This is a genomic window from Pontibacter ruber (assembly GCF_023630205.1).
Lineage (GTDB): Bacteria > Bacteroidota > Bacteroidia > Cytophagales > Hymenobacteraceae > Pontibacter > Pontibacter ruber.
In genome coordinates, this window is record NZ_JALPRR010000005.1 from 115,344 (window position 1) to 173,014 (window position 57,671).

49 protein-coding genes (2 of these 49 cut by a window edge) are annotated in these 57,671 nt (G+C 49.5%); 23 read left to right on the forward strand and 26 right to left on the reverse strand.

Going from position 1 to position 57,671, the window contains the following annotated elements:
• Positions 1-999 carry the 5' portion of a formimidoylglutamase gene (locus MJ611_RS19470; protein ID WP_250432123.1) on the reverse strand. Its footprint begins 162 nt before the window's first position, so only the first 999 of its 1,161 coding nucleotides appear in the window; it begins with the start codon at positions 997-999; the stop codon falls past the left edge of the window.
• A gap of 233 nt (positions 1,000-1,232) precedes the next feature.
• Between MJ611_RS19470 and MJ611_RS19475 the strand changes: the two genes are divergently transcribed.
• The 6 genes from MJ611_RS19475 (at position 1,233) to MJ611_RS19500 (ending at position 10,127) form a co-directional block, all read left to right on the forward strand.
• On the forward strand, positions 1,233-2,993 hold the full coding sequence (locus MJ611_RS19475) for an AMP-dependent synthetase/ligase (RefSeq protein WP_250432124.1): 1,761 nt from the start codon (positions 1,233-1,235) through the stop codon (positions 2,991-2,993).
• 214 nt (positions 2,994-3,207) lie between these two features.
• On the forward strand, positions 3,208-3,642 hold the full coding sequence (locus tag MJ611_RS19480; RefSeq protein ID WP_250432125.1) for a MarR family winged helix-turn-helix transcriptional regulator: 435 nt from the start codon (positions 3,208-3,210) through the stop codon (positions 3,640-3,642).
• A 24-nt stretch (positions 3,643-3,666) separates the two neighbouring features.
• Positions 3,667-6,069, forward strand: coding sequence for a 3-hydroxyacyl-CoA dehydrogenase/enoyl-CoA hydratase family protein (locus MJ611_RS19485; protein WP_250432126.1), 2,403 nt, complete (start codon positions 3,667-3,669; stop codon positions 6,067-6,069).
• A gap of 104 nt (positions 6,070-6,173) precedes the next feature.
• Complete coding sequence (locus MJ611_RS19490; protein ID WP_250432127.1) at positions 6,174-7,352, forward strand: thiolase family protein; 1,179 nt, start codon at positions 6,174-6,176, stop codon at positions 7,350-7,352.
• 42 nt (positions 7,353-7,394) lie between these two features.
• Complete coding sequence (locus MJ611_RS19495) at positions 7,395-9,185, forward strand: acyl-CoA dehydrogenase family protein (protein WP_250432128.1); 1,791 nt, start codon at positions 7,395-7,397, stop codon at positions 9,183-9,185.
• A gap of 213 nt (positions 9,186-9,398) precedes the next feature.
• The gene (locus tag MJ611_RS19500; protein ID WP_250432129.1) at positions 9,399-10,127 is read left to right on the forward strand and encodes a glycosyltransferase family 2 protein; all 729 of its coding nucleotides are present in this window, start codon (positions 9,399-9,401) and stop codon (positions 10,125-10,127) included.
• Positions 10,128-10,136: 9 nt separating this feature from the next.
• Here the strand turns inward: MJ611_RS19500 and MJ611_RS19505 are convergent, their stop codons facing one another.
• On the reverse strand, positions 10,137-11,600 hold the full coding sequence (locus MJ611_RS19505) for a hypothetical protein (RefSeq protein ID WP_250432130.1): 1,464 nt from the start codon (positions 11,598-11,600) through the stop codon (positions 10,137-10,139).
• Positions 11,601-11,968: 368 nt separating this feature from the next.
• Here MJ611_RS19505 and MJ611_RS19510 point away from each other — a divergent pair, with 368 nt between their 5' ends.
• Positions 11,969-12,151 (forward strand): hypothetical protein, encoded by a 183-nt coding sequence (locus tag MJ611_RS19510; protein ID WP_250432131.1) that lies wholly within the window; start codon positions 11,969-11,971, stop codon positions 12,149-12,151.
• A gap of 29 nt (positions 12,152-12,180) precedes the next feature.
• Here MJ611_RS19510 and recG read toward each other — a convergent pair whose 3' ends face one another.
• From recG to mutY, 5 genes are all read right to left on the reverse strand, one after another.
• The gene (gene recG / locus MJ611_RS19515) at positions 12,181-14,274 is read right to left on the reverse strand and encodes an ATP-dependent DNA helicase RecG (RefSeq protein WP_250432132.1); all 2,094 of its coding nucleotides are present in this window, start codon (positions 14,272-14,274) and stop codon (positions 12,181-12,183) included.
• A 324-nt stretch (positions 14,275-14,598) separates the two neighbouring features.
• On the reverse strand, positions 14,599-15,141 hold the full coding sequence (gene gldD, locus MJ611_RS19520) for a gliding motility lipoprotein GldD (RefSeq protein ID WP_250432133.1): 543 nt from the start codon (positions 15,139-15,141) through the stop codon (positions 14,599-14,601).
• The gene (gene gldE / locus MJ611_RS19525) at positions 15,122-16,549 is read right to left on the reverse strand and encodes a gliding motility-associated protein GldE (RefSeq protein WP_250432134.1); all 1,428 of its coding nucleotides are present in this window, start codon (positions 16,547-16,549) and stop codon (positions 15,122-15,124) included. Before gldE ends, gldD begins: the two co-directional genes overlap by 20 nt.
• Positions 16,550-16,574: 25 nt before the next feature.
• Positions 16,575-17,048: a single-stranded DNA-binding protein gene (locus MJ611_RS19530; protein WP_250432135.1), complete on the reverse strand. Its 474-nt coding sequence runs from the start codon at positions 17,046-17,048 to the stop codon at positions 16,575-16,577.
• Between the two features lie 110 nt (positions 17,049-17,158).
• Entirely contained in the window at positions 17,159-18,280 is a 1,122-nt protein-coding gene (mutY, locus tag MJ611_RS19535; RefSeq protein ID WP_250432136.1) for an A/G-specific adenine glycosylase, read from the reverse strand.
• Between the two features lie 295 nt (positions 18,281-18,575).
• Here mutY and MJ611_RS19540 point away from each other — a divergent pair, with 295 nt between their 5' ends.
• From MJ611_RS19540 to MJ611_RS19550, 3 genes are all read left to right on the forward strand, one after another.
• Positions 18,576-18,896 carry an HU family DNA-binding protein gene (locus MJ611_RS19540; RefSeq protein ID WP_317233157.1) on the forward strand — a complete coding sequence of 107 codons (321 nt, stop codon included), beginning with the start codon at positions 18,576-18,578 and terminating at the stop codon, positions 18,894-18,896.
• A gap of 64 nt (positions 18,897-18,960) precedes the next feature.
• Entirely contained in the window at positions 18,961-19,854 is an 894-nt protein-coding gene (locus MJ611_RS19545) for a tetratricopeptide repeat protein (RefSeq protein ID WP_250432138.1), read from the forward strand.
• A gap of 212 nt (positions 19,855-20,066) precedes the next feature.
• Complete coding sequence (locus MJ611_RS19550; protein ID WP_250432139.1) at positions 20,067-21,665, forward strand: Rne/Rng family ribonuclease; 1,599 nt, start codon at positions 20,067-20,069, stop codon at positions 21,663-21,665.
• A gap of 66 nt (positions 21,666-21,731) precedes the next feature.
• On the opposite strand, the gene MJ611_RS19555 is transcribed toward MJ611_RS19550, so the two are convergent.
• Positions 21,732-22,391 carry a porin family protein gene (locus MJ611_RS19555; protein ID WP_250432140.1) on the reverse strand — a complete coding sequence of 220 codons (660 nt, stop codon included), beginning with the start codon at positions 22,389-22,391 and terminating at the stop codon, positions 21,732-21,734.
• 73 nt (positions 22,392-22,464) lie between these two features.
• Here MJ611_RS19555 and gldB point away from each other — a divergent pair, with 73 nt between their 5' ends.
• The 3 genes from gldB to MJ611_RS19570 all read left to right on the forward strand — a co-directional run bounded on the left by gldB (position 22,465) and on the right by MJ611_RS19570 (position 25,380).
• Positions 22,465-23,460: a gliding motility lipoprotein GldB gene (gldB, locus tag MJ611_RS19560; protein WP_250432141.1), complete on the forward strand. Its 996-nt coding sequence runs from the start codon at positions 22,465-22,467 to the stop codon at positions 23,458-23,460.
• A 28-nt stretch (positions 23,461-23,488) separates the two neighbouring features.
• Positions 23,489-24,709, forward strand: coding sequence for a glycosyltransferase family 4 protein (locus tag MJ611_RS19565; RefSeq protein WP_250432142.1), 1,221 nt, complete (start codon positions 23,489-23,491; stop codon positions 24,707-24,709).
• Between the two features lie 206 nt (positions 24,710-24,915).
• Complete coding sequence (locus MJ611_RS19570) at positions 24,916-25,380, forward strand: DUF4890 domain-containing protein (protein ID WP_250432143.1); 465 nt, start codon at positions 24,916-24,918, stop codon at positions 25,378-25,380.
• Between the two features lie 84 nt (positions 25,381-25,464).
• On the opposite strand, the gene MJ611_RS19575 is transcribed toward MJ611_RS19570, so the two are convergent.
• The 7 genes from MJ611_RS19575 to MJ611_RS19605 all read right to left on the reverse strand — a co-directional run bounded on the left by MJ611_RS19575 (position 25,465) and on the right by MJ611_RS19605 (position 29,910).
• Entirely contained in the window at positions 25,465-26,466 is a 1,002-nt protein-coding gene (locus MJ611_RS19575; RefSeq protein ID WP_250432144.1) for an alpha/beta hydrolase family protein, read from the reverse strand.
• A gap of 128 nt (positions 26,467-26,594) precedes the next feature.
• Positions 26,595-27,284, reverse strand: coding sequence for an endonuclease III (nth, locus tag MJ611_RS19580; protein ID WP_250432145.1), 690 nt, complete (start codon positions 27,282-27,284; stop codon positions 26,595-26,597).
• A gap of 18 nt (positions 27,285-27,302) precedes the next feature.
• On the reverse strand, positions 27,303-27,533 hold the full coding sequence (locus MJ611_RS19585) for a hypothetical protein (RefSeq protein WP_250432146.1): 231 nt from the start codon (positions 27,531-27,533) through the stop codon (positions 27,303-27,305).
• On the reverse strand, positions 27,508-28,110 hold the full coding sequence (locus tag MJ611_RS19590; RefSeq protein ID WP_250432147.1) for an RNA polymerase sigma factor: 603 nt from the start codon (positions 28,108-28,110) through the stop codon (positions 27,508-27,510). The genes MJ611_RS19585 and MJ611_RS19590 overlap by 26 nt, the downstream gene beginning before the upstream one ends.
• Before the next feature lie 505 nt (positions 28,111-28,615).
• The gene (locus tag MJ611_RS19595) at positions 28,616-29,005 is read right to left on the reverse strand and encodes a group III truncated hemoglobin (RefSeq protein WP_250432148.1); all 390 of its coding nucleotides are present in this window, start codon (positions 29,003-29,005) and stop codon (positions 28,616-28,618) included.
• Between the two features lie 10 nt (positions 29,006-29,015).
• On the reverse strand, positions 29,016-29,330 hold the full coding sequence (locus tag MJ611_RS19600; protein ID WP_250432149.1) for a cupin domain-containing protein: 315 nt from the start codon (positions 29,328-29,330) through the stop codon (positions 29,016-29,018).
• 232 nt (positions 29,331-29,562) lie between these two features.
• Entirely contained in the window at positions 29,563-29,910 is a 348-nt protein-coding gene (locus MJ611_RS19605; RefSeq protein WP_250432150.1) for a hypothetical protein, read from the reverse strand.
• Between the two features lie 506 nt (positions 29,911-30,416).
• On the opposite strand from MJ611_RS19605, the gene MJ611_RS19610 reads away from it, so the two are divergent.
• Entirely contained in the window at positions 30,417-31,688 is a 1,272-nt protein-coding gene (locus MJ611_RS19610; RefSeq protein ID WP_250432151.1) for an MFS transporter, read from the forward strand.
• Between the two features lie 62 nt (positions 31,689-31,750).
• Here the strand turns inward: MJ611_RS19610 and MJ611_RS19615 are convergent, their stop codons facing one another.
• Together MJ611_RS19615 and MJ611_RS19620 are read right to left on the reverse strand one after the other, a co-directional pair.
• Positions 31,751-31,879, reverse strand: a complete 129-nt coding sequence (locus MJ611_RS19615; protein ID WP_250432152.1) for a 30S ribosomal protein THX — start codon at positions 31,877-31,879, stop codon at positions 31,751-31,753.
• A 165-nt stretch (positions 31,880-32,044) separates the two neighbouring features.
• Complete coding sequence (locus MJ611_RS19620) at positions 32,045-32,815, reverse strand: T9SS type A sorting domain-containing protein (RefSeq protein ID WP_250432153.1); 771 nt, start codon at positions 32,813-32,815, stop codon at positions 32,045-32,047.
• A 732-nt stretch (positions 32,816-33,547) separates the two neighbouring features.
• Between MJ611_RS19620 and uvrA the strand changes: the two genes are divergently transcribed.
• The 7 genes from uvrA (at position 33,548) to MJ611_RS19655 (ending at position 45,780) form a co-directional block, all read left to right on the forward strand.
• Positions 33,548-36,355, forward strand: a complete 2,808-nt coding sequence (gene uvrA, locus MJ611_RS19625) for an excinuclease ABC subunit UvrA (RefSeq protein ID WP_250432154.1) — start codon at positions 33,548-33,550, stop codon at positions 36,353-36,355.
• Positions 36,356-36,641: 286 nt separating this feature from the next.
• Positions 36,642-37,403 carry a triose-phosphate isomerase gene (gene tpiA / locus MJ611_RS19630; protein WP_250432155.1) on the forward strand — a complete coding sequence of 254 codons (762 nt, stop codon included), beginning with the start codon at positions 36,642-36,644 and terminating at the stop codon, positions 37,401-37,403.
• A 94-nt stretch (positions 37,404-37,497) separates the two neighbouring features.
• A complete protein-coding gene (locus tag MJ611_RS19635) occupies positions 37,498-37,863 on the forward strand; it encodes a DUF6150 family protein (RefSeq protein WP_250432156.1) in 366 nt (121 codons plus the stop codon).
• Between the two features lie 7 nt (positions 37,864-37,870).
• The gene (gene prmA / locus MJ611_RS19640; protein ID WP_250432157.1) at positions 37,871-38,701 is read left to right on the forward strand and encodes a 50S ribosomal protein L11 methyltransferase; all 831 of its coding nucleotides are present in this window, start codon (positions 37,871-37,873) and stop codon (positions 38,699-38,701) included.
• A gap of 16 nt (positions 38,702-38,717) precedes the next feature.
• Positions 38,718-43,490 carry a hypothetical protein gene (locus MJ611_RS19645; RefSeq protein ID WP_250432158.1) on the forward strand — a complete coding sequence of 1,591 codons (4,773 nt, stop codon included), beginning with the start codon at positions 38,718-38,720 and terminating at the stop codon, positions 43,488-43,490.
• A gap of 177 nt (positions 43,491-43,667) precedes the next feature.
• A complete protein-coding gene (gene plsY, locus MJ611_RS19650) occupies positions 43,668-44,312 on the forward strand; it encodes a glycerol-3-phosphate 1-O-acyltransferase PlsY (protein WP_250432159.1) in 645 nt (214 codons plus the stop codon).
• A gap of 106 nt (positions 44,313-44,418) precedes the next feature.
• Positions 44,419-45,780, forward strand: a complete 1,362-nt coding sequence (locus MJ611_RS19655) for a dipeptidase (protein ID WP_250432185.1) — start codon at positions 44,419-44,421, stop codon at positions 45,778-45,780.
• Between the two features lie 76 nt (positions 45,781-45,856).
• On the opposite strand, the gene MJ611_RS19660 is transcribed toward MJ611_RS19655, so the two are convergent.
• The 8 genes from MJ611_RS19660 to MJ611_RS19695 all read right to left on the reverse strand — a co-directional run bounded on the left by MJ611_RS19660 (position 45,857) and on the right by MJ611_RS19695 (position 55,772).
• The gene (locus MJ611_RS19660; RefSeq protein ID WP_250432160.1) at positions 45,857-46,513 is read right to left on the reverse strand and encodes a porin family protein; all 657 of its coding nucleotides are present in this window, start codon (positions 46,511-46,513) and stop codon (positions 45,857-45,859) included.
• 138 nt (positions 46,514-46,651) lie between these two features.
• Positions 46,652-47,311, reverse strand: a complete 660-nt coding sequence (locus tag MJ611_RS19665) for a porin family protein (protein ID WP_250432161.1) — start codon at positions 47,309-47,311, stop codon at positions 46,652-46,654.
• Positions 47,312-47,608: 297 nt separating this feature from the next.
• The gene (locus MJ611_RS19670) at positions 47,609-48,190 is read right to left on the reverse strand and encodes a porin family protein (protein ID WP_250432162.1); all 582 of its coding nucleotides are present in this window, start codon (positions 48,188-48,190) and stop codon (positions 47,609-47,611) included.
• Between the two features lie 247 nt (positions 48,191-48,437).
• Complete coding sequence (locus MJ611_RS19675) at positions 48,438-49,976, reverse strand: YifB family Mg chelatase-like AAA ATPase (protein WP_250432163.1); 1,539 nt, start codon at positions 49,974-49,976, stop codon at positions 48,438-48,440.
• Positions 49,977-50,071: 95 nt separating this feature from the next.
• Positions 50,072-50,740 (reverse strand): hypothetical protein, encoded by a 669-nt coding sequence (locus MJ611_RS19680; protein ID WP_250432164.1) that lies wholly within the window; start codon positions 50,738-50,740, stop codon positions 50,072-50,074.
• 103 nt (positions 50,741-50,843) lie between these two features.
• Positions 50,844-51,416, reverse strand: coding sequence for a D-sedoheptulose 7-phosphate isomerase (gene lpcA, locus MJ611_RS19685; protein WP_250432165.1), 573 nt, complete (start codon positions 51,414-51,416; stop codon positions 50,844-50,846).
• A gap of 60 nt (positions 51,417-51,476) precedes the next feature.
• Positions 51,477-53,315, reverse strand: a complete 1,839-nt coding sequence (locus MJ611_RS19690) for an ABC transporter ATP-binding protein (protein WP_250432166.1) — start codon at positions 53,313-53,315, stop codon at positions 51,477-51,479.
• Positions 53,316-54,104: 789 nt separating this feature from the next.
• Entirely contained in the window at positions 54,105-55,772 is a 1,668-nt protein-coding gene (locus MJ611_RS19695; RefSeq protein ID WP_250432167.1) for a hypothetical protein, read from the reverse strand.
• A 245-nt stretch (positions 55,773-56,017) separates the two neighbouring features.
• Between MJ611_RS19695 and upp the strand changes: the two genes are divergently transcribed.
• Positions 56,018-56,674 carry a uracil phosphoribosyltransferase gene (gene upp / locus MJ611_RS19700; RefSeq protein ID WP_250432168.1) on the forward strand — a complete coding sequence of 219 codons (657 nt, stop codon included), beginning with the start codon at positions 56,018-56,020 and terminating at the stop codon, positions 56,672-56,674.
• Positions 56,675-56,886: 212 nt separating this feature from the next.
• A complete protein-coding gene (locus MJ611_RS19705) occupies positions 56,887-57,294 on the forward strand; it encodes a small multi-drug export protein (RefSeq protein ID WP_250432169.1) in 408 nt (135 codons plus the stop codon).
• A gap of 59 nt (positions 57,295-57,353) precedes the next feature.
• Here MJ611_RS19705 and MJ611_RS19710 read toward each other — a convergent pair whose 3' ends face one another.
• On the reverse strand, positions 57,354-57,671 hold the end of the coding sequence (locus MJ611_RS19710) for a DEAD/DEAH box helicase (protein ID WP_250432170.1). Its footprint extends 1,035 nt past the window's final position; the window shows 318 of its 1,353 coding nt (coding positions 1,036-1,353); its start codon lies off the right edge, out of view; it ends in the stop codon at positions 57,354-57,356.

Consider the following 57,671-nt stretch of genomic DNA (forward strand, 5'->3'; position numbering starts at 1 on the left):
CGTCATACGGTCCGGCTCTTCGTTAAAGGCCACAGCATACTTGGTGAATTTGCTGCTGCTGAAGTCTATTTCGTTTTTGCGGTGGTAGTATCCTTCTATAAAGTACCAGATCATGGTGGCAATGGTAGCAGCTGTCAGTTCCCGCTCGTCCAGTTCTGGTTCGTACTCGTAAATGCCAAGCGACGTAAGGGTATCGCTCATGCCGGCATACCAGCACAGCTGGCAGGCCTCTTCCCCTGTAAGCCCGAATGGGTTGGCAGGCTGGTAACCGGGCGCATCCTGGAAGCGAATGGCCGAAATATCGAAGGTGAGCAGGTCAGCCAGACGCACGACAGGCTCCATCTCTTGTATGTTGCGGTGCACTTCGCCTACGCGGTATGCCTCAAAATGCAGTTTCTCCAGGGTCGCCATCACCTCCGGCTCCACCAGGTACGACTGGTACCCAATCTGGCCTAAGCTGAAAAGGTAGTTGGGCTCGTGCATCAGTATCTGGCGCAGCTGCCGCTTGTTGGCCGGGGCATCTTCGTCTTCGGTCATGTCTACGCTGCTGTCTACGGTTACCATGTTTACCACACGATCCAGGTGCTCGTAGCCCATGTACTGCCCATACTCCAGGTCGTGCGAGCCGCCGATGATAACCGGAATGGTGTTGTGGGAGATAAGCAACTCCACGATCTCTTTCAGGCGAAGGTAGGTATCCTCCAGGTTTATGCCGGGGCGCAGGTTGCCCAGGTCCACGATCCGGCAGCGGCCGCTGCCCTTGTTCAGGTTGTAAAGTTTTTTGCGGACAACACGGGCCGGAGAGGCTGCCGGGTTGTCCTGCTCATTGGTCTCGCCCCTTCCTCTCGTTTCGTTAACGCCAAGTATGGCAATATCGGCCGATCGCCAGTCCGGAAACTTGCTGACAAAGCGGGTGATGTAGGCGCCCAGAGTACGCGGTTTGTTCAGCGCTGCAAATACATCTTCGTTCAGCGGCTCAAAAAAGATAGAAAGGTTCATGTAGCTATGGATGAGACATCAAAAATAAGGAAAATGCTTTATACATACAGCTCTTGATGCTAGGTGCTTCTTTTTACTAAAAATTATACTATAAATATAACTTTTGCTAAATATTTCTAACATCCTACATTGGCATTTTTAAAAAAAAAAGTTAAAATGCGTATAAATAAGCATTGTACCAGGTATAGCACCTGCTGTTATGCCCGTAAATCCCATACTCTAATCTAACCGCCATGAATACGACCCGAACCTTCGACTTACTGCCTCACCAGCTTAGCCGGTACCCAAAGCCGGACTGCCTTGCAACAAAGGTGAAAGGGGAGTGGGTAAAGTATAGCACACAGGATGTGCAGGACATTGCCAACAGGATTAGCCTTGGTTTGTTGAAACTGGGGGTTGGCAAGAACGATAAAATTGCCATCATCTCGCTAAACCGACCGGAATGGGTGTTTGTGGATTATGGTATCCAGCAGGTTGGGGCTGTAAGCGTGCCGATGTACCCTACCATCACCGTAGAAGACTACCGCTACATTTTTAACGACGCCGAAGTAAAGTATGTGTTCGTGTCGGATAGCGAACTATATAACAAAGTAGTAGCTGCCACAAACGGTATGGAGAGCGTTAAAGAGATCTTTACGTTTGACGAAATAAAAGGCGCCAAGAACTGGAAAGAGGTTGCAGCGCTCGGAGAAAGCAGCGATCCGGAACTGTTGGAGCCTTTGAAAGCAGCCGTTACGCCGGAAGACACCCTGACCATTATTTATACTTCCGGCACCACCGGCAACCCGAAAGGGGTAATGCTGACGCACAACAACCTGATGAGCAACGTGATGGGTACAGAACCTTACGTGCCGGTGAACAACCAGCACCGGGCGCTGAGCTTCCTGCCGCTTTGCCACATTTTCGAGCGCATGCTGCTGTATCTGTACATGCGCATTGGTGTTTCGATTTACTATGCCGAAAGTATAGAAAAGGTAGCCGATAACCTGAAAGAAGTACAGCCGCACGTGTTTACCACCGTGCCACGCCTGCTCGAGAAAGTATACGACAAGATTGTGGCCAAAGGCATGGAACTGACAGGCGTGAAGCGCAACCTGTTTTTCTGGGCGCTGGAGCTCGGCCTGAAGTATGACACCCAGGCAAACCAGGGATGGTGGTACAACAAACAGCTGGAGCTGGCCAATAAACTGATCTTTAGCAAATGGCGCGAAGCCCTGGGTGGTAACGTGATTGCTATTGTATCGGGTGGCGCTGCCCTGCAGCCACGTTTGGCGCGCGTGTTCTGGTCGGCTAACATCCGCGTGATGGAAGGCTATGGCCTTACCGAGACCTCCCCGGTAATTACCGTAAACCGTTACGAGCCGGAAAACAACATGATCGGTACCGTAGGTTTGCCTATCGATGGCGTAGAGGTGAAGATTGCTCCGGAAGATGGCGAGATACTGACCCGCGGGCCACACGTGATGAAAGGCTACTACAAAAAGCCGGAGCTGACAGCGGAAGTGATCGATAAAGACGGCTGGTTCCATACTGGCGATATCGGGGAACTGGTGCAGGGCAAGTACCTCAAAATTACAGACCGCAAAAAAGAGATGTTCAAGACATCAGGTGGTAAGTATGTGGCGCCGCAGCCGATCGAAAACAAGCTGAAAGAATCGGTGGTGATCGAGCAGGTAATGATCGTGGGCGAAGGACAAAAGTATGCGGCCGCCCTGATCGTGCCTTCTTTCATGGGCCTGCAGGACTGGTGCCAGCACAAAGGCATTGCTTATACTTCCGATGAAGAGATGATCACGAAGCCTGAAATTATCGAGAAGTTTCAGCGTGAGATCGACAAGGCAAACGAAGGACTGGCCCAGTATGAAACCGTTAAGAAATTTAAGCTGATCCCGAGAATGTGGACGGTAGAAACCGGCGAACTGACGCCAACCCTGAAAGTGAAGCGCAAAGCCATCTACAACAACTACCGCCGCGAGATCGAAGGCATGTTCTAACGTATAAAGTATAAGAAGTATAAAAAGCCCCTTCCCACTCGAAGGGGCTTTTTATTTGCAACCATTCTCGTTTTTATACATAAAGTATAAGGAATGATACCATAATGTTGTTGCTGCTGCTGGTTTGTGTAGCTGGCAGAGAAACAAATTATTTTGAAATTAGTATGCAAGCATAACATATTTTGATATATTTGGTATACACCACCGTACATACATGAAGCCTGAAGAAACAGTAGATTATAACATGAAAGTGTGTTGGCATGCCATTTCGCGCATGTATAACACAGAAGCTGTTAAGAACGACATCACAACATCTATAGGGTTTGTGTTGTTGAACATAGACCAGGAAGCAGGTACGCCTGCGACTAAAATTGCTCCTCTGCTCGGGCTGGAGGCCAGGAGCCTCACCCGCATTCTTAAAAGTATGGAAGAGAAAAAGCTCATCTACAAAGTATCAGATGAGCGAGACAAACGCCTGGTGCGCATTTTTCTGACAGAGAAGGGCCTGGAGAAGAAAGAGGTGGCGCGCAGAACGGTGAAGCACTTTAATCAGAAAGTGCGGGAAGCAATACCGGAGCAGGAGCTGGACGTGTTTTTCCGTGTCAGCTCCCGCATCATCAGCATGATCGAAAACAAGGAAATTTTCTAATACATAGACAACTATCGCCATTCTATGAAAAGAATCATCAAAAAAGTAGCCGTGCTTGGCTCGGGCGTAATGGGCTCCCGCATTGCCTGCCACTTTGCCAACATTGGCGTGCAGGTGCTGCTGCTGGACATCGTGCCGAAAGAACTGACGCCGGAGGAGCAGGCCAAAGGGCTAACGCTGGAAAATAAGAACGTGCGCAACCGCATCGTGAACAGTTCACTGCAGGCTGCTGTTGCCGCCAACCCTTCGCCGCTATACCGCAAAGCCGACGCCCGCCTGATCCAGACCGGTAACTTCGACGACAACTTGAAGGACATTTCTACCGCCGACTGGACCATAGAAGTGGTGGTAGAGAACCTGAAAATCAAAAAACTAGTGTTCGATCAGGTAGAGCAGTTCCGAAAACCGGGCACGCTCATCACCTCCAACACCTCGGGCATCCCGATCCACATGATGCTGGAAGGCCGCTCCGAAGATTTTAGAAAACGCTTCTGCGGCACGCACTTCTTCAACCCGCCGCGTTACCTCAAGCTACTGGAGATCATCCCTACTCCGGAAACTGACCCAAGTATAGTTGACTTCCTGATGCACTACGGCGATCTATACTTAGGCAAGACTACTGTATTGGCTAAAGATACGCCAGCCTTTATCGCTAACCGGGTGGGTATTTACGCTATAATGCAAGGCCTGCAGGTGATGAACAAGCTGGGCCTGAATGTGGACGAGGTAGATCGTATTTCGGGTCCGATCATCGGTCGTCCGAAATCTGCCACATTCAGAACACTGGATGTAGTTGGCTTGGATACCCTGGCTAACGTAGCCAATGGCCTGTACCAGACCGGCGAGAAAGACGAATCGCGTGAGCTGTTCCAGTTGCCAGGCTATCTGCAGAAGATGGTGGAGAACAAGTGGCTGGGCGACAAGACCGGGCAGGGCTTCTACAAGAAAACAAAAGACGCGCAGGGCAAAACCGAGATCCTGACGCTGGACCTGAACACACTGGAGTATGGGCCGAAGCAGAAAGCCAAGTTCCAAAGCCTGGAGGCGCTGAAGCCGATCGAAGACCTGAAGAAGCGCGTGAAAGCTTTCTCTGGACAGACAGACAAAGCAGCACAGTTCTTCAACGAGTCGCTGTACGGGCTGTTCCAGTACGTGAGCAACCGCATTCCGGAGATCTCAGACGAGCTTTACAGAATTGACGATGCCATGCGTGCCGGCTTTGGCTGGGAGCTTGGTCCGTTCGAGTACTGGGACGTGATCGGTGCCCGCGAAGGCGTGCAGCGCATGATTGAGAACGGCTATAAGCCGGCTGCCTGGGTAGAGGAAATGCTGAACCACGGCAAAGAATCTTTCTACATCGTGCAAAATGGCCAGCGCCGCTACTACGACATCCAGAGCAAAGAATACAAAGCTATACCGGGCGCTGAGAACTTCATCATCCTCGATAACCTGCGCAGCTCCAACGTGGTCTGGAAAAACAATGGTGCCAGCGTCATTGACTTGGGCGACGGCATCCTGAACGTGGAGTTCCACTCCAAAATGAATACGTTGGGTGGCGATGTGATTCAGGGTTTGAACAAGGCTATTGAACTGGCAGAAAAAGACTTCAGAGGTTTAGTGGTAGGTAACCAAGGGGCTAACTTCTCGGCAGGTGCCAACCTTGGGCTGATCTACATGAGTGCGCTGGAGCAGGAGTATGACGAGATCAACTTCATGATTAAGCAGTTCCAGGATACGATGATGCGCATGCGCTACTCGTCGATACCGGTAGTAGCGGCTCCGCACGGGCTTGCCTTAGGCGGTGGCTGCGAGCTAAGTATGCACTGCGACCACGTGCAGGCATCCGCTGAGACCTACATGGGCCTGGTAGAGTTTGGAGTAGGCCTGATACCAGGCGGCGGTGGTACCAAAGAAATGACCATGCGTGCCGCCGATCGCTACGAAGACGGTGACATCGAATACAACTCCCTGAAAAACGCCTTTCTGACGATCGGTATGGCCAAAGTATCTACCTCGGGTGCAGAGGCTGTGGATTTGGGCTACCTGCGCAAGAGCGACAAAATAACGCTCAACAGCAACCGCCTGATAGCCGACGCCAAAGCCCAGGCTATACTTCTGGCAGAGGCCGGTTATACGCAGCCAGTTCGCAGAACCAATATCAAAGTACATGGCAAAGGCGCCCTGGGCATGTTCCTGACCGGAGCGAATGCCATGATGACGGGCCGCTACATTTCGGATCATGACAGGAAGATTTCTGAGAAACTAGCTTATGTGATGTGCGGCGGTGACCTGTCGGCGCCAACGGATGTAAGCGAGCAGTATCTGCTGGACCTGGAGCGTGAGGCCTTCCTGTCACTGACAGGCGAGCGCAAAACGCTGGAGCGTATCCAGAGCATCCTGACAACGGGTAAACCGCTGAGAAATTAATGTCTAATGATTAATGAATAATGGGTAATGAATAATGATGGTCTCTTTCAGAATCAGAAGAGAAATCAACAATCAGCCATTTAACAATTTAGCAATTCAGAGATATGAATAATGCCTATATCGTAGCCGGATTTCGTAGCGCCGTTGGCAAAGCCCCGCGTGGCGTTTTCCGCTTCACCAGACCCGATGACCTGGCCGCTGACGTTATCAAGCACCTGCTGGCTTCTGTGCCTGCCTTAGACCCGGAGCGTGTGGATGACCTGATCGTGGGTAACGCGGTACCGGAAGCAGAGCAAGGCCTTCAGATCGGTCGTATGATCTCGCTGCTGGCCTTGCCAATGTCGGTGTCAGGTATGACGGTAAACCGTTACTGCGGCTCCGGCCTCGAAACCATTGCCATTGCCTGTAACAGAATCACCGCAGGTATGGCCGACTGTATCATTGCCGGTGGTACCGAGTCGATGTCGATGGTACCGACTGTTGGCTGGAAAACGGTACCTAACTATAAAATTGCCAAAACTAACCCGGAGTGGTACCTGAGCATGGGACTTACCGCCGAGGCAGTTGCCCAAGATTATAGCGTATCGCGTGAGGATCAGGATGAGTTTGCCTATAACTCACACCAGAAAGCAATCAACGCCATCCAGAATGGCTACTTCAAAGACCAGATCGTACCGATAACGGTAGAGGAAACCTACGTGGACGAGAGTGGCAAAAAGAAAACCCGCACCTACGTAGTAGATACCGACGAAGGTCCGCGTGCCGATACTTCCATAGAAAAGCTGGCAAAATTGAAGCCGGTATTTGCAGCCAACGGTACGGTAACGGCCGGTAACTCTTCCCAGACATCAGACGGTGCTGCTTTTGTTGTGGTGATGAGCGAGCGCATGGTAAAAGAGCTGAACCTGGAGCCGATTGCCCGATTGGTAGCCTACGGCACCGGTGGTGTAGACCCACGCATCATGGGTATGGGCCCGATTGCCGCTGTGCCGAAGGCGCTGAAAATGGCAGGCTTGTCACTCAACGACATCGACCTGATCGAAATGAACGAGGCTTTCGCGGCACAGTCTATCGCGGTTATGCGCCACCTTGACTTTGATCCTGCTAAACTGAACGTGAGCGGCGGTGCTATTGCTTTAGGGCACCCGCTGGGTTGCTCCGGTGCGAAGCTAAGCGTGCAGCAGTTCAGCGAACTGCGCCGCCTCGGCAAGAAGTATGGCATCGTAACAGCCTGCGTTGGCGGTGGTCAAGGTGTGGCAAGTGTCTACGAGCTATTGAAATAGCGAACCTAAACTGTATCTAAAATCTTAAAACATACTATTCCCATGGAAACTCAAAATAAGACCGCAACCATCAAAGGGGGGGAGTTCCTGATCAAGGAAACAAATCCGCAGGACGTATTTATACCTGCTGAGTTCTCGGAAGAGCAACGCATGATGGCCCAGACCTGTCTGGACTTTGTACGTGAGGAGGTAAATCCGCTGCTCGACCGCCTCGACAACCACGAGGAAGGGCTGATGGAAGGCCTGATGAAAAGGGCTGGTGAACTGGGACTGTTTGCAGTGTCAATGCCGGAGCAGTACGGTGGACTGAACATGGACTTCAATACCTCGCTGCTGGTAACTGAGTCAGTAGGTGGTGGCCACTCGTTTCCGGTAGCTTTTGCGGCACATACAGGTATCGGTATGCTGCCAATTTTATACTTCGGTACAGAAGAGCAAAAGCAGAAATACCTGCCAAAGCTAACTTCCGGAGAATGGGCTGCAGCTTACTGCCTCACCGAGCCTGGTTCCGGCTCCGACGCCTTGGCTGCTAAGACCAAAGCGGTGCTGAATGCAGAAGGAACGCACTACATCCTCAACGGCCAGAAAATGTGGATTACCAACGCTGGATTTGCGGATGTGTTTATCGTGTTTGCGCAGGTAGACGGCGACAAATTCACTGGCTTTATCGTGGAGCGCGATTATCCGGGACTAAGCCTTGGCAACGAGGAGCACAAAATGGGTATCAAAGGCTCTTCTACCCGCCAGGTGTTCTTCTCCGATTGCCAGGTGCCAAAAGAGAACGTGCTGGGCGAAATTGGCAAAGGCCATTTAATCGCTTTTAACATCCTGAACATCGGTCGTATTAAATTGTGTGCGGCTACGCTGGGAGCTGCTAAAAAGGTGATCGACCTGTCGGTGAAGTATGCCAACGAGCGCCACCAGTTCAAGCTGCCAATTTCTAAATTTGGTGCTATCCGTCACAAACTGGCAGAGCAGGCCATCCGCATTTATGCCGTAGAGTCGGCGCTGTACCGTTGTGGAATGGACATTTACCGCAAAGAGCAGGAGTTGCTGGCAGCAGGTAAAGGCGAAAACGAAGCCATGCTGGGTGCCGCCCGCGAGTTTGCCGTAGAGTGCGCCATACTTAAAGTGGAAGGTTCTGAGGTACTCGACTACGTGGTAGACGAAGGCGTTCAGATCTACGGAGGCTACGGCTTCTCGGCAGATTACCCAATGGACCGTGCGTACCGCGACTCCCGCATTAACCGCATTTTCGAAGGTACCAACGAGATCAACCGCATGCTGACCGTGGACATGATCCTGAAGAAAGCCATGAACGGCGAACTCGACCTGATGGGACCGGCGCAGGCGGTGCAGCAGGAGTTAATGGCAATTCCGGATTTCGGCTCAGAGGAAGAAGGCCTGTTTGCTGCCGAGCACAAGGCGATTCGTAACCTGAAGAAAGCCATCCTGATGGTAGCGGGCACAGCGGTGCAGAAATATATGGCTTCGCTGGCTAAAGAGCAGGAGATCCTGATGAACATCGCTGACATGGCCATCAAAACCTACGTGGCAGAATCAACGCTGCTGCGCGTGGAAAAACTGGTAGGAATGCGCGGCGAAGAGGCCGTTGCCAACCAGATCGACATGGTGCGCGTGGTGGTGAACGATGCTACAGATATTGCCTTCAAAGCAGGTAAAGAAGCGATTGCAGCCATGGCAGAAGGCGACGAGCAGCGCCTGTTGTTCATGGGCCTGAAGCGCTTTACTAAAAAAGATCTGTACAATACCAAAGAGGCTCGCCGCCGCATAGCAACTGCTATGATCGAGGCAAATGAGTTCGTTTATTAATTTCTGACAATTCGACCATACTTGGAAAGGCTGTCTCTGCAGGAGATAGCCTTTTTTTAGTACAACTCAGGTGTGGCTCTTGGAGTATATTAGCCATACCTATTTATTCGCACTATATATTTTGTACTATATATTGCTTATACTTACTTATTTTACCGTAATCAATCAGCAGAATCTCGTATGCTTATTAAAGAGCAGGAATAACCGGAGGGTATGAAGGCAACATGTATAATACCTTGCTATAACGAAGGGGAGCGCATTGCGCAGGTTTTAGAAGTTATTACCAAAGTAAGAGGTATAACGCAGATCGTTTGCGTAGATGATGGCTCTACTGATGGGACCGCTGACTACATCGAAACCTACTGGCCTGAGGTTCAGCTTGTGCGCATGCCGTACAACCAGGGTAAGGCTGCAGCAATCGGTCATGGGGTAAAAGCCGTCGAAAATGAGCTCGTGTTGCTGATGGATGCCGACCTGCAGGAGCTGAAGCGCGAAGAGATAGAGCACGCCATCGATTCTTTCAGACTACATCCGGCAATCGACATGATCATACTTCGGCGCATCAACTCTCCGTGGTTTGTGCGCTGGTACCGCAGCGATATCCTGCTATCAGGCGAGCGGCTGCTGCGGAAGTCAGATCTGGAGCAGGTAATGCAGTCGAAAATGAAGCGCTACCAGTTAGAAGTAGCCATCAACCGCTACATGCTGAAAAACAAAAAAATAGTACGCTGGATGCCGTGGTCTGCCATGAACACCTATAAAGTAGACAAGCTTGGCATTCTAGACGGCTCTAAAAAGGAGTTCAAGATGTATGTGGAGATCGTATCGTTTGTGGGCTTTACGCACATGATGGTGCAGCTCGCCTCCTTTACCAAACGGCTCCACTATAAACCAGAAAGCGCGGCTTACAGGCCACGCTCTCTCAAAAGTCTTGAGTTGTAAGTACAAGGTTTACTTCAGGGCAAGGCGTACCAGTTGCAGGCTGTTTGCCTTCTTGGATGGGCGCACCACTGTTACCATGCTTTTAGGGCTCAGCCATGCAGTGAAGTCCTTTACATAAGCGATATTCTTGTCGTTCACCACATTCAGGCCAATGGCTTTAGGGGCTTCGGCTTTGCCATCGCTGGTGTTTATGCGGCGCAAGTATAAATCATACTTGCCGTTCAGCTCTTCCAGCGTCAACAGGTTCAGGGTGTTCTCATTCAGGTTATATTTGTAGGAAATGCCGGAAAATGCCTCGTCAGCCGGTGCTTTCTGGTGCTTCATCAGCACAGAGTTCCAGGAGGTGCCCATATACTCGTTGTAAGCGAACAGGTGCAGTTCGCGGGCAAAGTATGGGGAGTTCTCTCCGCCTTCCAGATACTTCTTCTCGGCTATCACCACCAGTTTCTTCTCCGGGGTAAGTATAAGGTCTGACAGGTAGATGTCTTCCAGGCGGGCTGGTTTGGTGCCGTTGCTTTTATCCAGGGCATTTACGCTGGCCAGGTAGTCTGGCGTGAACAAAAACTCTTCGGCAAACACCATGTCCTTGGCTTCAAAGTCGAACTTAACTGTTTTGAGGCTGTGGTACTGGCCTGTCTTTTCGTCTGCAGTCAGCACTGCCCCATAAAGTTCGCCGTTTGGCATCAGGGTGTTCTTGCTGTCCATGATGTATACTTTCTTGCCGTTAAAAATACCACCCACCAGCACCGACATTACCTGTGCCTGCTGGTCTTTCAGGTTGTACTGGCGAACGGTTAGCCTGTTCATGTTGTCGGAGATCAGGCTGATGTACTGCTCACCTGCGTTGCTTAGCTGCACATCCGCAGAAAGTATTCCTTTCACATCGCTCAGATTGTAGTTAGTGTCTTTAAGCTTGGTCAGGTTGCCATCGTACAGAGCGCCGCTGATGGTGCGTAGCTGCTTTCCTGCATCCGTCTGGTAGCGATAGGCCAGCAGCTTAGAACCGTCGGCAGAGGCGGCTACACCGGCTCTGCGCGCTTTGGATGGGGCTTCCAGTAAAAGGGCAGGCTCCTTTACTGCTCCGGTTTTAAGATCGATGCGGTGGCCGTACAGTTGCTGCGAACCCTGTCCGTTGTCGCGGTGGGTAACTACAATAGCTGCCTCGGGGCTGGCTACGAACTTCTCCAGCGTTTCTTTCCCTGTCAGTGGAATGGTGGCACTCCAGGCTTTTTTAAGATCAGCGCTATACTTTACCACCGCATATTCGTTGTCTGCCAGGCGGCTGAGTATGATAAACTCATTGTCGCTGAGCTGAATGCTTTTCTGGGTAATACGCTGGTTGTAACGGTCATCCGAGTTATCCGGCAGGTACGTGAAGGGCACAGTGGCCTTCGTTTTTGACTGCGCCTGTGCAGCGCCGATGTTCCATAGCAGGGTTGCCAGCAGAAGAGGCAGGAAGTATAATTTTCTCACGAGTAAAGTTAGTTTGTTTTAATAACTGAAATGGTACAATATAACCGCAATTTAAAGTATAAATTGTAAGGTTGGTTGTTCTTTTTCAGACAAATATATAGCACAGAATGTAATGCTGTTTCTCTTAGGTCTTGTAATTGATGCAGACGGTTTAGGCCTGTCATTCTAACTCTGATATATAAAAATATACATAACGAGGTGTAAAATTTCTACATACGGTTTTATGACTTATTAAACAGAGAATCAGGAGGTTGGCGTAAAAGCCTAGTGCTGCCGTAACTTGTGCCTTTAGCAGGGAGTACACCTAAGCGGAGATTGTAAGGGAGGATATTGTTATTATGAAATTTTTACTCAAGATTTTTGTTTTCATGGCCATCATTTTAATCAGCAAGTTTTATAAAGAGGAACCTGCAAAAGAAGCCATACCGGAAACAACCCACCAACAAAATGCTGCGCTTGTACATTACCTGCACCAGACAGATAGTACCACCACCGCTACCGCCCAACAGGGCGTGAAGGAGGAAGAGAAGCTAAGTGAAGTATACAACTAATCCAGAGTCAGGAAAACTGTGTAGATGCTTTAGCTGATGCGGCTCCAGTTGATGGTATTGGCACTCAGCGACTGGATGTGACGGCGGATGTTCTGGTTTTCCGGTTTTTCGAGCTGCGCATCCGCTTCCAGTACGCGCTGTGCCGCAGCCCGCGCTTCCTGAAGTATAGGTGCGTCTTTAGAAAGATCTGCGATCAGTAGGTCCAGCACACCGCTTTGCTGCGTACCCATCAGGTCTCCCGGTCCGCGGAGTTTCAGGTCGATATCAGCAATCTCGAAGCCGTTGTTGGTGCGCACCATGGTTTCGAGCCTTGTTTTACTGTCTTTGCTCAGCTTGTAGCCAGTCATTAGGATACAGTAGCTTTGCTCGGCGCCTCGGCCTACGCGCCCACGCAACTGGTGCAGCTGCGACAAACCAAACCGTTCAGCACTTTCAATAATCATCACGGAAGCGTTCGGCACGTTCACGCCTACTTCGATTACGGTGGTAGCAACCATGATCTGCGTCTCGTTCTTGACGAAACGCTGCATTTCGTAATCCTTATCCTGAGGCTTCAGCTTGCCGTGCACCATACTTACCTGGTACTCCGGGAAAGCCCTCCGTATACTTTCGTAGCCATCTGTCAGGTCCTTGTAATCCATACCTTCCGATTCCTCGATGAGCGGGTATACGATGTATACCTGGCGGCCCAGTTTGATCTGATCGCGCACGAACTGGAACACGCGCAGGCGGTGGCTGTCGAAACGATGTACCGTCACGATCTCTTTACGGCCTGCTGGCATCTCATCTATCACCGACACATCCAGATCTCCATAAAGCGTCATGGCCAGCGTGCGGGGGATAGGTGTGGCCGTCATTACGAGCACATGCGGGATGACACGCGGGTTCTTGCGCCATAGTTTGGAGCGCTGCTCTACACCGAAGCGGTGCTGCTCGTCCACAATGCAAAGGCCCAGGTTCTGAAACTGCACCACATCTTCGAGCAAGGCATGCGTACCCACGATCATTTTCATCTCACCGGAGCGCAACTGCTCGTGCAGTTCCTTCCGGTCCTTTGTCTTGGTAGAGCCGGTAAGCTTGCCAATATTTATACCTAAGCGATCCGCAAAAGCCTTCAGACCTACATAATGCTGATCTGCCAGAATTTCGGTAGGAGCCATCAGCACCGATTGCGCCCCGTTGTCGGCCGCGATCAGCATGGTGATGAAGGCCACAATGGTTTTGCCCGAACCCACATCGCCCTGCAGCAGACGGTTCATCTGTTTGCCGGCCGTCAGGTCTTTATGAATCTCCTTGATAACCCGCTTCTGCGCGCCTGTAAGGTCGAAGGTCATGTGGTTTTTGTAGAACTCCGTTACCGTTGGCACCTGCTTAAACACCTGGCCTGCCAGGTCGGCACGGCGTACCGTTTTCTGGCGCAGCAGGCGCAGCTGTATGTAAAAAAGCTCCTCAAACTTCAGCCGGAACTTGGCAGCATTATACTTCTCAACCGACTCCGGAAAGTGAATGTTGATCAGCGCATCGCGCTTGTTCATCAGGCGGTAATGGTCGATCAGCTCCGGCGAAAGCGTTTCGTGTATGTTTGGCGCGGCCACTTTGATCAGCATTTCCATCATTTTCATAATGGTTTTGCTCTCGATGCGGTGCGCCTTCAGTTTCTCGGTGGTATGGTAAACCGGCTGCAGGAAGGCGTTGGTCTGTTTTACCTCACTTAGCTCTTCCAGCTCCGGGTGCGCCATGCTGAACTTGCCGTTGAACTCGGTAGGCTTGCCGAACACAATGTACTCGGTGTGGTTCTTTACCGATTTTTCCATCCACTTCACTCCTTTAAACCATACCAGTTCCATTTCACCGGTTTCGTCTATGAGTCTTGCCGCCAGGCGCTGTTTCCGTCCTTCTCCTAAAAGTTCTTTGCCTTTGATGGTACCCTTCACCTGCACGTAAGGCAGCGACTCGTCCATCTCAGCTATTTTGTAAAACTGCGTGCGGTCGAGGTAGCGGAAAGGGTAGTGCTGGATCAGATCGCCGTAGGTATAGATGTTAAGCTCCTTCTGCAGCAGCTCGGCACGCTGCGGCCCTACCCCTTTCAGGAATTCTATTTTGGTATGGAAGAAGTTGCTCACGCCTTTGGCGAATTAAGAATTAGTGCAAATATGCCTTTTAAAGTATAAGTGGCCGCTGAAGCTGATGTTAAACAACTTGTTTATCGGGCAAAGTATACTTGAAGCACGCTTTACAAGATACAAAAATAAGCAAAAGCCCCGACAGGTGTAAATGCTGCCGGGGCTTTATACTTGGTTTCTTTGGAGTTGTTGGTGAAAAACACCAACCACGGCGGGAAGGTCACCTGGAATATACTTTGCTAGCACTCTTCTGTAAAAACAAAAAGACCTGAGGCTTTACCTGCAGGTCTTTTGTCCTTTGTCAAAATGTCTTTTGTTCAGAGACTACTTTTTATCCTTCCACTTCAGCGTGTTCAGCAGGTGGATGATGTCCTTCTTTACATACTCGATTACCGGTGCCAGCGAATCGTTCTGGGTAGCGGTTTTAAAGTATAAAGCGCCCCGAAAGAAATGCGTGGTGGTGTCCGTTACATAAAACTGGAACTGGCTGGGTACTTCGCCTTCCAATTCAAAAACAGAAGCTACATCGCCTTGTGGTGTTTTTATTTCGGCTTCTTCAATAGAATAAGCTTTTACCTGGTGCCGCCCTGTCAGCTTGCGTGCGTCTTCCACCAGGTCGTTGAAGACCTTCGGATTGTTGTTGATCGCTTTATAGGTCAGTTGCACGTTGGCGCCCAGCGTAGGATAGATAATGGTGATCCAATCCGGCTGCGCGATCAGCGATGAGTCCGGACGTACTTTGGCGTACTTGGAGTACTCAAACGTGTACGGATGCTCTTCCTGTAGTGGTTGGTAGGCCGGCGTGGGCAGGTCTATCCGGTTATATCCTTTTGGTTTCGGCGTGTATTCAGCTCCGCATGCGGCCATGGCTGCTGCCATTCCCAGCCATAAGAACGCTTTCAGACCGGTTATGCTTTTGATACTGCTCTTTTTTGTCTGCAACATTAATTTTAACTCGTTTTACACGCTTGCTGTCCGCCGACTCGATCGTGAAGTAGTATTGTTCATAAGTTATACTTTCGCCTACGCGCGGAATCCGGGAGAAAAGTGCCAGCATCAGTCCGGCTACCGTTTCGTTCTCTCCTTTCACCTCGTTAAAAGCATCGAAAGGTACCTCTGTTATTTTGCAGAAGTCATGCAGCGAGGTTTTCCCGTCAAAGATAAAAGTATTTTCATCGAGTTGTGAATAGATAATATCGTCATCGTCATCAAACTCGTCGTTGATCTCGCCTACGATCTCTTCCACAATGTCTTCGAGCGTTAGCAAACCTGTTGTGCCTCCGTATTCATTCACTACAATGGCCATGTGCACGTGCTTTTCCTTGAATTCCTGGAAAAGGTCAGCTATACGCTTGGTTTCCGGAACAAAGAAGGGCGCACGCACCAGCTTCTGCCATTCAAAGCCCGGACCTTCATCCAGATACGGCAACAGGTCCTTGATGTAGAGAATGCCTTCTATCCGGTCGGTGCTTTCTGTATACACCGGCACGCGCGAATAACCCCATTTCACAATTTCAGGTAATAGTTCGGGCAGTGTAGATTTCGTGTTGAAAGCAACAACATCGACACGTGGCCGCATGATCTGCCTTACCGTAATGGAGCCGAAGTTTACAATGCCGCGCAGGATTTTACGCTCTTCCGGCGATGTCCCCTCGTTGGTAAGCGCTGCATCCAGGCTCTGTTGCAGTTCTTCGATGGTATGGCTATAAGCTCGGGTAGGAAAGCGCCTTTCCATAAAAACACTGATCGATTGCAACAGCCACGACAAAGGGCTAACCATTACCTGCAGCACAGGCAGAAGCGGAGCCGTACGGCGTGCTATCAGCACGCGGCGCTTGTGGGCGTATACTTTAGGCAACACCTCGCCAAAGAAAACAATAAAGAAGGTTGCTACCAGCATGCAGGCAACAAGGGGCCACACCGGCAGTGTCGTGCTGCCGAAAAGTTTCCAGGCTACATAGGCAAACAGCGTGATGATTGCGACGTTAATACCGTTGTTGAGGATGAGCAGGTTTGTGAGCAACTGGCGCGGGTTCTGTAAAAGCGTAAAAATGGTCTGATCGGTACGCTTGTTACTTTCCCTGCATTTTTCTAAATCTTCGTCGGTGAGCGAGAAAAAAGCTGCCTCTGCCCCCGAAGCGAGGGCAGAGAGCAGTAATAGTAGGAAGCAGGCAGTAATCGCTGCTAAGTATTCGATCCTGAGTAATGCTGTTGTGTCATGAAACAGCTGAAGCAAACTATAACTCAGGGGGTCTCCGGAATCTATACTTTCCAAAATGTATTACTTAAGTTGAAAATAGTTAGAACGGCAAGTCGTCTGGCTCGTCGTTCTGGAAGGCAGAAGATGCGCCTTTGCCAGCAGTTGCTGTGTTGCCTCCGCCACTGTAGCCGCCTGCCGAAGCAGATTGCTCCTGGTAGTTGCCACTAGTGCTGCCACCTTCGCCTTTACTGCCCAGCATGGTCATCTGGTCAGCTACAATTTCGGTGCTGTAGCGCTGGTTGCCTTCCTTGTCCTGGTACTGGCTAGTTCTGATCTTTCCTTCAATAAAGACAGACTGACCTTTTCTGAGGTATTTCTCGGCTACTTCAGCCAGGCCTCTCCAGAGCACAATGTTATGCCACTCTGTTTTCTCCTGTCGCTGTCCGTTTTTGTCTTTGAAGGTTTCAGAGGTTGCGAGCGGGAAACGGGCTACGGCTACACCGCCCTCTAAATGACGTACTTCAGGGTCTTTGCCCAGATTTCCGATAAGGATTACTTTGTTTACACTTGCCATGTCTTTTTGTCTTTAATATTACGTTTACTTGTGCTACTCCAACAACCTAGTTGGAGGCAATTATGGCTTACTGAACTACTATAATGCAGCTGCTGCTATAATAGTTCAGTCTATAAATTTAATAAAATATTATTATCTTTCAAATAGTTACTGATAAGAACTGGCTTCGGTAATGCATCTATTTTTTCGCTGTCGAAAAGCGTAAGCCGGGCTTCCTGAACTATCTCCTGTTTTAAGCGCGAACCAAGCTTTACATAGTAGAATTTGGCTGTGATTTTCTGATGGCTGAGCGTATGTTTATACTCTTTATGAGGCAGTTTTACCTGCTCCGGTGCTACATTAATGCCTGCCTCACGCAACTCGGTAAGTAGTGCCTCGGGGTTCAGTTGCTTATCCTCGCTTTCGTACAGGAAAAAATCGTAAAGGCCCTGCCATATATCCCCTGCCAAACGCTTGCGCAGGTAATACTGCCCCTGCCACTCAAATACAAGGTAGTGAAAATAGCGCAGCCTATGTGCTTTGGCTTTCGATTTTACCGGAAGTTCCTGCACCATGCCGTGGTTAAAGGCAAAGCAGGCCTGCTGCAGCGGGCAAAACAAACAGTCCGGCATAAGCGGCGTGCATTGGATGGCCCCGAACTCCATAATAGCCTGGTTGAAGGTATCCGGATGGTCAGCGGGTACCAACGTATCAGCCAGTTTCTGAAAGATCTTGCGGGAGGCCGGCGCAGCAATGTCATCCGTAACACCAAATACCCGGGCCAGCACCCGGAAAACATTGCCATCCAGCACGGCTACCTGTTCTCTGAAGGCAAAAGAGGCGATCGCAGCAGCTGTATAACTTCCTATGCCACGCAATTTTAGCAGTTCCTGGTAGGTATCGGGGAAATTGCCTCCGTATTCGTCTACTATTTGCCGGGCGGTATGGTGCATGTTGCGCGCCCGGGAGTAATAACCCAGTCCCTGCCACAGCCGCAGCACTTCATCTTCCGGGGCGGCAGCAAGGTCTTGCACGGTTGGGTAAGCGTCTGTAAACTTCAGGTAATAGGGTAGCCCTTGTGCAACGCGCGTTTGCTGCAGGATCACTTCTGATAGCCATATATAATAAGGGTTTCGGGTGTCGCGCCAGGGGAGTGCCCGCTTGTGTTGTCCATACCAGCGGATGAGCGTGTTTGCAAATAGTTGACTATCTATACTTTCCATTAGAAGTGCCGCCAGTTTTTTCTTCGGCATGTGAAACACACAAAGGTAAAGTTTTGTTTTGAATAGCACCTGCAGCCGGGTGAACGGAAAAAAACAGCATGTTAAAAATATAAAAGTTGTAACAGCGTTAAGAGGGCGGAACACATGGCATAAGTCTTGCAGGTGCAAAGTGCCGGAGGAGAAAATGCAGCTTTAGGCTTCTAATAATTTAGTGCTAAAGCTTTTACTTATCGAAAAGTAAATCTACCTTTGTGCCCCGAAAATGACGGAATGAGGTAACGGCCTGTTCTTCAAAGACTAGTAAATTATCAAATTATTTTAAATTATAAAATCTAAGAAAGTGACTAAAGCAGAAGTAATATCAGAGATTGCTGATAAAACAGGGATTGATAAAGCTGATGTTCAATCTACGATTGAGGCTTTTTTCAAAGTAGTGAAAGACTCAATGGCTGATGGTAACAACATCTATGTGAGAGGTTTTGGTAGCTTTGTGAATAAGAAGCGTGCAAAGAAAGTTGCCCGTAATATTTCAAAGAATACTTCTATCATCATCGACGAGCACTTTATACCTAGCTTTAAGCCGTCTAAAACGTTTATTCAGAAGATTAAGAACAGCAAAAAGATCAAAGAGTTAGCTACTGTTTAATTTTTTGTATCTTTGCTGCGCGGAAATTGTTATTGATTCATAAACAACTACTTAAGCAAAAGGAATGTCACGAAACCAGATACTGATTGTAGTTGCGGCTATCGCACTGGCTGCCGTGATCTTCTTTTTGCCTAAAGTGGTTGTAAATGAAGGAGATAAAGAAAGCTTTGCCAAAGGCGAAACAGCAACTGCTGCGTCTGAAGGACACTCGGAAGATGACGGGCATGGGCATGGTGCTGAGCCTGCCGCCGGTGCAACTGCCACCGCTGCTGCTGGTGCCGGAGATGCACACATGACGGCAACACCGGAGCAGCTGATGGCGCTGACCACCGCTCGTGCCAAGTATGACAAAGCAACTGACGAGCAGACGCGCACACGTCTGGCCGGAGAACTTGCTGCTGCTTATGCTTCTGCGAGTAAATTTGACAGTGCCGGCTACTATTACGAAATGGCTGCTAATGCCCGACCAGGCGAAAAGAGCTATAAGAAAGCCGGTGACCAGTACTTTGAAGCGTTTACATATGCGGCAACGCAGGAGCGTGCAAGCGAGCTGGGCGCCAAAGCGCGTAATATGTACGAGCAGGTGCTGAAGAATAACCCTTCTGACCTGGACTCCAAGACCAACATCGCGATGACGTATATTGCAACGGAGAACCCGATGCAGGGCATTACGTTGCTGCGCGAGGTGATCTCGGCAGACCCGAACAACGAAAAAGCATTGTTCAACCTGGGTGTGCTTTCTATGCAGTCTAACCAGTACGACAAAGCTGAAGAGCGTTTCCGCCATCTTGTATCGGTTAACCCGAAGCATGTGGAAGGAACATTCTATTTAGCCGTTGCGCTGGCGCAGACAGGTAAGAAAGAAGAGGCGGTGGCAACCTTCAACAAGGTAAAGCAACTGAGCAAAGATCCGGCCCTTAACGCCTCGGTTGACGAGGAACTGGCCAAATTAAAGTAGAACCAAAGAAATCATTCATAAAATAAAAACTTCAAGACTATGCCTTGCGGAAAGAAAAGAAAAAGACATAAGATCGCTACACACAAGAGAAAGAAGCGCCTGAGAAAAAACAGACATAAGAAGAAGTAATTTCTTCTAAAAGCTTTGGGGCCCACTTTGCTTAGGCAATGTGGGCTTTGGTCTATACATCTAAGTAATCTTTTGAGAAAACATTGAGTAACGAATTAATCATCAATTCTACTCAAGATGGAGATCGCATCGCGCTATTACAGGACAAAAGATTAGTTGAATATCACTTCGAAAGAAAAGACACAAATTACATTGTCGGTGATATTTTTCTGGGTACTGTAAAAAAAGTGATGCCAGGCCTGAATGCTGCTTTTATTGATATTGGTTACCAGAAAGATGCGTTCCTGCATTACCATGACCTGGGAGCCAACATCAGGACCCTTAACAAATTTGTTAAGATCGCGCAGACTCAGAAGAACGCTTCACCAAAACTTAACCAGTTAAAATTTGAGCCTGAGATAGACAAGCTCGGCAAAATAGCTGATGTTGTAAAAAAAGGACAGCAGCTTTTAGTCCAGATTGTAAAAGAACCTATTTCTACCAAAGGCCCCCGCTTATCCTGCGAGATATCGCTGGCCGGTCGTTACCTGGTACTCGTGCCGTTTTCAAATACGGTAAGTGTTTCCAAGAAGATCGTCAGCAAAGAAGAACGCACACGTCTCAAGCGCCTGATCACTTCGATCAAGCCGGAGGGATTTGGCGTTATCATCAGGACGGTGGCAGAAGGGCGTGAAGTAGCAGAACTCGACAGAGACCTGCGCAACATGCTTACTAACTGGGAAGAAGGTTTTAAAGCGTTGAGAACGGCAAAGCCCAATGATAAGATCATAGGAGAGATTGGTCGTACTTCTTCCATTTTGAGGGATTTGCTAAACGAAAGTTTTGACAACATAGTAGTGGACGATAACCAGCTCTATGATGAGATCAAAACATACATCGGCAGTATTGCTCCGGATAAACTAAGAATCCTGAAGCATTATACCGGCAAAACCAAAACCTTTGAACACTTTCATATCGAGAAACAGCTAAAGGCTGCTTTCGGAAAAACAGTAACTATACCAGGAGGCGGATATCTGGTAATAGAGCACACCGAAGCACTGCATGTGGTTGATGTGAACAGTGGCAACAAATCCAATACCGAAACCGATCAGGAGGCGACGGCACTGAACGTAAATATAATGGCTGCCCGTGAGGTAGCGCGTCAGCTTCGCCTTCGGGATATAGGTGGTATCATAGTAGTAGATTTCATCGATATGAAATCGCCGGAAAACCGCCAGAAGGTCTATGAGGTCTTCAAAGAGGAACTGAAAAAAGACCGTTCGAAGTCAACGGTTCTCCCGATCTCTAAATTCGGCCTGATGCAAATAACGCGTCAGCGTGTAAGGCCAGAACAAAACATAGTTACCGGCGAAGTTTGCCCAACCTGTGGCGGAACCGGGAAAATAACGGCCAGTATACTGGTTACTGACGAAATTGACGAAGCGGTAGACGACCTGCTGACGAGCCACAACCACAAGAGCCTGCAGTTGTACGTTCACCCGTTTGTGTATTCCTACTACACCAAAGGAATCATCAACAGGCAAATGAAGTGGTTCTTCAAGTACTTCAGGTGGGTTACCCTGGTGAAAGATACGTCGCTTGGCATCACAGACTTCAAAGTGATGGATGAGCGGGGTGAAGAAATTGAATTACGTTCTGTAGCTGCAGAAATAAATGTAGAACAGGACAAAGAAGAAGAATAAACAACTATAACAAAAAAGCCGGCCCGAGTTATCGGGCCGGCTTTTTTGTTGCCTGTCGCAGAGGTGCTAGAATTTTACACCCACATCGATCGATACGCCGTTGTTCTTTACAGCGATGTTCTTATCGCCGAGTCTTTTCTTGTAGTAATCGTCGATGTTGGTCAGGCCGCGGTGATACGTTATGCCACCGAAGATTTTTGTGCTCTGGCCCAGCAGCATTTCGGCACCCGTTCCGATCAGGGCGTCTGTCTCGAAGATGTTAAAGCGCTTGGAAGTGCGCTCGCCATCAATAACCTTCTTGTCGTTTACCTTTGCCGAAACTTTCGTGTTCAGGGAGCCACCCACCTGGAAATACATCACGACATCCGGAGCTACCTCATTGGTAAATAGCTTCAGCGATACCGGTAGCTCAAGGTATTGCACATCAATATCATCTTTACCGGAAATGCTGGAACCATCTTCAGAAGTATAGTTATACTGTATTTCGCTGCCTTTGCTGCGGTACATCAGGCCTGTGCTGAAAGCATAGTTCTGAGAGAAAAAATAATCGGCTACCACGCCAACGCCAAAGCGCAGTTTATTGCTTTCCTTTTCGAGGTTATACTTGTCTTCGGCAATAAAACGGTTGCTGGCAATGGTTGGCGATATCATGGCGCCAATTTCTACCTGTGCCATCGCAGAGAGGCCGAAGCCTAAAAACAGAACTAATAGTGAAAGTTTCTTCATTTGTGTGTTTTAATTGAAGCGTTTGGTACCTAATACGACGGAACCCTTTATTTTTGTACAAAAATATCAGGCAATGTATTACAGAATCTTAATACTCGCAACTCTTCTGCTAGTTTTTGGCTGCAATAAAAAGAAGGACTGCGAGCTACCTTCAGAAATCGCTGACATACCTGTAGAGGTTAAAATTGAACGACTGGAGAAGCCGTTTTTTAATGTTTCTTCTAAAGAGGATGTAGCTAGATTCCTGAAAGAGAACCCACTGTTTGCTGAGCGATTCTTCCAGGGCAGTCGCATCAACTCCGACTCTGCCTTGATCAATTCTTTGTATGGATTGGCTACAAACAAGGAGCTGAAAAAGCTGGAAGGAGAAGCCGAAAAGAAGTTTGAAGACATGAAGCCGGAGCAGGAAAAACTCGAAACGGCTTTCAAGGTGATCAAGTACTACTACCCGCAATTTCAGGTGCCCGAAGTGAAAACGTTTGTGTCCGGCCTCAGCCGCGATCTGCTCGTGTCGGACAGCCTTATGGTGTTTGGCATTGACTTTTTCATTGGAAAAGACGCCAGCTACCGACCGGATGTGTACGACTATATCCTGGATCGTTACGAGCGGACGAGTATGGTGCCTGCTGCTATGCTGTTGTTATCGAACAGGTTCAACAAAACCAATTTTCTGGAGCGCAGCCTTTTGGCCGAAATGATCAGCTCAGGTAAGGCATACTACTTTGTACAGACAGTAATGCCCTGCACCCCTGACTCAACTATCATCGGTTACAGCAAGCAGCAAATAGCCGATGTGCAGCATAACGAAGGGAAAATATGGGCGCACTTTATAGAGAAGAGCCTGTTGTATGAGAAGAGCCCTTTTAAAGTGAACAAGTACATAGGCGAGCGTCCAAACACACCGGAGATAGACCCGACAGCTCCCGGCCGCCTGGGTACCTGGGTGGGCTGGCAGATCGTGCGAAAGTATATGGAGCGCAACCCGGAGGTGACACTACCACAACTGATGGCTGAGACTGACTTTCAGAAGATCTTCAACGAGTCGAAGTACAAGCCGCAGAAAAAGTAGGCAGCAGTGCCTCGAGAGCTACACCAGCATGCAGATAACCGTTTTTAACCAGCATCACCACAGCCCCGATAGCCCGGCTACCTGCAGGCACTATACTTTTCTGGAGGCGCTGGCAAAACGGCATGAGGTAAGTCTGGTTACGAGTAGTGCCTGGCGTCATCTCAAGATAACGGACAAGTATAGTTGGGTACCGGACGGCGTGAAGCTGCATGAGCAGGATGTGCCTTACAACAACAAGATGGGTGTTGCCCGCAGGGTGTTGTCTTTTAGCGGTTATGCTGGCTACAGCTTTTACAAAGGGCTAAGCCTGCCAAAACCGGATGTGATCTGGGCTGTATCTACACCACTCTCCACGCCCTGGATAGCGGATAAAATAGCGCTGCTACGGAATGTGCCCTGGGTGTTTGAGGTGCAGGACCTGTGGCCTTCTTTCCCGATTGCGATGGGTGCTGTAAAGAGCAAATGGGTGCAGCGGCAGCTTTATCAGCAGGAGAAGTACCTCTACCAAAGCGCCAGCCACATCATCACGCTCTCGCCGGATATGACGGAATACGTCGCCGGCCTGGGCATCTCCAGAGAAAAGATCTCAACAAACCTGAACGGCACCGACCTGGAACTGGCAGGGCAGGTAACAGAAGAATCGATGGAGCTGTTGCGGCACAAGTATAACCTGGCAGGAAAGCAGGTAGTGCTCTACGCCGGCACCTATGGCCGTGCCAACGACATACCCACGCTGCTCAAGGCTGCTGCTGAATTGGCTACAGAGCAGCACATGCAGTTTGTATTTACCGGCGGCGGATACTACGAGCCCCAGGTGCAGGAGGTGGCCCGCAAGTATGGCAACATTACCATGCTGCCGCCTTTGCCACGGCATCAAATATTTTCACTCTTCAAGCTGGCTGACCTTTCTATTGTTTCCTTTAACGATCTGCCCGTGCTGGCTACCAACTCCCCAGCCAAGTTCTACGATAGCCTGGCCAGCGGCACACCCGTTATCGTTACCAACCCCGGCTGGACCAAAACTTTTGTGGAGAAGTATAACTGCGGCTGGTATGCCCCGGCAGAGCAACCCTCTCTACTTGCCGCAACCATAAAGCAAGCCCTCGCTGACTCTGAAAGCTTAAAAGCTGCCGGCGCACGCGGAGCAAGTATAGCCGCAGCCCAATTTGACAGGCAAAAGCTTGCCTTGCAGGTTGAGGAGGTACTAACCAAGGTAGTACAGGCGAAGAAAGAGCTATACTTGCAGTAATTGAAGTATAACTTCTCTTTACTAATTTGGCTAAAGTATAGCCTCAGGTATACTTCGATCTGGCTAATGCTCCTTCAAATTTATTTACTACACACGCTCTGCTAATCGTTCTTCTCAGGTTTGGCACACCCTTTGGTAATAGGTTATTAGCTAACTATAGATTCTGATCTAAACATTTAGCTGACCACCCTTAAATAAAAAAGAAGATGAAGAAGATTGTTGTTATGCTGACCCTGGGCCTGCTGGTTACAGGAAGTTCTTTTGCTCAGAATACTACTGCTCAGGAAAATAAGCCACGCACAGAACACAGAGGACATAGAGGTGACAAAGCCCGTAAGTCTCCTGAAGAGATGGCAACCCGCCGTACCGAGAAAATGGTGCAAACGCTTAACCTGAACAAATCGCAGCAAAGGAAACTACAAGCTCTAAACCTGAAGCGTGCCCAGGAAATGCAGGCGATGCATGCCAAGCGCGGAGAAGCTACAAGCCGCCAAAGTATGCGCAGTGAAAAGAAAGCCAGCAAGGCACGCTACGAAGCTGAACTAAAAGACATCCTGAACAAGAAGCAGTACGCAAAGTATGAGGCGCAACGCGAAGAGATGAGAGCCAGGCAAGAGCAAAAGCACGAACACCGCAAAGGTATGAGAGGTGAAAGACACCAGAGAAGTTAAGTATACTTTAAAGTAAAAAGGGAGGCTGATTGGCCTCCTTTTTACTTTCATGGTGATGAAATGAAGATATCTAGCAGGAATGAATTAATTCCTCTCAAGCCACTTCTTCCAATCCAGAGCTACTTTATCCCATCCGAAATCTTCATAGTTGACTTTGCCGTTCTCATCAAACCCGAAGAAATTATGCTCCCGCCCAACATAAGGCATGAAGGTGAAGTTCTTCTTTTTAGCTCGTATCGCCTCTATATGAAAGTAATCGTAGAAAGGCGCAGCAATATCTTTTGTACCGTAAGACACCATAACAGGCATCTTTAATTTTTGTAAAGCAGCCACCGGAGGTTTGGAGAAGCTATAAAGCGACTTAAAGGTGATTTCGCCTTTGACTTCATTGTTGGCTGGGTCCTCTACTACTTCCTTCCAGAACGTTAGCTGTCTTTTCACTGCTGTTCCTGCTGTATCGTCGCGCTGCCTTATCTGTGAAACTATAGTCGCCATTCTGCCAAAAGGGTTTGTGCTGGCAAAAATAAGATGAGTAATATCTTTAGAAACTTGTGCAAGCTTGGCAGCGATTGCTGCTCCTTCAGAGTGTCCTGCAACAACAATTTTTTTATCGCATACCCAAGGTTGTTTTACCAAGTACTTAACGACGGCTTTGTTCCTGTATGTATAATAGTCTAAATTATCACGGAGTACATAATTTTCAGGAAACGTACCTGAATGTACTTCTACATAAGACATATTCGGTCTTAAGCTACTTTCTTCCCTTATTACTGGGATAAATGGTTTACTAACTATAGCCAGGTGATAGTCGTCCAGAAGTAAGTCGGCATCGAACGGGAAAATCTTATACGGTTCTCCGTTTTCTTTCAGGATGATCAATGGGGTTGGCAATGAACCTTGGATGAAAAGAAAGATTGGTTTTACTTGCTGCTCTTCCCCTTTTTTCGACATCACCAGAATATCAACTGTATCCTGCTTGTAACGTGTCTGTAAATGCCGATAACCGAACTCTTCAGGTTTCTTTATTTGAGCTTTGGTAGGTAAGTACAAAAGCAACGGCAGGAGCAGAAGTAATAAGTGTTTCATCTTTTATGTATGACCAAGGAAGATAAGGGACAGATTTAATAGGGTATCGACAATATAATAATTCAGATGTAAATACTGGCAAAGTATAAAAGCCTGCCGCAACCACAGTTACAGCAGGCTTTTATACTTTATCTGTCTAATCCACCCAGCTTGTTCTCCGGATCATCCGGGATGTTGGGAAAGTTTTTCTGGAAAAAGGCGCAGAAGTGGGTGAGGGGGCATTCTTCACACTTCGGGCGGCGCGCTATGCAGATATAGCGGCCATGCAATATAAGCCAGTGGTGGGCTTTGGCAATAAGTTCCTCTGGCAGGTTCGCTACCAACTCCTTCTCTACCTCCAGCGGGGTTTTCGCTTTCTTGTCTACCAGCCCCAGGCGCTTGCTTACCCGGAACACGTGCGTATCCACGGCCATGGCCGGCTGGTTCCAGATAACGGACACAATCACGTTAGCAGTTTTGCGACCAACGCCCGGTAACTTCACCAGTTCCTCCACGGTGCTGGGAACCTCCGAGTTAAACTGCTCCACCAGCATCCGGCCCAAACCCGCCAGGTGCTTTGCCTTGTTGTTGGGGTACGATATACTTTTAATGTAAGTAAAGATTTCTTCGGGAGTAGCGGCGGCCAGGTGCTCCGGAGTTGGGTAAGCCTCGAACAGGGCAGGCGTTACCATGTTCACGCGCTTATCGGTGCACTGCGCGCTCAGCACAACAGCAAGTATGAGTTCGTACGGGTTGGAGTAAGCCAGTTCGGTTTCAGGCTCCGGAAAGTTCTGGGTGAAGTACTCGATCAGGTGCCTGTAGCGTTCTTTTTTGCGCATAAAAAAAGTTTGCAGTCTTTACGACTGCAAACTTAAGCTTTTTGAATAATTCAGGATGTTATTTATCGTACTCTCACGAGGGCTTTTGGTCGCCCCATTCAGAAGATGTTGGATCTGCAGGAGTTCAGAGCAGCTTTCTGCCAGCTCGTTATCGTGCATTAGGGCCGTTTCCAGCTGTTTGCAGGCATCTTCTGCCAACTCATCATATACATACTGGATCAGCTCATTGTGAGTAGAGGTTTTTATCATAAGCGACGTTGTTTTTCAGCATCTTTTTCCTCAGGTTGATCAGCGCATAGCGCATACGCCCCAAGGCGGTGTTGATGCTCACCCCTGTAGCCTCAGCTATCTCCTGGAAGCTCATGTCGGCAAAATGCCGCATCATCAATACTTCCCGCTGCGACTGTGGCAGCGTCTGGATCAGCTCACGCAGACGGGTGTGTGTATCCTCTTTTATCTGCTGCGACTCAGCCGAGTCTTCTGCAAATGAAAGCGTGTTGAACACATTGCTGCCGTCTTCAAGGGTGATCATCGGGCTGCGTTTCTCTTTCCGGAAAAAGTCGATCGCCAGGTTATGAGCGATACGGCAGATCCAGGAGGAGAACTTGCCTTCTTCGTTATAGCGTCCGCCCTTCATGGTATGGATGGCCTTGATAAAGGTGTCCTGCAGAAGATCTTCAGCTGTATACGAATCTTTGACGATCAATAAGATGGTCGTGTATACTTTGTTCTTGTGTCTGTTTACTAGCTGTTCGAACGCATTTTCATTACCTGCGATGTAAAGCGTCACCAATGCGGAGTCGCTTAACTGGGTAGTTGTATTCATCTTAAAGCTACATTAGTTTAACGTAGAGCTTTATATCATATTGTTGCGTTTAGCTATTTTGAACAAAATTTTCAGAAAGGTAAAATCAAATATATGTAATGCATTTTGGTTGTGCAACAACTGGCACAACAGCCTGCCAAAAAAATGACTGCTCCTGCAAACCAATCTTACAGGTTAGCTGCCCTTAGGTTTATCGGGTACTCTCCTATATACGAGGGCAAAGTATAATTGATTGTGCAAATAATTTAATTTAGTTTTCCACATATATAAAAACCCTGTTATTGAGGCAATTAGGCTGCTTTTTATTTCTTATCAACAAGTTATGCACATGGGTGCCTTCAACGAATAGCCTGTATCGGCTACTTTTCAGCCAAAGGCAGAGTTTTTTTGTAAAGGATGGCGGCTGGGTTGCCAAACTATACTTGAGCAGGAGATTTGCGGAGCGAAAAAATAAAAAAGCAGGCTTAATTTTTTAAGCCTGCTTCTAAAATTAAGGTAGGTAGAACTATAACACCTCTTCTTTTCCAATCACACTCAGGAAACCCATCTTCATCTGGAAGATCTGTGCGATGCTGAGCGCTTTCTGCTTTATCTCTGTGGCTTTCGTTCCTTCAAACAGGCGGTCTACTGTTTCTGTGAAAAGCTGTATCCAGCGCTGAAAATGTTTCTGTTCGATGGGCAGGCGCAAGTGCTTCGGGAACGGCTGGCCTTTGTATGCCATGGTGCCGAAAAGTACCGAGCTCCAGAAGTTATACATGATGGGCAGGTGGTGCTCCCAGTTTACATGGGCAAAATCGTTGAACACCGGCGAAAGCAGCTCGTCTTTGTTCACTGTATCATAAAAGGTGTCTACCAGTAACTTTATATCTGCTTCGTTGGCAATGTCTTTCTTCATCGTAGCTCCTCTACTTTATCAGTAACATCTTAAAATCAGTAACAGCCTCCAGCGCATGGGGCACATCAGCCGGAATGCGGTATACCTGCCCCGCTCTCAGGCGCTGCACAACATCATCCATGCTAAAGTCGCACTCGCCTTCCAGCGCAACCAGCAGCACATCGTGGCTGGTTTTATGCTCTTTTAGCTGCTGGCCTCTGCTGAAAGCAAAAAGTATAGCCTTTTGCTTATCCAGTTCAAAAATCACCTTGCTCTGGAACTTCTCAGGGCTATAGCTGATCTGGCGGGCCAGCTCCGGCATTCCAAATGGTGTGCTTTCTTCCATGGTTGTATGCTGAAGTTTTAACAAAGGTAATGCCGCACCAAAAGGTATAAAATGATATTTGTCACTACTTTAACTATTTTAAATTACCTAGACAGCGTGCCTGGAAGTAAAAAGATAGGTTAGTACAGAAGGGGGAAAGGGGAGAAACGAACCGGGAGGGCATAAAAAAATCCTTCGTAAGAGCCGCGAAGCTTTGCGAAGGATAGTTGAACAATGTGAAAGAAGCTGCTACTTACTTTCTGCCATAGCCTTTAAGCCGGTTCAGTATCAGCAATATTTTGCGGTTTATTTCCCGCTCCTCTACCGGTGTGCACTGGGCTGTGATGTCACAAGGCTGCTGCAGTTTTTTCTCTACTTCCTTCAGGTGGTTGAGGTAACATTCCAGCGTGGTGCAGGAAACGTTTTTCAGCATTGCTTCGGTCTCGCTGTTGGTAGCGTTTTCGGTTTTATACTTCAGGTTAATAGCTTTCGCGATCTCAGTATTTATCAGCGTTGTTACGTCGTTGCTGGTCGTAATTTCCTGCTGGTACACCTTTCTCTCGATGCTCTCTAATAATAAACGGATGTCCAGTTGTTCCATGGGGTTAATCGTTAACAGTTATAAAATAAAAACAATTCTCTGCTCCGGAATTTTGCTTCCGGAGGATGCGTGTTAAACAATAATAAAAGTGTTTAAAAAATGGTTGAATAAAGCGCCACAACTAAAACAGCAAATTAACAAGGTCACTGTGCTGGGTTAAAGCCATCTTAAAATGCGAAGGTTGTGCTGATGGTTGGGCTGGCCATTCTCTAAAATTTTATACTTGGATATAAAAGAGAATGTTGCGGGAGTAAGTATAAAATGTAATTTTTTGTGGTGAATACGGAGCCTGCACGGGGGCTGCAGTCTTCATTGGCGAAGAGCCTGATGTATTCTGTTGCCTAAGTATGTATCTGGCTTAGTCAGAGTATTTTGCCTGCTGTAACTGCTGTAGTGCGATTGCTCTTGCCACTTCCTGTACTTTCCAATTCCTGTAACCTTCGGGCACTCGAAATGCCTACTTTTGTGTAGCTTTGAGGTTGTAAAAAATCTAAAACAGAGCGTACATGCGTAATAATACGGCGCCCAGGCACGACCCCTATGCGGTGCTGCGGCTGCCAGAGTTCAGGCTATACATTTCGGCAAGGCTTTGCATTACGCTGGCCATGCAGATACAGGCAGTTATTGTAGGTTGGCAAATCTATGACCTTACCAAAGATGCGTTTTCGCTTGGCCTGATCGGTCTTGCCGAGGCCATCCCTTCTATTGTTGTTTCGCTTTATGCGGGCTACCTGGCCGATATGGTGCCGCGCAAGAAGATCATCGTAACGGTTATTACGGTTTTACTTTTGTGCTCAGCCGCCTTATGGCTTTTCACACTGGATACAAACGCCGTGATCGAACACTATGGTGTGCTGCCGATCTATGGGGTGATCTTTGTCAGTGGCATAGCGCGTGGCTTTATGGGGCCTGCTGTTTTCTCGTTTATGCCGCAACTGGTAACCGGTAAGCAACTCTATGCCAATGCCATTACCTGGAGCAGTACTACCTGGCAGGCGGCTTCGCTGGTTGGTCCGGCTATTGGCGGTTTGGTGTATGGCTTTTATGGCATTACGGCTGCCTATGCTACCGATGGGGTGCTGGTTCTGCTGTCGCTTGTAGCGTTTGCGCTGATAGGAGCTAAGCCTCTTCCTGAAAACATCAACCCACAAAACCTGACTGAGAGCCTACGCACGGGTATAAAGTTCGTGTTTGGCAACCAGATCATACTTCATGCGATCTCGCTCGATATGTTTGCGGTGCTGTTCGGCGGGGCAGTGGCGCTGCTGCCCATCTTTGCTTCGGATATTCTGCTCATCGGTCCGCAGGGGCTGGGCTTTCTGCGTGCTGCACCGGCAGTTGGTTCGGTCATCATGGCCGTCTGGATGGCGTATCATCCTATTACCGTTAAGGCAGGTAAGATCATGCTCTGGTGTGTGGCAGGCTTTGGCGTAAGCCTGATCCTGTTCGGGCTGTCTACCAATTTTTGGTTTTCATTGGTGCTGCTTGTGCTCAGCGGCGCCTTCGACAGCATCAGCGTTATCATTCGTTCTACCCTGATCCATACCTTAACCCCGGAATACATGAAGGGGAGGGTATCATCGGTAAACAGCATTTTTGTTGGTTCTTCTAACGAGATAGGCGCTTTCCGGGCGGGCAGTATGGCCAAGTTGCTCGGCGCAGTACCTGCCGTGGTATTTGGCGGTGTGATGACGCTGCTGGTGGTAGGGGTTACCGCCTTCAAGGCCGATAAGCTGCGCGCCCTGCACATGACGCCGGACCTGGAGCCGGGCCACTAAAGCGAAAACGCTGCCCTGTGAACGGGGCAGCGTTTTCGCTTCTTTGGGTGTTTGGCAGCTTCTTATTTTGCTGCTTCTTTGGCTTGTGCTTCTGCCAGGCCTTTGTGCTTGGTAGGCTTGTGTGGTCGGGTGTTGCCGTAGCTGCCCTTTTTAAGCTTACCTTTTTTAGATTTTTTATCTCCTTTTCCCATAAAATAAGTTGTTTAAGTTGGTTCTCGTAAACACTGCATACGAGCAGGGGCGGCAGGCAGGTTCAGAAATAACGTTAACCGCCTGATCTGTTCCTTCTTAGCACAGGTATAAAAAGAAGCCCGCCACCAGGGGCGGGCTAAGATGCTATGAGAGAGTAACAGCTATTACTCCAGCATGAGCCGCACGTTTGTTACCGTGCTGCCGTTAGTTGCTGTAAGCAGGTATAAACCTTTAAACTGTTTCAGTTCATCCAGCCTTAAATCCGAGGCATCGCCTGCAGCTATGGTCTTGGTAAATACTACACGTCCTGCCATATCCTTTAACTCTACCAATGTCTCAGACCTGACACCGGAGTTACCAAGGCTTACGGTGCAATCACCGTTGCGGCATGGGTTTGGCGCTACCACTAATCGGGCACTTGCCTCGCGGCTGCTCTCGGCCACAATTACATTGGAGTATTCATACTTGCCATCCAGATCTACTTGCTTTAACCTGTAGTAGTTGGTGCCATTCAACGGGTTTTTGTCTTCAAAGCTATAGTCTATGGGCACAGAGGAGGTACCATGGCCTGCTACAATGCCAATCTTCTCGAAACCATATCCGTCTGCACTGCGCTCTATTTCAAACTGTTTGTTGTCTCTTTCGCTGGCCGTGCGCCATTTCAGGTCTATGCCGCTCTTGGTTGCAATTCCTTTAAAGCTGACCAGTTCAACAGGTAGAGGATTTAGCGTTTCGCATTCTTCCTCGCCTGTATAGACAACATCAAGAACTGTTTTTCCGCCTGTTATAAATTCTATAAATACCCTGAGATCATTTCCATTTTGGAATGGCTTTGCATTGACCGTGAATGTTGTATCCTGAATTTCTCCGGTAATGTCATCACCAGTAATTACGATGGGAGGACCTTGCGTACGGGTAATACTGATCGAAGTCACATCTTCGCAGGCCTGAAAAACTATCGTGACATCAAGAAGCTCTTGTCCTGGTGGGTCTCCTGGCTGATTGATATGTGGGGTCACGCTCGAATATCCTATAGCTATACAGCGGTCTTCCGGATTCGGACTATCTGTGAAAAAGCATTCAACATTAGTTTGAGCCCATGCCTGCTGTGCAAAAAGCAGGAGCACAAGGATAATGCCTATAGTACGGAAAAAGTGTAGATAACTCTTCATACAGTTGGTATTTAGATGGTTTCGCTGACACTCATAAGTTGAATGCCAATCTTATGATTTAAACAAAGGTTTGCCTTAGAGCAGGGTGTTGGCGCTAAGGCCATAGAAGGGAGGTTGCGGCTCACCATTTTTCTGGTGCGGGAACCTGAACTTGTGTGCTTCCTATAAAGCAGCTATTATGTATGTGTACGAGTTGTATATCAGGCTGTTAGCGTATTGACTGCCTTTTTAGTAAAGTATAAATTAAGAAATACTAAGGAGCGGGTTGTGTATAAGAAGAGGCTGGCAGATATAAACTTTTCCGCTGCAGGAGGTGTTACAAAAAGATGTCCTGAATCTGATGTAGAAGGTAGTTTACATCGTGTTGAACGCCTGTTATGGCAGGTGCAACAAAACCTTCTAAAAGAGTTTAGGTATTCGTAACTTTACACATTCATCTAAAAGATAAAATGGCGCTGCGCGTAGGATTTTGCTGCTGCCGGTGCCACTGTCTGTATGGCAAATCAAGCTGATCAAAACATAGATGCCCTCGACCCGCGGCAGAACATCATCATCAAAGGGGCGCGGGTGCATAACCTGAAAAACCTGAGTGTGGCCCTGCCACGCAACAAATTCATCGTGGTTACCGGCCTTTCCGGCTCCGGCAAATCTTCCCTAGCTTTCGACACGCTGTATGCCGAAGGGCAGCGCATGTACGTGGAGAGCTTAAGCTCCTACGCCCGCCAGTTCCTGGGCCGCATGGACAAGCCCGATGTGGATTACATCAAAGGCATCAGCCCGGCTATCGCCATCGAGCAGAAGGTAAGTATAAAAAACAACCGCTCCACGGTAGGCACCAGCACCGAGATCTACGATTACCTGAAGCTGCTGTACGCCCGCATCGGCAAAACCTACTCGCCGGTATCAGGCAATGTGGTACAGAAAGATACAGTAGCCGATGTGGTGGACTTTATCTTCTCTTTAGAGGATGAAGCCCGTGTAATGATACTTGCACCGCTACTGCAACACAAAGACCGTAGTTTGGCCAAAGAACTGGACCTGCTGCTGCAGAAAGGTTATTCCAGGATTTACGCAGATGGAACGGTATACTTTATCGAAGAGCTGCTGGAGCAGAAAAATCCGAAACTGGGCAAGGAAGTATACATCCTGATCGACCGCGCTGTGATCTATAAGTCTGACGAGGACCTGCAGTTCCGGATTGCTGACTCGGTGCAGACTGCTTTCTACGAAGGCCATGGCGAATGCCGCCTGAAGTATGGCGATGGCGAGGAGCGCGTGTTCTCTGATAGGTTTGAGCTGGACGGGATGGTGTTTGAAGAGCCATCTGTAAACTTCTTCAGCTTCAACAACCCCTACGGTGCCTGCCAGACCTGCGAGGGTTTTGGTTCTGTACTGGGCATAGACCCTGACTTAGTTATTCCGGACAAAAGCCTGACCGTGTACGAAGGCGCTATTGCACCGTGGCGATCCGATAAGATGAACGAGTGGCTTCAGCCGCTGGTGAAGAATGGTATCCGCTTCGATTTCCCGATTCACCGCCCTTACAACGAGCTGACAGAGGCCGAACAGGAACTGCTCTGGACGGGTAACAAGTACTTCGAAGGTCTGAACGACTTCTTCAAGCATATCCAGTCGCAAACGCATAAGATACAGTACCGCGTGATGCTGTCGCGTTATCGTGGCCGTACTACCTGCCCCGATTGCAAAGGATCGCGCCTGCGCAAAGATGCCAGCTATGTAAAGGTCAACGGCAAAAGTATAACCGACCTGGTGCTCATGCCGATCACGCAGGTGCTGCCGTTCTTCCGGAACATCGAACTGACCCAGCACGAGCAGAACGTAGCCGACCGACTGGTAACAGAAGTGACGAACCGGTTGGGCTATCTGGAGCGTGTAGGCCTGGGTTACCTGACGCTGAACCGTCTGTCTAATACCTTGTCTGGTGGCGAAAGCCAGCGCATTAACCTGGCAACATCGCTGGGTAGTGCCCTGGTAGGCTCTATGTACATCCTGGATGAGCCAAGTATAGGCCTGCACCCGAAAGACTCCGAGCAACTGATCGGCGTACTCCGCTCGCTGCAGCAACTGGGCAATACCGTAATTGTGGTAGAGCATGAAGAAGAAATGATGCGCGCCGCCGATCAGCTTATCGATATTGGTCCGGAAGCTGGCTCGGGAGGTGGTAATCTGATGTTCCAGGGTACCCTGGAGGATCTGACAAAACAAGCCGATACCTATACGGCCAGGTACCTGAGTGGCCGAATGGAAGTACCGGTGCCAACGCAGCGTCGCAAATGGCGCAATGCGATCGAGCTGCAAGGCGCCCGCGAGAACAACCTCAAAAACCTGTACGTGAAGATTCCGCTGGGTGTGATGACGGTGGTAACAGGGGTGAGTGGCTCCGGTAAATCTACCCTGATCAAAAAGATACTGGCGCCGGCCATGCAGAAGCTGCACGGCTCCACATCTGAGGCAACCGGTAAGTTTGATAAGTTAGCCGGCGACTACAATAAGATACAGCACGTAGAGTTTGTGGACCAGAACCCGATCGGTAAATCATCGCGCTCCAACCCGGTAACGTACGTGAAAGCTTACGATGCCATCCGTACCTTATATGCGGACCAGCCGCTGGCAAAAGCCCGAGGGTTCAAGCCGTCGCATTTCTCATTCAACATTGAAGGTGGTCGTTGCGAAGTATGCCAGGGAGAGGGCCAGGTGAAAATCGAAATGCAGTTCATGGCTGACATTTACCTGACCTGCGAAAGTTGCCACGGGCAGCGCTTCAAGCAGGACGTGCTTGACATCAAATATAAAGAGCAAAGTATAGCCGAGGTGCTCGACATGACCATCGCCGACAGCATTGAGTTCTTTGCTGATCAGCCAAAGATCATCGAAAAACTGAAGCCGTTGAACGATGTGGGCCTAGGCTACATCCGCCTGGGGCAATCGAGCAATACCTTATCAGGTGGCGAGGCGCAGCGCGTGAAGCTAGCTTCTTTCCTTACCAAAGGGGCACAGCCGCACAACGAGAACATCCTGTTTATTTTCGATGAGCCAAGCACGGGGCTGCACTTCCACGATATCAGTAAGCTGCTTACGTCTATCAATGCGCTTATCGAGAACGGCAACTCGGTTGTTATCATCGAACACAACATGGACATCATCAAATGCGCCGACTGGATCATCGACCTTGGCCCGGAAGGTGGTATAAACGGAGGCCACCTGCTGTTTGAAGGTACACCGGAAGACATGGTAAAGCTGGAGAATAACCATACTGCCCGCTTCCTGAAGGATAGGCTGTAAGTATAAACTATAAAGCAAAAAGCCGCGGTAACTGATGTTGCTGCGGCTTTTTGCTTTACCTCCCCCTGCCCCCTCCTAAGAACAGGATGGGTATTTGATTTCACTGGGCTGTGTTCTGCTTCTATGAAACTGTTGTACCTGAAAAGCACACTTTCAAATTTCCTTAAACTAACACCTTCTCCTGTTTTTAGGGCAGGGCAGGGTGGGTATACCAAATTTTCCTATCTTGCCGTAAAGCAGATAAAACTGCCACACCTATTATAACCACATCAACAAAGTATAAAATATGAGAAAACGAATTGTTGCAGGCAACTGGAAAATGAACAAGACCTACGAGGAGGCGCTTTCGCTGGTATCGGAGATCGATAACATGGTGAGAGACGAGGTGAGCGGCGACGTGACTGTGATTGTAGCGCCTCCGCTTCCGTTCCTGCAAAGCGTGGGCAAGCTAACACAGGGCAACGATCGGATGCACCTGGCTGCCCAGAACGTGAGCGAACACGAAAGCGGCGCCTATACCGGCGAAGTATCGGCAAGTATGTTAAAGTCAGTTGGTACCGAGTATGTGATCATCGGCCACAGCGAGCGCCGCATGTACCACCACGAAGACGAGCAGACACTGTATAAAAAAGTTAAAGCCACCATTGCACAAGGTATGACACCGATCTTCTGCTGTGGAGAGCCACTGGAAGAGCGCGATGCCGACCGCCATTTTGAATATGTGGGCAAGCAGCTGCACGACACCCTGTCGTACCTGAGCAACGAAGAGTTTGACCAAGTGGTAGTTGCCTATGAGCCGATCTGGGCCATTGGCACAGGGCGCACCGCCAGCAGCCAGCAAGCACAGGAAATGCACGCATACATTCGGGAGCAACTAGCACGTATGTTCGATGCCGAGGCGGCTTTCAACACATCTATACTTTACGGCGGTAGCTGCAACCCAGGCAATGCCAGAGAGCTGTTTGCGCAGCCGGATGTAGACGGTGGGCTGATCGGAGGTGCTTCCCTTAAGTCGCGGGATTTTACCGACATCATCAAGTCCTTCTAAATTCAAAAAAATTGAAGCGGAGAAGCTGCCAATACACGTTATTGGCAGCTTTTTTTATAAATGCTTTCACTATATTTGAATAATTTCAATGCCTATGAATATTCTTTTTAACTTGATGCTGGTGCTTTTGCCCTTTGTAAAAGAGCCGGCTGCTGCGTTGCAGCCAACTCCTGCGGCAAACGATATTTGCCGCGTGTATGGGTCGGTGTATTTGGAGCGCGACCCAAAGTATAAAAATACCGCTTCTTACACCGTGTTTCTGAACGAGGAAGAGGCTTTTGCCAACATGGTGGTGTTCCGCGAGAACAACAAGCTGTTTGCCGATGGCACGGCCATCTGGTACATTACCCCCAACAAGGCGTTTGCCGACCACATCCTGTACGTGACCGACAACCGCAATTTTGCTGATTTTACAGTTCATTTTACCGATGTGCGCTCCTTTGCCGAGTGCCGAGAATAAACTCTTTATGGATTTTATAGAAGTTACGATTAACGTTAACCCTGACTTTGCCGACATTCTGATCGCGGAGTTGGGTGAATTGGGTTTTGATGCCTTTGTTGAGACAGAAAACGGCTTCAGCGCCTACATCGACGAAGACAAGTATGCGCAAGACGCGCTGGAGGAAGTGGTGAACCGCTACGCCGGTATGGCAGAAGTTACCTACCAGACGCAGAAAATTGCGCGCCAGAACTGGAACGAGGAGTGGGAACGCAACTTTGAGCCCCTCTTCATTGGTGGGCAGGTATCGGTGCGTGCGTCGTTTCACGAGAAACCTGCCGATGCAAAGTATGATATTGTGATCAACCCGAAGATGTCGTTTGGCACAGGCCACCACGAAACCACTACCCTCATGATTGAGAACCAGCTAACGCTGGACCACCAGGGCAAGCGTGTGCTGGATATGGGCTGTGGCACCGGTATACTGGCCATCATGGCTGGCGAACTGGGGGCAAAAGACATTGTGGGAGTGGAAATAGAGGACTGGACTGTTGAAAATGCCCGCGAAAATGCCGAACTTAATGGCTATGGAAGTATAGACGTGCGTCTGGGCGGAGCCGAAACAATTGCCGGCGATAAACCTTACGATATTATACTTGCCAACATCAACCGCAACGTTCTATTAGAAGACATGCCTGCCTACAAGGCAGTACTTAAGCCGCAGGGGTATCTACTGCTCAGTGGCTTTTACACCGAAGACCTCCCAATCATCCAGGAACGGGCTGCCGAACTTGGATTGAACTACATCTCGCACCGGGTTAAAAACAACTGGGTTTCAGCAATTTTCAGAGCAAGCTAATTTCAACCTATCGTCTATGAGGCACAAACTTCTACCCTTTTTTTTCTTCTTATCGATTTTTGCCGCACAGGCACAGAGCAAGTTTGCCGGCAAACCCGATGAATTTGTGAAAGATGCCCGCTCGCTGCTGGCAACACTGAAAAGCGAAAGCGCCGATAAAATGGCCACCGACCTGGAGGCACTCTGGGCAAGCGGAAAGCTATCGGCAAAGCAGCAGCAGGAGATCGTAGACATCTCGCAGCGCATGTACCGCAAGAAGATGCGTACCAAGCCGCACTTTGAGCAGTTCTTTGGCATGCTTCTGAATGGGGTGAACAGCCATAACCTGCAAGGCAGCTCTCTGGATAACATGCTCGATGTTACTTCCAAGGCGGTGCAGCAGGAAGATGCCGCCAGCCTGGAGCGCTTTCTGGGTACATCCAGCATGTATCTTTCTTCCGGCCATTTGTATCAGAACAAATTCTATAAGCTGAAGGCCTCAGGTGGCAGTTTTAGTTTTGCCTATGAGGGTGGCGCTGCTCCCAAAGCAGACGATAAAAAAGCGGAGAGCGACAACGGCTGGGATAGCATCTCCTGGGATGACGAAGCAACGCAGCAGGACGAAGAAGTGGTGGATGACGGCTGGGGCACCATCGTTACTCCTAAAAAGACAGATAAGAAAAAGCCGGAGCCGAAGAAGCAGGCAAAGCCACGCTTCCTGCCGGCGCAGCCAAAGCTGTCCGGGCCCATGCTGAAGCTGGACAATGCGACCCTCACGTTTGTTACCCAATACGACTCTACTTCAATCAACAAGACAAGTGGCCATTTGCTGCTTACCCGCAACCTGTTTGTAGGGGAGGGCGGAACGTATGAGTGGAAAGCCGGCGAACAACCTGTTTCCGCAGTGTTCCGCAAGTATAACTTTGATATTTCTTTTGCCGGGTTCAAGGTGCCGGATGTAACGCTCACTTACCCAAGCGTGTTGGCGGCTCCTGTAGAGGGTGCGTTCGAATTCAGAAGTACCAAGCGCAGGCCGAATGGCGATAACGGATTTCCGAGGTTTGTATCCTTTACCAATGATGCCAAAATCAAAAGCCTGGCCGATAACATTCAGTACCAGGGCGGCTTCTCGCTGGCCGGTAACACGGTAGGTACTTCTTCAATGGATGGCAGCCTGTCCGAGATTGTTGTGTCGCACAACGGCGAGCGTAAGTTCCGCTCTATAGCTCACAGCTATACCATAACCGATTCGCTGCTCCTCTCTAACCGCGCGGCGGTGGCTATTTACCTGCAGAAAGATTCGGTAGCGCACCCGGCTGTGCAGCTGCGTTACGGCAAGCAGAGTAAAGAACTGACCCTGACAAAAGACAAAGGCGGCTATAGCAAAACGCCATACTTTGATACCTACCACAAGTTCGAGATCATAGCCGAACGCCTGCATTGGGACCTGGAGTCGCCGCTTGTGGACTTCTCAATCCTGAATACCAAAACGCTCATTCCAGTTCAGCTCGAATCGACAAACTATTACTCTAACAACCGGTACCAGCAGCTGGTAGGTATTGCCACGTTCCACCCGCTTCAGGTCCTGACCGCGTATGGCGCTAAAGTAAAGAGCAGCGAATTTTATGCGGCCGAAGTAGCCCGAAGCACTAAGATCAACGAGACAGCTATCAAGGAGGCTGCACTGAATTTGTCGCGAGAGAGCTTCCTGGACTACGACGGCAAGAGCGGCTACATTGCCCTGAAGCCAAAAGCATGGCATTACGTCGGCTCGTCAAAGAGAAAGCATGACTACGACCACCTGGTGATCAAGTCGGTGGTGCCATCCGGCCGGAATGCTACCCTGAACCTGACAGATAATAAGCTGACGGTGCGCGGGGTGCAGCGGATTACGTTCAACAACGACACCACCAGTGTTTACATGGTGCCCGATAGCAGCATCATCCATATTCTGGCTAACCGCGATATAGAATTTGCCGGGAAAATATTTGCCAACCGCCTTTCTTTCAAGGGGTCTGATTTTAAGTTCAATTACAACGACTTCATGATCAACATGGCGAAGCTCGATACTATTGCTCTGATATCGAAGCGACGTGATGCGCAAAGTGGTAAAAGCTCCAGCCAGGTACTAACCAGTAACCAGGGCAAGTTTACAGGCAAGCTCTACATCAACAAGCCTAACAACAAATCCGGAAAAGAGCACTACCCGGACTATCCTAAGTTTGATGCCGACCAGGGTGCACAGGTAGCCTTTGCGCGTCCGGATGTACTGGGCGGAGCCTACGACAGCACGGTATACTTTGATATGCCACCTTTTAAAGTGGACAGCCTGAGCAGCGCCGGAAAGAGCGTGATCGGCTTTACGGGCACTTTCCATTCGGGGGGCATCTTCCCGCCTTTCAAAACCAAACTGGTGCTGATGCCAGACGAGACACTGGGCTTTTATTACCAGACTCCGCCAGCAGGCCTGAAAGCTTACGGCGGCAAAGGCATGGTGATCGACACGATCAAAATGGACTCGAAAGGTATCCAGAGCAAAGGTATTCTTAAGTACCTGAGCGCAACCCTGGAAGCCCCGAACTATACCTATTACCTCGACTCTGTTACTACCAAAGTGGGCAAAAGCCTGACCATCGGGGAAAGCAAAGCAGGAAGTATACCACAGGCGACGCTTGCGAACTATGGTATGACCTGGCACGCCAAAGCAGATTCCATGATGTTTTACACGGCGCAGGACCCTATGTATATCTTTAAAGAGCGGTTCATGTTCAAGGGCACGGCCAAGCTATCGCCGGGTGGCATGTATGGCAAAGGCGAAGTAGACAATACGGTTGCCAACGTTACAGCGCCTCAGCTGCATTTTAAGGAACGGAGCTTTGCCGGCAGCCATGCACAGATGATCGTGAAGTCGGATGTTGAGGACAGGCCATCCGTTAAAGCGCAGGATGTAAACTTTACTTATGACCTGGCCAACAGCAAAGTGGAGTTTGCCAGTGCCGTGAAAGGTATGGCCAGCATCGAGTTCCCGAAAGCAAAGTATAAAACATCCATGAGCAGCGCCGTACTGGATGTGAAGACCCAAAAAGTAAGCCTGAAAGCAGAGTCAGAGAATTCGAAGAACTACTTTTATTCGCTTGACCCGGCACAGGGCGGGCTTCGTTTTATGGCAGCCAGCGGAGAGTACAACGTTAAAAAGAACACGCTGTTTGCAGAAGGAGTACCGCACATTGCCGTAGCCGACGTGTACGTGGTGCCAGACAGCGGCATTGTTTCCGTGGCTGCTGACGCAACGATCAACACCCTGCACAACGCCAGGATCATGGCCGATACCGTACAGAAGCACCATAAACTATACAGTGCGAACGTGGCCATCTTCTCCAGAAACTCTTTCCAGGGCAATGCCATCCGTACGTTCCACAATGCTGCTGCCGATTCTTTCCAACTGGTGTTCTCAGACTTTATGTATACCGGTCTGAAAAAAGAGGAAGAAAAGAAAAAGCAGGAGCACTTTACCACAGCAGTTGCCAGCGTAGAGGATGCCAACAAATTCTATGTTTTCCCGCGCGTGATGTACCGGGGCAATGTTGCCATGAACACGCCCAAGAAGTACATGAACTTCGATGGTGAACTGAAGCTGAACTTCAACGACGCTGACGCTGAGTGGTTCCCTTATAAGAAAGACACCCTGAACCCGGAGAACGTGCGTATCCCGATCCTGGAGCCGAAAGCTGCCGACGGAACGCCGCTGTTTACCGGTCTGCATTACTCTAAAAACACATCGAAGCTCTACAATACTTTCGCCTCAAGAAAACAAAGCGAAGACGACGTGGACCTGTTTGTAGTGGATGGGTTACTTTCTTACAACAAGGAGAAAACCGAGTTTAAGATGGGGCGTGAGGAAAGAGCCTACGGCAACTCTTATGTAGGTAACATGATGACTTATAACGAGGCTACCAAGACGCTGCACTTCGAAGGAAAAGTAAATCCGATCGGGTCGAACAAGACCTTTAAATTACAGGGCGCCGGTAGCGGTACTGCCAAGCCCGACAGCAACCGCTATACTTTAGACGCATTCCTGGCGTTTGACCTGACCATGCCATCGCAGGCACTGGAAGCAATGGCTAAGAACCTGAAAGAAAATGCAGGCAGCGTAGGTAGTGCCATGGAGGCAAACGATGCCATGCTGTACAAGCTGGGTGCGTTTGTAAGCGAGCGCGAGGTGCGCAACTATGCAGAGAAATCGGCTGCGGGCTATGTGCCGCTGTCTAAGGTGTCTTCGGATCTGGTGCGCAGCCTGGTGCTGAGCAAAGTAGACCTGCAGTGGTCTGAAGCGAAGAAGGCGTGGTACAGTGTAGGTAAGATTGGGGTAGCCGGTATTCTGAAAGACGATATCAATGCCACCATGGACGGGTACCTGGAACTGCGCCACGACCAGAACGGTGATCCGGCCATGTCGTTGTACCTGCAGGCCAACCAGTACACGTGGTATTACTTTAACCTGTTCGAAAACGCTCTCATGCTGGCTTCCTCGGATGATAATTTCAACAAGATCGTATCTTCGAAAGCCAAAGGAAACCGGGCAACAGGGTATACTGTCTACAGTGTGGATGCACCTGAAAAGAACCAGTTCCTCAAGTACTTCAGTGATACTTACCTGAAAGGAAAAGGCGGTATCAAGGTATCGCAGGAGCAGCCCGTAAAACAGTCGACAGGTAATTTTGATTTTATGGAGGGAGACTCTAAAAAAGACAAAAAGAAGAACAAAAAAAATAAGAAAGAAGAAGCTTCAGAAGAGGAATCATATAACTGAGGCAATAACCAGCAACCGTAACAGAAGCGTATAAGAGGAAAGAAAAACCTTATTTCTGGCGTTTAAATTAAGTATTGCCTATATTTGAACTTCTTTCTACTTAAAAAAGCGAACTACGTATTGCACCAAATAGATGCAATTATGGTTTTGACTTTCTGATAAAAGACTCTTTGATACATGAACATACTTTTGATCGCGGTACTTTTTCTGGTTGCTTACCTGATTGGCTCCATCCCGACAGCGGTTTGGATCGGTAAGTCTTACTATGGCATTGATATCAGGCAGTATGGCAGCGGCAACTCCGGTGCTACCAATACCTTCCGGGTGCTGGGCAAGAAGCCGGGCACAATCGTTATGCTGATCGATATGTTCAAAGGCTGGGCTGCTACTTCGCTGGCAGGTTTGCTGGTGATCTTCAATGCGATTCCCGCCGACGACCTGATCGTGTACAAACTGATCATGGGTGCCATAGCGGTGCTGGGCCATATCTTCCCGGTATACGAGCGCTTCAAAGGGGGCAAGGGGGTAGCTACCCTGCTGGGTATGATGCTGGCTATCCATACAGAAGTAGCTTTGGTTTGCATGGTTATTTTCCTGATCGTGCTGTTTACATCAAAGTATGTTTCTCTGGGCTCCATGATCGCAGCGCTTGCTTTCCCGATGCTGCTGTTGCTACCACGCTTTCACCCGGAAAACCCGATCCTGATCATCTTCGGATTCATTCTCTTTGCGATCGTTGTGCTAACGCACCGTAAGAACATCAACCGCTTGCTGCACGGCGAAGAAAGCAAAGCCAATATCAGCCTTGGCCGCAAACGATAAAGTATAAACCGTTAACCGGAAGCAATTTCCATACTTTGAAAAAGCCACCCTATACTACAAGGGTGGCTTTTTTTTGTAACTTTAGAGCAAACATAGTTACTGAATGATGAACCAATATATCTCCGACAACAAAGATCGTTTTGTGAATGAGCTGCTGGATATGCTCCGCATACCGTCTGTAAGTGCTGACCCAAAGTTTAAGCAGGACGTGCTGCGTACCGCCGAGTTCTTAGCGCAAAAACTCACCGAAGCCGGTGCCGATAAAGTAGAAATTTGCGAAACGGCTGGTTACCCGATCGTGTACGGCGAAAAGATCGTGGACCCAAGCCTGCCAACCGTGCTGGTATACGGCCACTACGATGTGCAGCCTGCCGACCCGTATGAACTGTGGAATTCGCCTCCTTTCGAGCCGGTGATCAAAGATGGTAAGATCTATGCCCGCGGTGCCTGCGACGACAAAGGACAGATGTACATGCACGTGAAGGCATTTGAGGTGATGATGCGCAACAACGCATTGCCTTGCAATGTCAAGTTCATGATCGAAGGCGAAGAGGAAGTGGGTTCTGCTAACCTGGCCACCTTTGTAAAGAACAACAGGGAAAAGCTGAAGGGAGATGTGATCCTGATCTCTGATACAGGCATGCTGGCCAACGATGTGCCTTCTATTACAACCGGCCTGCGCGGCATGAGTTACATGGAGGTGGAGGTTACCGGCCCGAACCGTGACCTGCATTCCGGTTTGTACGGTGGCGCGGTAGCCAACCCTATCAATGTGCTTTGCCAGATGATCGCTTCGATGCACGATGAGAACTACCACATCACCATCCCTGGCTTTTACGACAACGTGCAGGAACTAAGCCAGGAAGAGCGAGCCGAAATGGCGCGTGCGCCTTTCAGCCTGGACGCCTACAAGAAGGCGCTTGACTTGGGCGACGTGCAGGGAGAAGCCGGCTACAGCACCATGGAACGTACCTCTATCCGCCCTACGCTGGATGTGAACGGTATCTGGGGTGGCTATATAGGGGAAGGTGCCAAAACAGTAATTCCATCCAAGGCATTTGCGAAGATATCGATGCGCCTGGTGCCTAACCAGACCTCCGAAGAAATAACCGAGAAGTTTACAAAGCATTTCGAAAGTATAGCGCCGGCCAGTGTGAAGGTTGTGGTGAAGCCGCATCATGGTGGCGAGCCGGTGGTTACGCCAACAGACTCTGTGGCTTACCAGGCAGCTGCAAAAGCCTACGAAGAAACCTTTGGTGTGAAGCCGATACCGGTGCGCAGCGGTGGTTCTATTCCGATTGTGGCTATGTTCAAGTCAGAACTGGGGCTTGATTCGGTGCTGATGGGCTTTGGCCTGGACTCCGATGCGATCCATTCGCCGAACGAGCATTTTGGCCTGTTCAACTTCATGAAAGGCATCGAAACGATCCCCCTTTTCTTTAAGCATTATGCTGAAATGAGCCGTTAAGGCTGAAGTATAAAACCCTGAAACAGAAAAGCCCGCCTCATACTTAGGCGGGCTTTTCTGTTTCATACTAATCGTATCAGTAGTTACTCGGGCTCCTGACCGGATTGAGGAAACCGATTGAAAGTAGAAAGTTAAGATTGCGTTGGGACAAATCGGCTTTTGGGAATGTGCGCAGCCCGCCCGTATGGCGAAGGCCAAGGAAAAAACCATTATCCAGAATAATGCCTCCCCCGATGGCATATCCGTAGTCCAGGTCCTGGAAGTCAGACCGGCTAAACTTTTGTTCTCCAAGTATGACCGGGTCGTCCGGGTTGGGGTCGTCGGGGTTAACAAGGTTCACGTCACTGTTTACATTCACTAAATAGCCCAGGTAAGGACCTGCTTCTACAAATAAAGCTGCTTTCTGATATTTGAACAGCAACGGAACCTCCAGATAATCGAAGCGGAGGTCTCCGTTCATTGCTTCCGTAGGGCTGATGGGGTCATTGTCATACACAACACCTTTCTGGCTGTACTGCGGCTCGGCCTGCACTGCTATCTTGGGCGAATACTGGAGCGTAAGCAGCAGCCCGGCATGCAGCACCGCCAGGCTGTTAATATAGTCTGCGTCGGCATCGTCGCCGGCTGCCCTCGCAAAGCCGCCACCAGCTTTGGCCCCGAAGCGGAAGAACTGAGCCTGTGCGGCCAACAGCGGAACAAGTATAAGTATAAAAAGGAGTAGCGTCTTTTTCATAGTTCAGGAGAGTAGAGGTATATTAATAGTACTGTATCATTTTGTAAATTGTTGGCAATGAAATAGTAGTAATAAAAAAACCGCCCTTCCTGCATGGGTGCAGGAAGGGCGGTTGCCAGGTATAGTTAACGTTTGGACTTATCTGCCGGTAGGCAGCGCAAAGCCAAGGGTAACCATAATTACGGAGTGACGGGCATTGGTCAGGTCGCCTTCAAAGTTTACGTCTTCCTTCACGAAGTCGCTGAAAGCACCGTTGTAACGAACACCCAGGCTGATGCCGTTGTTAGATGCCAGGCCGATACCGGCTACATAGCCAACCTCAAACTCTGACAAGCCTTCCTTACTCTTCTCGTCTGTCGTAGTGTTCTGAAGCTTATCGTTATAATACGTTTTAGTTTCGTTATTTACACTTACCAGGTAAGATGCCTGAGGGCCAGCCTCAAAGTATAAAGGGCCTGCTTTAATTTTAGCCAACACAGGTAGGTCCAGGTAGTTGTAGTTTACCTTACCTTCACGGCGTCTGGTATTTCCAAGCAAGGTCACTTCGCTTTCGCTGTTTTTAAAGCCTTTTACAGAATAGAGCAACTCTGGCTGAATAGAGAAAAAGTCTTCTACGATGCCGAAATTAAGTGTGGCGCCGGCATGGAAGCCAACCTTATTCTTAAACATCTCCTCATCTTTCAGGTCGCCGGAAAGATTAGAAATGTTTGCACCACCTCTTACGCCAAAGCTGGCGGTTTGTGCCTGCGCCACCGATACAGTAGCAATGGCAAATACTAGTAACAATAGCTTCTTCATAAATTTGTTGTTTGTTGTTTCTGCTACATTGGCACATATCGTACCATTTAGCGAGTGTTATACGGGTAATAGGACGGCAAAAGTGTCAAATTATTGCGAAACTACTATATAGGTGCTTGTAAGTAATTGATTATGAGATTGAAAATTTTTTGTTGAATAAGCTGGATTGGATAAGTTTTTTATGAAACAGGATCATTGTTCGCTGTTTTGTTCAGGAGGGGGTATAGCACACAATAAAAAACCCGGCACAAGGCCGGGTTTCACTTTTTCATAGTTTTAGATTGTACTAAGGCATAATTACTCTCTGCCGGTAATGTTGTAACCAACAGTAAACAGGAATAAGGAGTTACGCCAGTCGGCAGCGTTATCGTTGTCGTTCAGCTTGGAAATATCGCCATTGTAACGGACACCAACACTTAAGCCCATCGGAACAGAACCAAGGCCAACGCCAAAGGCATAACCTAAGCTGGTAGCTTTAAACTGATCCAGATCGTCGTCTACGTTCTGGTCATCGACTTCAATATCTCCTCCGATTCTGAACGACACCTGCGGACCACCTTCAAAATAAACAGGACCAGCGTTAATGCGGGCTAGTACAGGCACATCAAGGTAACTTAGCTTATACTTTACCACATCATCTTCCGACTCGGCCCCTTTCTTTGAAAACAGCAGTTCAGGTTGTACAGAGAAGAAATCTTCTGTAATGGGCACATTGGCTGTCAGACCTCCATGGAAGCCCCACATCGATTCAAGACCATCCGTGTCGTCACCTTCAAAGCTAGACAGGTTTGCTCCTGCCCGAATGCCAATTCCGACTTGTGCTTGTGCGGCCACGAAGGTCGCTAAGGTAAAAATGAGTAAAAATAACGTCTTCTTCATAGTTGTAAACTGTAAGTAGATAGTTGGTAATCAAACAAGGCGGGGGAGGTAAAACCTGACTGCCGCCTGATGTAAGCCTATTACGAAGGCTTCGAACAAAAGTATAGAAATGAGAATACTTTTGTTGGCGGAAGGGTGCAACTGCGAGGTATCTTTTACAATAGGGTTATACGAAAAAAAGCACCAACTAATAGAGTTGGTGCTTGAGATAATTAGTTAATAAACAATTATTTAGCGTGTATGGCTGTTAGCCGGCCCATCCTTCTCTGTCGAGGCTGCGGTACTGAATAGCTTCTGCTAAATGTTCAATTTTTATTTCTTTGCTATCCGCAAGGTCTGCAATAGTTCTGCTCACTTTCAGGATGCGGTCGTAGGCGCGTGCCGATAAACCCAGCCGCTCCATAGCTGTTTTTAGAAGCGTTCTGCCAGCTTCATTTACCTGGCATATGTCCTTCACCATTTGCGACGGCATCATGGCGTTGGAATGTATGCTGTCGAAGTCTTTGAAACGCTCGTGCTGTAGCTTACGCGCTGTAACCACGCGCTCGCGTATGCTTTGGCTGTCTTCTGCACGGCGGGTTGCTGTCATCTCATCAAACGTAACCGGCGTTACCTCCACGTGCAGGTCAATGCGGTCCAGCAAAGGACCGCTTACCTTATTCAGGTAACGCTGCACAATGCCCGGCCCGCAGACACATTCTTTCTCCGGGTGGTTATAATAACCGCAGGGGCACGGGTTCATGCTGGCAATGAGCATAAAGTTAGACGGAAAATCGATGGTGGTTCTAGCCCGGGAGATGGTTACACGGCGCTCTTCCAATGGCTGCCGCATCACCTCCAGCACCGAACGCTTGAACTCCGGCAATTCATCTAAAAACAACACCCCGTTATGGGCAAGCGAAATTTCACCGGGTTGCGGTACGCCACCGCCACCAACCAGCGCTACATCGGAAATGGTGTGGTGCGGTGCTCGGTATGGGCGCGTCGAAAGCAGTGAGGCCGCTTCGCCCAGTTTGCCTGCTACCGAATGGATCTTGGTCGTTTCCAGTGCTTCGTTTATAGACAGCGGCGGCAGGATAGACGGCAGCCTTTTGGCCAGCATGGTTTTACCGGCACCCGGAGGGCCGATCATAATGACGTTATGGCCGCCGGCTGCAGCAATCTCCAAGGCTCTTTTGATATTTTCCTGTCCCTGCACATCGGCAAAATCAGCGGCGTACTGGTCTGCGCTGCTTTGGAACAGGTCGCGCGTGTTTATGGAAAGCGGCTCGATGTGCAGCCTGTCATCCAGGAACTCGATCGCCTCTTTGATGTTCTGCACCCCGATGATGTCAAGGTTGTTGACGATGGCAGCCTCACGGGCATTCTGTGCAGGAAGTATAAATCCTTTAAAACCCTCTTTGCGGGCCTGTATGGCAATGGGCAATACTCCTTTGATCGGCCGCAACGAACCATCCAGCGAAAGCTCTCCCATGATCATGTACTGCGACACCTTGGCAGGACTCATCTGACCGGAGGCAGCAAGTATGCCCGTGGCAATGGTCAGGTCGTAGGCAGAGCCTTCTTTGCGGATATCGGCAGGCGCCATGTTGATGACCACCTTCTGGCGCGGCATTTTGTAGTGGTACTGCTTCAGGGCCGATTCGATGCGCTGTTCGCCTTCTTTGACCGCATTATCCGGGAGGCCGACCAGGAAATACTTGGTGCCTGCACTTACACTTACTTCGATGGTAATGGTATAGGCATTTACGCCCTGCACGGCACTGCCAAACGTCTTGATGAGCATACTTTCTTTTAAAGTATAAATAGGATGATTTTGAGTCGAAACAACCGGCAAAGTTAATTGATTCCAAGCAGGAACAGCTTTAGAACAAAATAGATTTATTTTTTCAGCCTGATCATATCCGGGTGCAGCGGCAGGTAGGTGTCCACCACGTTTTCATCTTTCCTGTGGATAGTGACAGCAGTGCAGGTACTGTCGGGGAGGGTGACCTCGAAGGCAATGCCACGGGCTACATCATCGTAAATGTATACCTGTTGCTGCTTTGTGTTGGTGTAGTAAGCCAGGGGAGTTAGCTTATACTTCTGGCGGATGTCTGCAATGTTGCTCCCGGTGCCTATACTTCCTGAGGTTTTGAAAGCGGGTGACGTTACCTGTACCTGTTCTGTCCGCAGGGCTTCCTGGCCTTTTTCAAGGTGGCGCACAAAGTATACGGCTACGTATTGGCGCACCTTCTTCTCATCAGGGTTTATCCAGAAGTTGAGGGCTTTTCCCATGGCGGCGTCGCCACTATCAGGCTGGCCCAGCTTGCTGTTCACCAGCTCTGCCGTTTCGCCTAAGCGGATCTGGCCAATGCGCTCACCGGGTACGATCAGGTAGGAAGAGTCGGGTTTTGGCGGAGCCTTGGCCACGGGCTTTTTTATAGTATCAGCTGCGAGCGTATCTGGTTGCGAGGCTTGTTGCTGTGCCGGTTTGCTGTTGCTGCTGCGGCTATCGCAGGAAAGAGTAGCGAAGACAAGTAGAAAGTATAAAATGCAGCGGTATCTCATGGTATAAAAAATCAGGGTATCCGCTACCGCACCGTGCAGTGGCGGATACCCTGTTATACGCTCCGCTGGTATACTTGTGCGAAGTGCGCTGCCGAAGTATAAACTACGTGAGTTTCTGCTCCAGTAACAGAATAAGAATGTGGATCACTTTGATGTGGATCTCCTGCACGCGGTCGGCATAACCGAAGTGCGGCACGCGGATCTCTACGTCGCAGAGCTGAGCCAGTTTGCCACCATCCTTGCCTGTTAAGCCTACCACCGTCATGCCTTTGGCCTTGGCTGTTTCGGCTGCTTTCAGCACGTTGCCCGAATTACCGCTGGTGCTGATGGCCAGCAGCACGTCGCCTTTGTTGCCCAGTGCTTCCAGGTAGCGCGAGAACACAAACTCATACCCGTAATCGTTGCCCACACAGCTCATGTGGCTGGCATCGGAAATGGAAATGGCTGGGATGGCCCGGCGGTTGTCGCGGTAGCGGCCGGTCAGTTCTTCGGCAAAGTGCATGGCATCGCACATAGAGCCGCCGTTGCCGCACGAAAGGATTTTGCCACCTGCCGCTATAGCCTCTGCCATTGCATTGGCGGCACGCTCGATAGCGGCAATGTTGTTTGGGTCTGCGATAAAGTTATTCAGCGTTTGCTGTGCCTGCGCCAGCTCGGCAAGTATGGTATTGGTCATGATTGTATGCTGTTCCGGCAATGCCGGGTATTGTTCTTCTAAATTTCTGCTGATTTATACTTACACCGTCAGCTGCATCTGCGTCAGTTTGGAGTACAGGCCGCTGGTTTGCAGCAGCTCGTCGTGCGTGCCCCGCTCTACAATGCGCCCTTGTTGCAGCACCACAATTTCGTCTGCGTGCTGGATGGTGCTGAGTCGGTGCGCGATCACGATGGAGGTGCGGTTCTTCATCAGGTTTGTGAGGGCCTCCTGTACCAGCTTCTCCGATTCCGTATCCAAGGCGGAGGTGGCTTCATCCAGTATAAGTATGGGCGGGTTCTTCAGAATGGCGCGGGCTATACTTAAACGCTGGCGCTGCCCACCCGAAAGCCGGCTGCCCCGGTCGCCTATCATAGTCTGATAACCCTCCGGCGTCTGCATGATGAACTCATGCGCATTGGCAATCTGAGCCGCCGCAATCACATCGGCCTCCGTGGCGTCTGTTTTGTTAAAGGCGATGTTGTTGAAGATGGTGTCGTTGAAGAGAATAGACTCCTGTGTTACCACGCCCATCTTATCCCGCACCGACTCCATGGTATAATCGCGGATGTCGTGGCCGTCGATGTAAATGCCTCCGGAAGTCGGGTCGTAGAAGCGCGGGATCAGGTCGGCCAGTGTAGACTTACCTCCTCCCGAAGGGCCTACCAACGCCACGGTTTTTCCTTTTTCAATGCTCAGGTTAATATGCTGCAGTACTGCCTTATCCCCGTAGCCAAAAGAGACATCCCGGAACTCGATCTGGTGCTGAAACTCAGAAAGCACCTTTGCGTTTGGCTTGTTCACGATCTGCGGCTTGGTATCGATCACTTCCAGCACGCGTTCACCGGATACCAGGCCACGTTGGATGTTGCTGAATGCTGAAGACATGGCTTTGGCCGGTACCAGCACCTGCGAGAACAGGATGATGTACGTGATAAACTCGGCCGGCTGCAGTTCGGACTGCTGATTGAGCACCAAGTTACCGCCATAGTATAAAAGCCCTGCCACCACACTTACGCCCATGAACTCGGAAAGGGGAGAGGCAAGATCGCGTTTGTGGGCAATGGAGCGCTGGATGCGGGCGTAGCGGTTGTTCTGGTCGTTGAACTTGTCCATGATAAACGGCTCCGCGTTGAAAGCCTTGATCACACGCATGCCGCTCAAGGTCTCATCGATGATCGTCAGGATGAAGCTAAGGGAATCCTGCCCCTGCTTGGCTTTGCGCTTCAGCCTTTTTGAAATGCTGGCAATGATACCCCCAGAAAGCGGCAGCAGGATCAGGGTAAAAAGCGTGAGTTTTACCGACATGCTAAACAGCACAGCAAAGAAGGCAATGATCGTGATCGGCTCGCGCACCACCACCGTCAGGGTGCTTACCACCGAGTTTTCCACTTCCTGTATGTCCACAGTCAGGCGTGTCATCAGGTCGCCTTTGCGCTTATCCGATAAGTAGCCCAGCTGCAGTTGCGTTACGCGCTCGTACACGGCGTGGCGCATTTTTTTTACCACATGGGCCCGTAATGCACCTATAATCCGGAAAGCCAGGTAACGGAACAGGTTAGCCAGTAACACTGAAGCAACTACCACAAGGCAGACGAAAAGCAAAGCTCCTTCGCGCCCATGCTCCAGAATTACCTGCCCGAAATAGTAGTTAAAGAAATCGGTGAAAAAGCTGATCTCGAACCGGAACTCCGGCCGCTGGGTAACCATGGACATGGCTTCTTCGGTGCCCACCTGCCCAAACAGCACATTTAGCAGCGGGATAATGAGCGTAAAGTTGAACAGGCCGAAAACAATGCCCAGAACAGTGTAAACAAAGTATAGCGGAACGAAACGGCTGTAAGGCCGCGCAAACTGCAGTATCCGGAGGTACGTCTTCATAAAGTAGGGTTCCGGGTGGGCGGCTCTGAATTCTCAGAGCGGTTGCCGCACTTTTAGCTGGCATTGTTGCCGCTAAAGCCGGAGTAAGTATAAAAATATAATTGCTTCAGGTTAAGGCTTAAGCAGCAGCGTAACTGGAGCATAGCCGCCGCAAAGATAACCATTTAGTAGTTGTGATTTTAAAGATGCGGGGAAAGGGTAAGTAATTCTTGGGTTATAGCTCTTTAAAGGAGTTATCTGCTTGTTGCTTCGTAGCTGAGGTTTATACTTGTAGCAAGCGAGCCTTTGCTTCGTAGTCTCTTCTCATCCCAGTCTAACCCACCTATACTCCCATAGTTTCTCTCCGAGCGCTTAGGGCCGCGGGGCCTCGTCCTCGGGCATCGCGCTGTCTAGCTTTCCTGCCTAACGGCTGCCACTATCGTGGCACCGGAAACCCATAAGGCGCTCAACCCAAGGACTGGAAACGACACTGCTTCGTGAGCGGCTTTGCAACTGGGAACCATGTGTAGGGACAGGTCGCGACCTGTCCGCACTATACCAGCAGCAATGAAAGTATAACTTCAGCTAAAGCAGTATCAGAGTTCCCCTCCTTAAACAAGGAGGGGCCAGGGGTGGTTGGACAACTGTAGCAATGAAACTTATTCTTGCAAGAAGGCTGAGACGCAATTCCCCTCCTTGGAGGGGTGCAGGGGTGGGTTTATACTTGAGCTTAAATGCCAACTGCTGGTCGGGGAGAGTATAAAAAAACAAACCCCCTCCTGTTTCCAAGAGGGGGCTGACAAGTCTTGCTTAAAACTCGTGCAGGCGTTGCGGGATGTTCCAGCGGAAAGCTACCGAAGTAAAGGCGGTGTTCTTGTCGAGGGTGTTTAGTTCAGCGTCGGTGCGGCGCAGAATCTGCTTCAGGTCGACGAAGACGTTGTGGCGCAGCTGGAACGAAGCCGTGAGGTCGAGGTGCACCTGGTTGGTTTTGATGCCTTGGCCTATCTCGTTGCCATAATCCTGCGCGCGTGTCAGGTAAGACAGATTTACGTTGTTGCCCCAGTTCAAAGTATCCGTTTCCAGGTACTCATCCTGTCCGTATTGGGTGGCAATGGCCTTGGCCGTAAGGTTCAGGCGCGGGATGGGCTGGTAGCGCACAATACCAACGAGCTCATACAGGTTGGCCCCTGTAGGGTGAGCTAATGGCTGATTGTAGTGCTGGTAATTGGTGAACTGGTCTACGTGCTGGTAAGTATAAGGGCGGATGATGTTCACCTCCCCCTGTAGGTCCAGGTTGGGCAGCCCGAATGCATCTATATACTTGGCTCCTACCTGGGCTGCCTGTTTGTTGGCCCACCAACCGTTGCCAGCTTTCATCTCACGCAGCAGGAACTCGTCCAGCATCAGCTGTCCGTACAGCTGCACGCGGTTGTAGATGTTCCAGCGGAAGTCGGCTCCCAGCATGGCATTATCCTCGCTTCCCAGGCCCTGCTCTATACTTCTGTAAAAAATTATCGGATTGAGGTACTGCAGCTCGAACTTGCCTTCGTCGCGTGCAAACACGATCTGCTCGAACAGGCCCAGGTTAAAGTTGTCGGTGATGTTAATGCCCAGGCGGTGCAGTGCCATGTATTTTTTCGGGAACAGCTCGTCGCGGCCGGTACGGCGGAACTCTGAGATCAGCTCCTGCCACAGGCTCTGGTAATGAATGCGCCATACATTGGCATTCAGCTTCAGGAAGAAAGCCGGCGGTGCATAATCCGAATAAATAAGGGAGCGGTAACCATCGCCTATAAAGTGGCGGTCGTGGCCGAGCTGCAGTTCCACGTGCTTTGAGGGTGCATAGTTCAGGTAACCGCGGGCAGTAATAAAATCGTAGCCATCGCCTTTAAAGGTTTTCCAGAAGCCTTCGTGCGGCACCACATTGTCGCGCTTGATGCGGTCAACCACATAGCTCGGGAATTTGGCCTGGTTCTCGCCTATGAAAGTATAAAAACCGAACTTCTCATCAATGGTGCCTTCCAACTGCACGCCGCGCGTGTTGATGTAGCGCATGCCGTCGCTCTGGTTATCGTAGCCTGCCTCTAGGTGCAGCACCGGGTTCACGCGCAGCGTAAACACATCACTTTCGTAGTGGTAAAGGTCGGAAGGCTTGCGGTAAAAATACTTCAGGAAAACCTGTTCGCTGTCTTTGGCACGGTTGGTATAGTTCCAGTTATCGTTCAGCAGGTATTGTGTGTTAAACTGGTCTGCGGCAGATATGGTATTACGGGCACCCACCTCAGCCAGGGCAGCTACATCGCGACGGCCGTATGGGCGTACGCTGGTCTGCAGTTCCGGCACCTCAGTTCCATACTTTATCTGGTAACGGTCTATCAGGTGGTAGGTGTCGCGGTCGTAGGGTACGTATACATCCTGTGCTTTAACAGCAGAGAACGATAACAGAGATAGCGCCAGCAGGCGTAGTCGTAATCTCATAAAAATTGACGTATGTTTGGGGCAAATTTATACTTTCAAGAAACCGAATTTACTCTTTTGCAGCAAGAATGTTGTAAGGCCGCTCAATTTTAAAGCATGACAGTGGCCGCATCCGTACCTGGCGTGCAGAAAGTATAAATTAGTTATCAGGAAGTATAAACGTGCTTGCAGCGGCTATAATTATAGTACAAGCAATTTATAGTTGCTGCAACCTGCGTATCTTTAGCCCATAATCTAAGCCAACTATGCGAAACCCGAACCTCCATATCTTGACAGATACGCCCTCGCTGGCAAACCATTTTGTAGCCGAGCTGCGCGATGTAACGGTGCAGCACGACAGCCTGCGCTTCCGGCGTAACCTGGAGCGACTGGGCGAGTTACTGGCTTACGAGATATCCAAAACCTTGCCTTATACGTCGGCAGGCATTACTACGCCGCTGGCACAGACGCAAACCATGCTGCTGGCCGAGCAGCCGGTGTTAGCCACCATCCTTCGTGCCGGTCTGCCCCTGTACAACGGCATGCTCAACTACTTCGATAAGGCATTCAGCACGTTTGTAGGAGCCTACCGGGTAGAAGAACAGAACACGGAGCTGCAGATCAACATGGAGTACCTGGCGTCTACGGATATCCATGACAAGATCCTGATCCTGGCCGACCCGATGCTGGCCACAGGCAGATCGCTGGTAAAATCGTATAAAGGAATGTTGCGCCATGGCAAGCCGGTGCAGGTGCATTTTGCCGCTGCGATTGCCTCGCCGGAGGGAGTGGCCTACGTGCAGGAACAGGTGCCGGAGGCACATATCTGGCTCGGAGCATTGGATGAGCGACTGAACGAACATTTCTACATTGTGCCTGGCTTAGGCGATGCCGGCGACCTGGCCTTCGGACCCAAAGTATAGCTGAACCTTTAGGTTGGGTAGCCTGTTGCTAAAAGGTTGGCTATGAGCACAATAAAGTAAGGTGTTTCAAAGTTATTATTGTAAAAGTTATACTATTTTACAATTCTTGGCTCGTATAAATTATTTAGAGGAGCTTTATTTAAACAAGAGTACAAATTAGATTAGTTGTGGCGGAGGAAATACTTAAATACCTGTCGGTTTACCTGGTAAGCATGGTAAAATTTTTTGGAGGGCCGGTGGCAGGAAGTAGCTTAGGATTACCGTATGCACAAACGGTGCTGCTCACAGTAGCCGGCATGATGACGAGCGTTGTGATTTTCTCTATCATTGGTAGGGCTTTTTCTAAATGGATGTCCAGGCGCCGCCGCGAAAAACAGAAGCCGGTTTTCTCCAAAAAGAACCGCCGCATTGTGCAGGTATGGCAGCGCTTTGGTGTTATTGGCATCGCCTTCCTTACCCCAATTTTTCTGACGCCTATACTTGGCACCGTGGTAGCAGCCCTGTTTGGAGCACCCAAGAAGCACATCTTCATACACATGCTGTGGAGCGCCATTTTGTGGGGAGCTGCCCAGACGCTATTTGTATATGAGTTCAGGGATTTTGCTTCTTCCCTATTTTAGCGTAGGCTTTACACTTTAAACAACAAGGCCGGCCCATCTACAGGGCCGGCCTTGTTGTTTTAGCGCTTCTTGCTGCTTTTCTTTTTAGTTTTCTGCCAGAACGAGTTTTTAGGGTCGCCCTTGCCTCTCTTAGGCTTGCTTTTCGGGATGGCTTTCTTCTCGTGGAAGGCTCCTTTGAAGTCCGGGTTCTCGCTGCGCTTCTGGTGGTCGATGTCACGGGCGATGGCCTGTTGTTCGTCAAATGGCGTTTCAAATACTTCTACTTCTGCCGGTAAAGGCTCTTCCGGTATCTGCATCCGTATCAGTTTCTCGATCTTGCGGATGTGGTACATCTCGGCGGGGTTGGCAAACGTAACGGCAGCACCCACTTGCTCGGC

Bases quoted from the DNA above. Each gene is read 5' to 3' on its own strand.
- MJ611_RS19605 (WP_250432150.1), bottom strand. From the start codon at position 29,910: ATGGAACAACTGGACATCCGTTTATTATTAGAGAGCATCGAGAGAAAG.
- MJ611_RS19610 (WP_250432151.1), top strand. From the start codon at position 30,417: ATGCGTAATAATACGGCGCCCAGGCACGACCCCTATGCGGTGCTGCGG.
- MJ611_RS19665 (WP_250432161.1), bottom strand. From the start codon at position 47,311: ATGAAGAAGCTATTGTTACTAGTATTTGCCATTGCTACTGTATCGGTG.
- prmA (WP_250432157.1), top strand. From the start codon at position 37,871: ATGGATTTTATAGAAGTTACGATTAACGTTAACCCTGACTTTGCCGAC.
- MJ611_RS19695 (WP_250432167.1), bottom strand. From the start codon at position 55,772: ATGAGATTACGACTACGCCTGCTGGCGCTATCTCTGTTATCGTTCTCT.
- nth (WP_250432145.1), bottom strand. From the start codon at position 27,284: ATGCGCAAAAAAGAACGCTACAGGCACCTGATCGAGTACTTCACCCAG.
- tpiA (WP_250432155.1), top strand. From the start codon at position 36,642: ATGAGAAAACGAATTGTTGCAGGCAACTGGAAAATGAACAAGACCTAC.
- MJ611_RS19555 (WP_250432140.1), bottom strand. From the start codon at position 22,391: ATGAAGAAACTTTCACTATTAGTTCTGTTTTTAGGCTTCGGCCTCTCT.
- MJ611_RS19530 (WP_250432135.1), bottom strand. From the start codon at position 17,048: ATGGCAAGTGTAAACAAAGTAATCCTTATCGGAAATCTGGGCAAAGAC.
- MJ611_RS19705 (WP_250432169.1), top strand. From the start codon at position 56,887: ATGGTAAAATTTTTTGGAGGGCCGGTGGCAGGAAGTAGCTTAGGATTA.
- MJ611_RS19475 (WP_250432124.1), top strand. From the start codon at position 1,233: ATGAATACGACCCGAACCTTCGACTTACTGCCTCACCAGCTTAGCCGG.
- MJ611_RS19670 (WP_250432162.1), bottom strand. From the start codon at position 48,190: ATGAAGAAGACGTTATTTTTACTCATTTTTACCTTAGCGACCTTCGTG.
- uvrA (WP_250432154.1), top strand. From the start codon at position 33,548: ATGGCAAATCAAGCTGATCAAAACATAGATGCCCTCGACCCGCGGCAG.
- MJ611_RS19615 (WP_250432152.1), bottom strand. From the start codon at position 31,879: ATGGGAAAAGGAGATAAAAAATCTAAAAAAGGTAAGCTTAAAAAGGGC.
- MJ611_RS19570 (WP_250432143.1), top strand. From the start codon at position 24,916: ATGAAGAAGATTGTTGTTATGCTGACCCTGGGCCTGCTGGTTACAGGA.
- MJ611_RS19480 (WP_250432125.1), top strand. From the start codon at position 3,208: ATGAAGCCTGAAGAAACAGTAGATTATAACATGAAAGTGTGTTGGCAT.
- mutY (WP_250432136.1), bottom strand. From the start codon at position 18,280: ATGCCGAAGAAAAAACTGGCGGCACTTCTAATGGAAAGTATAGATAGT.
- gldB (WP_250432141.1), top strand. From the start codon at position 22,465: ATGTATTACAGAATCTTAATACTCGCAACTCTTCTGCTAGTTTTTGGC.
- MJ611_RS19545 (WP_250432138.1), top strand. From the start codon at position 18,961: ATGTCACGAAACCAGATACTGATTGTAGTTGCGGCTATCGCACTGGCT.
- MJ611_RS19500 (WP_250432129.1), top strand. From the start codon at position 9,399: ATGAAGGCAACATGTATAATACCTTGCTATAACGAAGGGGAGCGCATT.
- MJ611_RS19575 (WP_250432144.1), bottom strand. From the start codon at position 26,466: ATGAAACACTTATTACTTCTGCTCCTGCCGTTGCTTTTGTACTTACCT.
- MJ611_RS19585 (WP_250432146.1), bottom strand. From the start codon at position 27,533: ATGATAAAAACCTCTACTCACAATGAGCTGATCCAGTATGTATATGAT.
- MJ611_RS19595 (WP_250432148.1), bottom strand. From the start codon at position 29,005: ATGAAGAAAGACATTGCCAACGAAGCAGATATAAAGTTACTGGTAGAC.
- MJ611_RS19660 (WP_250432160.1), bottom strand. From the start codon at position 46,513: ATGAAAAAGACGCTACTCCTTTTTATACTTATACTTGTTCCGCTGTTG.
- MJ611_RS19645 (WP_250432158.1), top strand. From the start codon at position 38,718: ATGAGGCACAAACTTCTACCCTTTTTTTTCTTCTTATCGATTTTTGCC.
- gldD (WP_250432133.1), bottom strand. From the start codon at position 15,141: ATGGCCGCATGCGGAGCTGAATACACGCCGAAACCAAAAGGATATAAC.
- MJ611_RS19510 (WP_250432131.1), top strand. From the start codon at position 11,969: ATGGCCATCATTTTAATCAGCAAGTTTTATAAAGAGGAACCTGCAAAA.
- MJ611_RS19680 (WP_250432164.1), bottom strand. From the start codon at position 50,740: ATGAGATACCGCTGCATTTTATACTTTCTACTTGTCTTCGCTACTCTT.
- upp (WP_250432168.1), top strand. From the start codon at position 56,018: ATGCGAAACCCGAACCTCCATATCTTGACAGATACGCCCTCGCTGGCA.
- plsY (WP_250432159.1), top strand. From the start codon at position 43,668: ATGAACATACTTTTGATCGCGGTACTTTTTCTGGTTGCTTACCTGATT.
- MJ611_RS19590 (WP_250432147.1), bottom strand. From the start codon at position 28,110: ATGAATACAACTACCCAGTTAAGCGACTCCGCATTGGTGACGCTTTAC.
- MJ611_RS19675 (WP_250432163.1), bottom strand. From the start codon at position 49,976: ATGCTCATCAAGACGTTTGGCAGTGCCGTGCAGGGCGTAAATGCCTAT.
- MJ611_RS19690 (WP_250432166.1), bottom strand. From the start codon at position 53,315: ATGAAGACGTACCTCCGGATACTGCAGTTTGCGCGGCCTTACAGCCGT.
- MJ611_RS19495 (WP_250432128.1), top strand. From the start codon at position 7,395: ATGGAAACTCAAAATAAGACCGCAACCATCAAAGGGGGGGAGTTCCTG.
- MJ611_RS19565 (WP_250432142.1), top strand. From the start codon at position 23,489: ATGCAGATAACCGTTTTTAACCAGCATCACCACAGCCCCGATAGCCCG.
- MJ611_RS19655 (WP_250432185.1), top strand. From the start codon at position 44,419: ATGAACCAATATATCTCCGACAACAAAGATCGTTTTGTGAATGAGCTG.
- lpcA (WP_250432165.1), bottom strand. From the start codon at position 51,416: ATGACCAATACCATACTTGCCGAGCTGGCGCAGGCACAGCAAACGCTG.
- MJ611_RS19490 (WP_250432127.1), top strand. From the start codon at position 6,174: ATGAATAATGCCTATATCGTAGCCGGATTTCGTAGCGCCGTTGGCAAA.
- MJ611_RS19635 (WP_250432156.1), top strand. From the start codon at position 37,498: ATGAATATTCTTTTTAACTTGATGCTGGTGCTTTTGCCCTTTGTAAAA.
- MJ611_RS19600 (WP_250432149.1), bottom strand. From the start codon at position 29,330: ATGGAAGAAAGCACACCATTTGGAATGCCGGAGCTGGCCCGCCAGATC.
- MJ611_RS19485 (WP_250432126.1), top strand. From the start codon at position 3,667: ATGAAAAGAATCATCAAAAAAGTAGCCGTGCTTGGCTCGGGCGTAATG.